The 55,251-nt window shown below is 65.2% G+C and carries 54 protein-coding genes and 1 pseudogene; 24 read left to right on the top strand and 31 right to left on the bottom strand.

Annotation, left to right across the window (positions count from 1 at the left end; all coding sequences use genetic code 11):
- Positions 1-270: 270 nt before the first annotated feature.
- The 3 genes from RT688_RS16615 (at position 271) to RT688_RS16605 (ending at position 2,283) form a co-directional block, all read left to right on the top strand.
- The gene (locus RT688_RS16615) at positions 271-1,074 is read left to right on the top strand and encodes a lipid II flippase Amj family protein (protein ID WP_313705960.1); all 804 of its coding nucleotides are present in this window, start codon (positions 271-273) and stop codon (positions 1,072-1,074) included.
- 72 nt (positions 1,075-1,146) lie between these two features.
- A complete protein-coding gene (locus RT688_RS16610; RefSeq protein ID WP_313705959.1) occupies positions 1,147-1,374 on the top strand; it encodes a hypothetical protein in 228 nt (75 codons plus the stop codon).
- Positions 1,375-1,614: 240 nt separating this feature from the next.
- Complete coding sequence (locus RT688_RS16605; protein WP_313705958.1) at positions 1,615-2,283, top strand: HAD-IA family hydrolase; 669 nt, start codon at positions 1,615-1,617, stop codon at positions 2,281-2,283.
- A 212-nt stretch (positions 2,284-2,495) separates the two neighbouring features.
- Here the strand turns inward: RT688_RS16605 and RT688_RS16600 are convergent, their stop codons facing one another.
- The 5 genes from RT688_RS16600 to RT688_RS16580 form a co-directional block, all read right to left on the bottom strand.
- Positions 2,496-3,062 carry a TMEM175 family protein gene (locus RT688_RS16600; RefSeq protein ID WP_313705973.1) on the bottom strand — a complete coding sequence of 189 codons (567 nt, stop codon included), beginning with the start codon at positions 3,060-3,062 and terminating at the stop codon, positions 2,496-2,498.
- 5 nt (positions 3,063-3,067) lie between these two features.
- Positions 3,068-3,748, bottom strand: a complete 681-nt coding sequence (locus tag RT688_RS16595; protein WP_313705957.1) for a YoaK family protein — start codon at positions 3,746-3,748, stop codon at positions 3,068-3,070.
- 9 nt (positions 3,749-3,757) lie between these two features.
- On the bottom strand, positions 3,758-5,647 hold the full coding sequence (locus tag RT688_RS16590) for an amidohydrolase (protein WP_313705956.1): 1,890 nt from the start codon (positions 5,645-5,647) through the stop codon (positions 3,758-3,760).
- A 98-nt stretch (positions 5,648-5,745) separates the two neighbouring features.
- A complete protein-coding gene (locus RT688_RS16585) occupies positions 5,746-6,438 on the bottom strand; it encodes a hydrolase (RefSeq protein WP_313705955.1) in 693 nt (230 codons plus the stop codon).
- Between the two features lie 57 nt (positions 6,439-6,495).
- Positions 6,496-6,762 carry a XapX domain-containing protein gene (locus RT688_RS16580; RefSeq protein ID WP_313705954.1) on the bottom strand — a complete coding sequence of 89 codons (267 nt, stop codon included), beginning with the start codon at positions 6,760-6,762 and terminating at the stop codon, positions 6,496-6,498.
- Between the two features lie 225 nt (positions 6,763-6,987).
- On the opposite strand from RT688_RS16580, the gene RT688_RS16575 reads away from it, so the two are divergent.
- From RT688_RS16575 to RT688_RS16565, 3 genes are all read left to right on the top strand, one after another.
- The gene (locus tag RT688_RS16575) at positions 6,988-7,731 is read left to right on the top strand and encodes an alpha/beta hydrolase (RefSeq protein WP_313705953.1); all 744 of its coding nucleotides are present in this window, start codon (positions 6,988-6,990) and stop codon (positions 7,729-7,731) included.
- Positions 7,732-7,974: 243 nt separating this feature from the next.
- Positions 7,975-10,080 (top strand): ATP-dependent endonuclease, encoded by a 2,106-nt coding sequence (locus RT688_RS16570; RefSeq protein WP_313705952.1) that lies wholly within the window; start codon positions 7,975-7,977, stop codon positions 10,078-10,080.
- Position 10,081: 1 nt separating this feature from the next.
- Positions 10,082-11,920, top strand: a complete 1,839-nt coding sequence (locus RT688_RS16565) for a UvrD-helicase domain-containing protein (RefSeq protein WP_313705951.1) — start codon at positions 10,082-10,084, stop codon at positions 11,918-11,920.
- A 317-nt stretch (positions 11,921-12,237) separates the two neighbouring features.
- Here RT688_RS16565 and RT688_RS16560 read toward each other — a convergent pair whose 3' ends face one another.
- From RT688_RS16560 to paaA, 13 genes are all read right to left on the bottom strand, one after another.
- Positions 12,238-12,786, bottom strand: coding sequence for a cupin domain-containing protein (locus RT688_RS16560; RefSeq protein WP_313705950.1), 549 nt, complete (start codon positions 12,784-12,786; stop codon positions 12,238-12,240).
- A gap of 55 nt (positions 12,787-12,841) precedes the next feature.
- A complete protein-coding gene (paaZ, locus tag RT688_RS16555; RefSeq protein ID WP_313705949.1) occupies positions 12,842-14,893 on the bottom strand; it encodes a phenylacetic acid degradation bifunctional protein PaaZ in 2,052 nt (683 codons plus the stop codon).
- 168 nt (positions 14,894-15,061) lie between these two features.
- On the bottom strand, positions 15,062-15,661 hold the full coding sequence (locus RT688_RS16550) for a phenylacetic acid degradation protein PaaY (RefSeq protein WP_313705948.1): 600 nt from the start codon (positions 15,659-15,661) through the stop codon (positions 15,062-15,064).
- A 1-nt stretch (position 15,662) separates the two neighbouring features.
- The gene (gene pcaF, locus RT688_RS16545) at positions 15,663-16,868 is read right to left on the bottom strand and encodes a 3-oxoadipyl-CoA thiolase (RefSeq protein WP_313705947.1); all 1,206 of its coding nucleotides are present in this window, start codon (positions 16,866-16,868) and stop codon (positions 15,663-15,665) included.
- 17 nt (positions 16,869-16,885) lie between these two features.
- Positions 16,886-18,202, bottom strand: coding sequence for a phenylacetate--CoA ligase PaaK (gene paaK, locus RT688_RS16540; protein ID WP_313705946.1), 1,317 nt, complete (start codon positions 18,200-18,202; stop codon positions 16,886-16,888).
- A gap of 50 nt (positions 18,203-18,252) precedes the next feature.
- Positions 18,253-18,714 (bottom strand): hydroxyphenylacetyl-CoA thioesterase PaaI, encoded by a 462-nt coding sequence (gene paaI / locus RT688_RS16535; RefSeq protein WP_313705945.1) that lies wholly within the window; start codon positions 18,712-18,714, stop codon positions 18,253-18,255.
- Positions 18,707-20,269, bottom strand: a complete 1,563-nt coding sequence (gene paaH / locus RT688_RS16530) for a 3-hydroxyacyl-CoA dehydrogenase PaaH (RefSeq protein WP_313705944.1) — start codon at positions 20,267-20,269, stop codon at positions 18,707-18,709. The genes paaI and paaH overlap by 8 nt, the downstream gene beginning before the upstream one ends.
- A 2-nt stretch (positions 20,270-20,271) precedes the next feature.
- Positions 20,272-21,063: a 2-(1,2-epoxy-1,2-dihydrophenyl)acetyl-CoA isomerase PaaG gene (gene paaG / locus RT688_RS16525; RefSeq protein WP_313705943.1), complete on the bottom strand. Its 792-nt coding sequence runs from the start codon at positions 21,061-21,063 to the stop codon at positions 20,272-20,274.
- A 143-nt stretch (positions 21,064-21,206) separates the two neighbouring features.
- Positions 21,207-22,283, bottom strand: coding sequence for a 1,2-phenylacetyl-CoA epoxidase subunit PaaE (gene paaE / locus RT688_RS16520; RefSeq protein ID WP_313705942.1), 1,077 nt, complete (start codon positions 22,281-22,283; stop codon positions 21,207-21,209).
- A gap of 10 nt (positions 22,284-22,293) precedes the next feature.
- The gene (gene paaD, locus RT688_RS16515) at positions 22,294-22,821 is read right to left on the bottom strand and encodes a 1,2-phenylacetyl-CoA epoxidase subunit PaaD (protein WP_313705941.1); all 528 of its coding nucleotides are present in this window, start codon (positions 22,819-22,821) and stop codon (positions 22,294-22,296) included.
- Positions 22,821-23,573 (bottom strand): 1,2-phenylacetyl-CoA epoxidase subunit PaaC, encoded by a 753-nt coding sequence (gene paaC / locus RT688_RS16510; protein WP_313705940.1) that lies wholly within the window; start codon positions 23,571-23,573, stop codon positions 22,821-22,823. The genes paaD and paaC overlap by 1 nt, the downstream gene beginning before the upstream one ends.
- A gap of 8 nt (positions 23,574-23,581) precedes the next feature.
- The gene (gene paaB / locus RT688_RS16505) at positions 23,582-23,866 is read right to left on the bottom strand and encodes a 1,2-phenylacetyl-CoA epoxidase subunit PaaB (RefSeq protein WP_020651929.1); all 285 of its coding nucleotides are present in this window, start codon (positions 23,864-23,866) and stop codon (positions 23,582-23,584) included.
- 99 nt (positions 23,867-23,965) lie between these two features.
- On the bottom strand, positions 23,966-24,955 hold the full coding sequence (gene paaA / locus RT688_RS16500; RefSeq protein ID WP_313705939.1) for a 1,2-phenylacetyl-CoA epoxidase subunit PaaA: 990 nt from the start codon (positions 24,953-24,955) through the stop codon (positions 23,966-23,968).
- A 116-nt stretch (positions 24,956-25,071) separates the two neighbouring features.
- Here paaA and paaX point away from each other — a divergent pair, with 116 nt between their 5' ends.
- From paaX to RT688_RS16475, 5 genes are all read left to right on the top strand, one after another.
- Positions 25,072-26,001 carry a phenylacetic acid degradation operon negative regulatory protein PaaX gene (gene paaX / locus RT688_RS16495; RefSeq protein WP_313705938.1) on the top strand — a complete coding sequence of 310 codons (930 nt, stop codon included), beginning with the start codon at positions 25,072-25,074 and terminating at the stop codon, positions 25,999-26,001.
- A gap of 300 nt (positions 26,002-26,301) precedes the next feature.
- Positions 26,302-27,435: a M14-type cytosolic carboxypeptidase gene (locus tag RT688_RS16490; protein WP_313705937.1), complete on the top strand. Its 1,134-nt coding sequence runs from the start codon at positions 26,302-26,304 to the stop codon at positions 27,433-27,435.
- A gap of 69 nt (positions 27,436-27,504) precedes the next feature.
- Positions 27,505-27,738: a hypothetical protein gene (locus RT688_RS16485; RefSeq protein WP_313705936.1), complete on the top strand. Its 234-nt coding sequence runs from the start codon at positions 27,505-27,507 to the stop codon at positions 27,736-27,738.
- 189 nt (positions 27,739-27,927) lie between these two features.
- Positions 27,928-29,430, top strand: a complete 1,503-nt coding sequence (locus tag RT688_RS16480) for an ATPase domain-containing protein (protein WP_313705935.1) — start codon at positions 27,928-27,930, stop codon at positions 29,428-29,430.
- A complete protein-coding gene (locus RT688_RS16475) occupies positions 29,414-31,162 on the top strand; it encodes a response regulator (protein ID WP_313705934.1) in 1,749 nt (582 codons plus the stop codon). The genes RT688_RS16480 and RT688_RS16475 overlap by 17 nt, the downstream gene beginning before the upstream one ends.
- Positions 31,163-31,207: 45 nt before the next feature.
- Here the strand turns inward: RT688_RS16475 and RT688_RS16470 are convergent, their stop codons facing one another.
- Positions 31,208-31,447 (bottom strand): hypothetical protein, encoded by a 240-nt coding sequence (locus tag RT688_RS16470; protein WP_313705933.1) that lies wholly within the window; start codon positions 31,445-31,447, stop codon positions 31,208-31,210.
- 15 nt (positions 31,448-31,462) lie between these two features.
- Positions 31,463-32,815: a metalloprotease PmbA gene (gene pmbA / locus RT688_RS16465; protein ID WP_313705932.1), complete on the bottom strand. Its 1,353-nt coding sequence runs from the start codon at positions 32,813-32,815 to the stop codon at positions 31,463-31,465.
- Positions 32,816-32,909: 94 nt separating this feature from the next.
- On the opposite strand from pmbA, the gene yjgA reads away from it, so the two are divergent.
- The 4 genes from yjgA to RT688_RS16445 are packed head-to-tail and all read left to right on the top strand — an operon-like array spanning position 32,910 to position 35,047.
- On the top strand, positions 32,910-33,506 hold the full coding sequence (gene yjgA, locus RT688_RS16460) for a ribosome biogenesis factor YjgA (RefSeq protein ID WP_313705931.1): 597 nt from the start codon (positions 32,910-32,912) through the stop codon (positions 33,504-33,506).
- Entirely contained in the window at positions 33,496-34,131 is a 636-nt protein-coding gene (gene mog / locus RT688_RS16455; protein ID WP_313705972.1) for a molybdopterin adenylyltransferase, read from the top strand. Before yjgA ends, mog begins: the two co-directional genes overlap by 11 nt.
- The gene (locus RT688_RS16450; protein ID WP_313705930.1) at positions 34,128-34,796 is read left to right on the top strand and encodes an alpha/beta hydrolase; all 669 of its coding nucleotides are present in this window, start codon (positions 34,128-34,130) and stop codon (positions 34,794-34,796) included. The genes mog and RT688_RS16450 overlap by 4 nt, the downstream gene beginning before the upstream one ends.
- A gap of 53 nt (positions 34,797-34,849) precedes the next feature.
- Positions 34,850-35,047 carry a hypothetical protein gene (locus RT688_RS16445; protein WP_313705929.1) on the top strand — a complete coding sequence of 66 codons (198 nt, stop codon included), beginning with the start codon at positions 34,850-34,852 and terminating at the stop codon, positions 35,045-35,047.
- A gap of 179 nt (positions 35,048-35,226) precedes the next feature.
- On the opposite strand, the gene RT688_RS16440 is transcribed toward RT688_RS16445, so the two are convergent.
- Positions 35,227-35,781 carry a carboxymuconolactone decarboxylase family protein gene (locus RT688_RS16440; RefSeq protein ID WP_313705928.1) on the bottom strand — a complete coding sequence of 185 codons (555 nt, stop codon included), beginning with the start codon at positions 35,779-35,781 and terminating at the stop codon, positions 35,227-35,229.
- Positions 35,782-35,902: 121 nt separating this feature from the next.
- Here RT688_RS16440 and RT688_RS16435 point away from each other — a divergent pair, with 121 nt between their 5' ends.
- Entirely contained in the window at positions 35,903-37,228 is a 1,326-nt protein-coding gene (locus RT688_RS16435) for an aspartate aminotransferase family protein (RefSeq protein ID WP_313705927.1), read from the top strand.
- A 192-nt stretch (positions 37,229-37,420) separates the two neighbouring features.
- Here RT688_RS16435 and RT688_RS16430 read toward each other — a convergent pair whose 3' ends face one another.
- The 3 genes from RT688_RS16430 to RT688_RS16420 all read right to left on the bottom strand — a co-directional run bounded on the left by RT688_RS16430 (position 37,421) and on the right by RT688_RS16420 (position 39,255).
- A complete protein-coding gene (locus RT688_RS16430; protein ID WP_313705926.1) occupies positions 37,421-38,269 on the bottom strand; it encodes a fumarylacetoacetate hydrolase family protein in 849 nt (282 codons plus the stop codon).
- 66 nt (positions 38,270-38,335) lie between these two features.
- Entirely contained in the window at positions 38,336-38,707 is a 372-nt protein-coding gene (locus RT688_RS16425; RefSeq protein ID WP_313705925.1) for a c-type cytochrome, read from the bottom strand.
- Positions 38,704-39,255 carry a cytochrome c gene (locus tag RT688_RS16420; RefSeq protein WP_313705924.1) on the bottom strand — a complete coding sequence of 184 codons (552 nt, stop codon included), beginning with the start codon at positions 39,253-39,255 and terminating at the stop codon, positions 38,704-38,706. Before RT688_RS16420 ends, RT688_RS16425 begins: the two co-directional genes overlap by 4 nt.
- Positions 39,256-39,353: 98 nt before the next feature.
- Here RT688_RS16420 and RT688_RS16415 point away from each other — a divergent pair, with 98 nt between their 5' ends.
- Genes RT688_RS16415 through RT688_RS16400 form a run of 4 tightly spaced genes read left to right on the top strand, consistent with a single transcriptional unit; the run spans position 39,354 to position 43,535 of the window.
- A complete protein-coding gene (locus RT688_RS16415) occupies positions 39,354-39,743 on the top strand; it encodes a c-type cytochrome (RefSeq protein ID WP_313705923.1) in 390 nt (129 codons plus the stop codon).
- Positions 39,744-39,751: 8 nt separating this feature from the next.
- Positions 39,752-40,681: a cytochrome c oxidase subunit II gene (gene coxB / locus RT688_RS16410; protein ID WP_313705922.1), complete on the top strand. Its 930-nt coding sequence runs from the start codon at positions 39,752-39,754 to the stop codon at positions 40,679-40,681.
- Complete coding sequence (ctaD, locus tag RT688_RS16405; protein WP_313705921.1) at positions 40,678-43,200, top strand: cytochrome c oxidase subunit I; 2,523 nt, start codon at positions 40,678-40,680, stop codon at positions 43,198-43,200. The genes coxB and ctaD overlap by 4 nt, the downstream gene beginning before the upstream one ends.
- Positions 43,201-43,202: 2 nt before the next feature.
- A complete protein-coding gene (locus RT688_RS16400) occupies positions 43,203-43,535 on the top strand; it encodes a hypothetical protein (protein ID WP_313705920.1) in 333 nt (110 codons plus the stop codon).
- A 19-nt stretch (positions 43,536-43,554) separates the two neighbouring features.
- On the opposite strand, the gene RT688_RS16395 is transcribed toward RT688_RS16400, so the two are convergent.
- From RT688_RS16395 to RT688_RS16385, 3 genes are all read right to left on the bottom strand, one after another.
- Positions 43,555-44,877: a sorbosone dehydrogenase family protein gene (locus RT688_RS16395; protein ID WP_313705919.1), complete on the bottom strand. Its 1,323-nt coding sequence runs from the start codon at positions 44,875-44,877 to the stop codon at positions 43,555-43,557.
- 107 nt (positions 44,878-44,984) lie between these two features.
- Positions 44,985-46,304 carry an MFS transporter gene (locus RT688_RS16390; protein WP_313705918.1) on the bottom strand — a complete coding sequence of 440 codons (1,320 nt, stop codon included), beginning with the start codon at positions 46,302-46,304 and terminating at the stop codon, positions 44,985-44,987.
- Between the two features lie 13 nt (positions 46,305-46,317).
- A complete protein-coding gene (locus RT688_RS16385; protein WP_313705917.1) occupies positions 46,318-47,727 on the bottom strand; it encodes a lysine 2,3-aminomutase in 1,410 nt (469 codons plus the stop codon).
- A gap of 354 nt (positions 47,728-48,081) precedes the next feature.
- Here RT688_RS16385 and RT688_RS16380 point away from each other — a divergent pair, with 354 nt between their 5' ends.
- Both RT688_RS16380 and RT688_RS16375 read left to right on the top strand, forming a co-directional pair.
- Positions 48,082-48,537 (top strand): cache domain-containing protein, encoded by a 456-nt coding sequence (locus RT688_RS16380; protein ID WP_313705916.1) that lies wholly within the window; start codon positions 48,082-48,084, stop codon positions 48,535-48,537.
- A gap of 57 nt (positions 48,538-48,594) precedes the next feature.
- Positions 48,595-50,319, top strand: coding sequence for a methyl-accepting chemotaxis protein (locus tag RT688_RS16375; RefSeq protein WP_313705915.1), 1,725 nt, complete (start codon positions 48,595-48,597; stop codon positions 50,317-50,319).
- Here the strand turns inward: RT688_RS16375 and RT688_RS16370 are convergent.
- On the bottom strand, positions 50,300-50,869 hold the full coding sequence (locus RT688_RS16370; RefSeq protein WP_313705914.1) for a DNA-3-methyladenine glycosylase: 570 nt from the start codon (positions 50,867-50,869) through the stop codon (positions 50,300-50,302). The two genes, RT688_RS16375 and RT688_RS16370, sit on opposite strands and share 20 nt — an antisense overlap.
- 154 nt (positions 50,870-51,023) lie before the next feature.
- On the opposite strand from RT688_RS16370, the gene RT688_RS16365 reads away from it, so the two are divergent.
- Both RT688_RS16365 and RT688_RS16360 read left to right on the top strand, forming a co-directional pair.
- Entirely contained in the window at positions 51,024-51,935 is a 912-nt protein-coding gene (locus RT688_RS16365) for an HDOD domain-containing protein (protein WP_313705913.1), read from the top strand.
- Between the two features lie 67 nt (positions 51,936-52,002).
- Positions 52,003-53,166 (top strand): tetratricopeptide repeat protein, encoded by a 1,164-nt coding sequence (locus tag RT688_RS16360; protein ID WP_313705912.1) that lies wholly within the window; start codon positions 52,003-52,005, stop codon positions 53,164-53,166.
- 2 nt (positions 53,167-53,168) lie between these two features.
- Here RT688_RS16360 and infA read toward each other — a convergent pair whose 3' ends face one another.
- The 3 genes and pseudogenes from infA to RT688_RS16345 form a co-directional block, all read right to left on the bottom strand.
- Positions 53,169-53,435 carry a translation initiation factor IF-1 gene (gene infA, locus RT688_RS16355; protein ID WP_312548522.1) on the bottom strand — a complete coding sequence of 89 codons (267 nt, stop codon included), beginning with the start codon at positions 53,433-53,435 and terminating at the stop codon, positions 53,169-53,171.
- A gap of 449 nt (positions 53,436-53,884) precedes the next feature.
- Positions 53,885-54,205, bottom strand: a pseudogene (locus RT688_RS16350) (DNA-deoxyinosine glycosylase); the annotation flags it as partial.
- A gap of 113 nt (positions 54,206-54,318) precedes the next feature.
- On the bottom strand, positions 54,319-55,251 hold a 933-nt coding region (locus RT688_RS16345; RefSeq protein ID WP_313705911.1), incomplete at its 5' end, for a hypothetical protein.

Here is a 55,251-nt window from a genome sequence, read left to right as displayed (position 1 = left end):
GCAGCGTGTCGAAGAATGGAAGGTCGGCGCTAACGCGCCCGCGACATCGTCGTGATGAACGAGCGGTGTGGGAGCGGGTCAGGCGGCCGACCGGAGGACGGTATCAGGCTGGTTCATGCGTCGTCTCCCGGGTCGTGTGAAAGAGCCCCCATTCTGGCGAGGCATTGCCGGAACGTCAAGATGCCTGCGTCTTTCCGGTCGAAGCGTTTCTGGTTGCCGCGTCGCCCGTTCGATGTCAGCATGCATGCTCGACAACGACACCGCCCCCACATGGACATCCAGCTCTGGCTGATCTGTTTCCTGACCTTCGTCATCCACCTGATCGGCACGCTGGCCTATTCGGTGCGCATCGCCGGGGTACGGACCCGGCGCATCGCCGTCTCGTTTGCCCTGTTCAGCATCCTGGTGCTGGTTTCGCGTACCTCGAACTCCTTCCTCGGTCCCTTTCTCGCCAAGCGCGTGGAATCGAACCTGGCCGGCACGGTCAGCACCGACCTGCTGTCCGACTTCCGCTGGCTGTTGATCTCCGCCTCGCTGGCAACCGTCGCCGGCGCCCTGCTCATCCCGACGTTCCAGCGCGTCTTCTGCCGCGCCGTCGAGCACTTCCAGGTCCACCGCTCGGTGCCGAAGCTGATCCTGCACGGTTTCTTCAAGGGCGGCCTGTCCTTCGTGAAGGACGCCGCCACGCTCCCGGCAGCCGCGCACGTGGGTAACCTGCGCAGTACGCGCAGCGTGTCGTGGTCGATCACCCTGCTCAACGTCGGCGCCAGCGCGCTCTGGACCGTGGGCGTATTCGCCGCCTTGTATGCCGGCGCGCTCGACCCGGCGGTGCGCGTGACTTCCAGTACCCTGTCGTCGATCATCAACGGCGGAGCAACCATCATGATGGCGGTGTTCATCGACCCGCACCTGTCGGGCATGACCGACGACGTCGTCGAAGGACGGCTCAGCGAGGCGGAGTTTCGTGGGGCCATCGTCTGGCTGGTCGGCAGCCGCCTGGGCGGCACCTTGCTGGCGCAACTCCTGTTCGTGCCCTCGGCCATGCTGATCGTCTTCGTGGCGCAGGCGCTGTAAGTTGAACCGCCAACAGAAGACCGCCTGCAATGGGGCTAGACTCCCGTGTAAGCCATATCGCAGGGGAAGCACATGCAGCGCTACAAGAACCGCAACGGCGAATCCGGCGTCGTCGCCTATGACATCGCCGCGCGCTCGATCACGGTCGAGTTCAGGGATGGCGACCGCTACCTCTACACCGACCAGAGCGCCGGCGCCGAAAACATTACCGAAATGCAGCGCCTGGCAACGCTGGGCAGCGGCCTGTCGACCTACATCAGCCAGGTGGTGCGCGAGCGCTACGCACGCAAGCTGAACTAGGGAAGCACTGATTTATTCTGGCGCGCAGGAATCGGGCGCGAAAAATGTAGCCGGCAAGGCGTAAACCGGAGCGATACCGGGGTATCGCGAGGATTTACAACGCAGCAGGACGCATTTTCTCGTGGCCGAGGCCGCTGCCATGAATAAATCAGTGCTTCCCTAGGGCCGGAGGCGTCCGCCACGATCTGCGCCGGGCGGCTACACTAGCCGGCTGATCCGCCTATCGAGAAAGCCCAGCAAGTGAACAAGACTACCCTCCCCGACCGCGCCTACGCCGCCTTCCTGTTCGACATGGACGGCACCCTGCTCACCTCGATCCGCTCCGCCGAGCGCGTCTGGAGCACCTGGGCGCGGCGCCACGGTCTCGACGTCGAGACCTTCCTGCCGACCCTGCACGGCAAGCGCACCCACGACACCATCCGCCAGCTCGGCCTGCCCGGGGTCGATCCGATCGCGGAAGCCGCCTGGATCACGGCGGCCGAGATCGAGGACGTGGCCGACATCGAGGCCATCGAGGGCGCGGCCGCCTTTATCGCCAGCCTGCCGCCGGAGTGCTGGGGCATCGTCACCTCGGCGCCGCGCGCGCTGGCCATGGCGCGCCTGAACGCCGCCGGCCTGCCTTCGCACCGGCTGCTGGTGGCGGCCGAGGACGTCGAGCACGGCAAGCCGGCGCCCGATCCCTTCCTGCTGGGCGCGCGCAAGCTCGGCGCGGCGCCGGCCGACTGCCTGGTGTTCGAGGACACGCTGACCGGCCTGAAGTCGGCCGCCAGCGCCGGCATGGACAGCATCGTCGTCACCGTCACCCACACGCATCCGCTGGAGATCACCGTGCCGGCCGTGCTCGACTACGCCGACCTGCGCGCCGAGGCCGGGCCGGACGGCCTGCGCGTGCTGCGCAAGCGCGGCTGAAGCGACACGGCCTTGTAGGGTGGGCACCCCGTGCCCACGCGTTACGCACGTCTCTGGTGGCCCGTAATCGCGGCATGTCGCCCGTGAAGCATCCGGCAGTCAGCACCCAATGGATGATCTTGTGAACCCTGCACAGTGATATCGTGCGAGCGACGTTTCCTTCCACGAGTCCGGGCGAGACGACCGAAACGCGTGGGCACAGGGTGCCCACCCTACGAGCCGCCCTGCCCCGCTTCCGGCATGATCCAGAACAGCGCCAGCACCACGTGGACCGCGGCGCCCAGCGGCGCGTACCACAGCGACAGCAGGACCGCCGCCGCATACAGCAGGATCGAGCCCCGGTTCTTGCGGCTGCCCCAGGCCATCGGGTGTACGCCCGCTTCCACGTCCAGGCGCCACGACAGCAGCATGAAGGAGATCGAGCACAGCAGCAGTACCGCGCCGTACAGCGCCACCGGCAGCGGCGCCAGCGGGTTTTCCCCGGCCCAGGCGGTTACCCAGGGAATCAGCGACATCCAGAACAGCAGGTGCAGGTTGGCCCACAGGGCGGCGCCGTCCACCTTCGCCACCCGGTCGAACAGGGCATGGTGGTTGACCCAATAGATGCCCACGTAGACGAAGCTGAGCGCGTAGCGCAGCCAGCCGGGCAGCACGCCCGCCAGGTCGGCGGCTTGGGTGCCGTGCGGCGGCTGCAGTTCCAGCACCATGATCGTGATGATGATCGCGATCACGCCGTCGCTGAAGGCCTCGAGCCTGCCCTTGCCCATGGTCGGTCGCATCGTGCTCACGCCGCCTCCGGTTCCGGCAGCCACAGGTGCAGCGCCAGGATCGCCAGCGGCACGACCAGCGCCACGAAGCCGAAGGCGACGAAGGCAAAGGCCGCCGCGCCGCAGCCCAGGGCAAAGGCCAGCACCGGCCAGAAGAACTTGGCGCAGCGCGCGCGGGTAGCCGCGTCGGCCGCGCCGCGCAGGCGGTCGACGGTGTCGATCACGAGCTGGGTCACGTTCCCGGTCATCATCGAGGTCGGCGCCAGGTGGCCCAGCAGCAGCTTGCTGGCGGCGCTGTGCGCGCCCATCGCGGCCGTACCCAGCAGGCCCGCCGCCATCGCCAGCGCGCCCACATGGCGGCCCACCGGCTCGGCCAGCATGCCGAACACCATGAAGCCCAGCAGCAGCACCAGCTGCAGGACATACACCGGCCGCGTGGCCGGCTTGCCGCGCCGCTCGCAATGCGCCACCAGCAGCCGGGCGGCGGCCACGCCGAGGATGAAGGCCGGGAAGGCCAGCAGCTTCAGGAGCGATGGCGTCTGCGTCGGGTCGGCCAGCGACACCGCGATCAGCACGAAGTTGCCGGTGACGTGGGCGGTGAACAACCCGAACAAGGCGATGAAACCGAAGGTGTCGACGTAGCCGGCCAGGAAGCCCATACCCACGCCCTGGACACGCTGGAATTGTGCGCTCTGCATGGCCGGCCTTCAGAACGCGAAGCAGCTGCAACCGAACGCTCCCCAGAAGCCGCCGAAGTCGGACACCGGGACGTTCGACTTGCGGGCGCGGTCGTGTGCATGGGCGTGCACACCGCAAGGGCCGCTGCACTGGTGCGGCATGGCGACTCTCGCCTGCGGCTGCGGGGCTGCGCGGCGCCAGTGGCCCAGCACCTTCTGCACCGGCGACCATTCCGGCAGCACCGGGATCGGCGCCGGGCCAAGGTCGGTGAACTCGGCCGCGCCGTACACGACCTTGCCGCCGACGACCGTCAGCACCGACTCGATCGCCTTGATGTCCTCTTCCGGCACGGTGAAGAAGTCGTCCGACAGGACGGCAATATCGGCCAGCATGCCCTCCTGGATGCGGCCCTTGCGGCCCTGCTCGTTCGAGAACCAGGCGCTGCCCGCGGTCCACAGTTCGAGCGCGGTCTCGCGCGGCAGGAGCCCGTTGTCGCCGTACAGCGGCAGCCCGCCGACGGTGCGCCCGGTCACCAGCCAGTACAGCGCCGTCCATGGGTTGTAGCTGGCCACGCGGGTGGCGTCGGTGCCGGCGCCGACCGGCACGCCGCTCTCCAGCATGCGCTTGACCGGCGGCGTTGCTTTCGCCGCATCCGCGCCGTAGCGGTCGACGAAATATTCGCCCTGGAAGGCCATGCGGTGCTGGATGGCGATACCACCGCCCAGCGCTTTGACGCGCTCAATACTGCGCTCGCTGATGGTCTCGCAATGGTCGAACATCCAGTGCAGGCCATCGAAGGGAGTCTCGCGGTTGACCTTCTCGAACACATCGAGCATGCGCGTGATCGATTCCTCGTAGGTGGCATGCAGGCGGAACGGCCAGCGCTGTTCTACCAGATGTCGCACCACTTTCTCCAACTCGTCCTCCATGCCGGCCGCCAGCTCCGGGCGCGGCTCCAGGAAATCCTCGAAGTCGGCCGCCGAGAACACCAGCATCTCGCCGGCGCCGTTGTGGCGGTAGTAGTCGCTGCCCTGCCCCGGCGTGACCATGCCGGTCCAGCGCTGGAAGTCTTCCAGCTCGGCGCCCTTGTTCTGGGTGAACAGGTTGTAGGCGATGCGAATGGTCAGCTGGTCGTTGCGGTCGAGCTCCTCGACGACCGAGTAATCCTCGGGGTAGTTCTGGAAGCCGCCGCCGGCGTCGATCGCGCTGGTGATACCCAGGCGGTTCAGCTCGCGCATGAACTGGCGCGTAGAATTGACCTGCAGGTCGTAGGGCAGCTTCGGCCCTTTCGCCAGGGTCGCGTACAGGATCATCGCGTTGGGACGGGCGATCAGCATGCCGGTCGGGTTGCCGGCGGCATCGCGCTGGATCTCGCCGCCCGGCGGGTTCGGCGTGTCTTTCGTGTAGCCGACGGCGCGCAGGGCGGCGCGGTTGAGCAGCGCGCGGTCGTACAGGTGCAGGATGAACACCGGGGTGTCGGGCGCGGCGGCGTTGATCTCGGCCAGGGTCGGCATGCGGCGCTCGGCGAACTGGAATTCGTTCCAGCCGCCGACCACGCGCACCCATTGCGGATGCGGGGTGCGGGCGGCCTGCTCCTTCAGCATGCGCAGCGCGTCGGCGAGCGAGGGCACGCCTTCCCAGCGCAGTTCCAGGTTGTAGTTCAGTCCACCGCGGATCAGGTGCAGGTGCGAATCGTTCAGGCCGGGAATCGCCGTGCGGCCGTTCAGGTCGATGACCTGGCTGCCCGCCTGACGGAAGCGCATCACGTGTTCGGCATCGCCGACGGCCAGGAAACGGCCATCCTGGATGGCGACCGCGCTGGCCTGCGGGCGCTTGCGGTCGAGGGTGGCGAAACGGCCGTTGACGAGGATGAGGGGCGCGGCGCTGGCGGTGGATGTGCTGGTGGACTGTGCTTGCATGGTGCTACTCCGTGGTTCGCCGGGCGCTGCCGGCATGCGATGGTGAGTGGCTTGCGGTCAGCCTTTGTCGCGGACCGCTTCGGTTGCTGCTCAGGTTCCTAGCGAACCTGCGCCGGGACGGGCGCCAGCACCTCGTTCTTGCCCCCGTTGCGCGCCGGCGCCTTGTGCACCATCGTGTAGGCGTAGTCGACACCCATGCCGTAGGCGCCCGAGTGCTCGGTGACGATCCTGATCACGGCGTCATAGGTGTCGCGGTGCGCCCAGTCGCGCTGCCATTCGAGCAACACCTGCTGCCAGGTCACCGGGACCACGCCGGCCTGCACCATGCGCTGCATCGCGAAGTCGTGCGCTTCCTTGGTGGTGCCGCCCGAGGCATCGGCCACCATGTAGATCTCGTACTCGCCTTCCAGCATGGCGCACAGGGCGAAGGTGGTGTTGCACACTTCGGTCCACAGGCCGGCGACGATCACCTTCTTGCGACCGTTGGCTTTCAGGGCGTCGCGCACCTTCTGGTCGTCCCAGGAATTCATCGAGGTACGCTCGAGGATAGGGTGATCCGGGAACACGTCCAGGATCTCCGGGTAGGTGCGGCCCGAGAAGGACTCGGTCTCCACCGCCGTGATGATGGTCGGGATGCCGAAGACCTTGGCTGCCTTGGCCAGCCCGACCACGTTGTTCTTCAGGGTCTGGCGGTCGATCGATTGCACGCCGAAAGCCATCTGCGGCTGGTGATCGATGATGATCAGCTGCGAGTTTTCCGGGGTCAGGACTTCGAGTTTGGCATTGTTCATGGTGTTCTCCTTTGGTATTGTCGTTGCCGGGCCTTGCCGCGGCGGGTTTGAAATCGGTCAGCCTTGACGGGATGCGTCGGCGGCTTCGTTGTTGGCATCTGCTGCGACGCCGGTGATCTTGCTCTGGCACTCGCCGGCGAACCAGGCCCGGGTCAGGGGCACGCCCTCGATCACGCGCTTGGCCACCGGCACGACCTGTTCGCCGACCAGCATGCCCAGCAGGCCGACCAGGGCGATGGCGGGCGGCGCCGGCGAACGCACGTTGATCAGGCCGTAGAGCACGCCGGCCAGGACGCCGGCGCCGAGAGAAATCAGGTAGACCATGGTGCGCTCCTCGTTCTGTTGGGTTCTTGAAGCCGATACGTTCGCATTACCATCGACCGTCTCGACCATTTGCCGAGCTACCTGCCGCTCTGTATCGCCCCGTGTTTGCTGCGATGGAGTCATTATGCGTGGCTAAAATTGAAATGAAAAACGGAGAATTTGCAGATATATCATCGAAATTTTCGAATATCGAAAACAGTAGTGCCGCCCGCTCATGCCTGCGGCATGAAAACCATGTTTGAGTTGGATGATGAAATGAAGATTCCCGCCGTTTCCTTGCCCCTGGTCCTGCTGCCGGGCTATATGCTGGACGCGTCCCTGTGGGATGAGGTCGTGCCGTTGTTGCAGTGGGCGGCGCCGATTTACCGCCTGCCGCTTGGGCCGGGCGCTACGACGGAAGAGATTGCGCACAGCGTGGCGCAGGCGGCGCCGGAGCGTTTCGTGCTGGTCGGCTTTTCGCTGGGCGGCTACATCGCGCGCAAAGTAGCGGAGTTATATCCGGAGCGGGTGGCGGCGCTGGTGCTGGTAGCCAGTTCGCTCGAGGTCGACAGCGCAGAGCGGGCCAAAGCGAAACAGGATGCGATCAGGGCGCTCGACCCTTCCACTTTCCGCGGCCTGAGCATGGGGGCGATCGCGCAGTCGCTGCATCCGGACCGGCGCGGCGACAGGGAGCTGGTGACGCGGATCAGGGAAATGGGAAGCCGCCTGGGCTACGGTGCGCTGGTGCTGCAGTCGGGGCTGCAGCGCGATGGGATTGCGGCGGCGTCGCTGACCTGCCCGACGCTGGTGATCGGCGCGGAGCAGGATCCGCTGCGCAGCGCGCAGGAAACGCGGGAACTGGCCGAGGCCATTCCCGGGGCGACGCTGGATGTGATCGAACAGTCAGGCCATATGCTGCCGCTGGAGCAGCCGCAGGCGTTGGTCGACGCGATCAAAGCATGGCTCGGCGTGCCGGCAAATGCGCTCTAATTCCATTATAAATTTACAAACCTCCATAAACCCTTAGCTTGCCACAATGATAAAAACCGAAATATACTGAGTCGTTCCGAATCGGACACTCGACTAAGAGTAGATATTGGCACAGTAGGCCAAGTGCCTAAGTGGCCTGCTTGACTCTGGCAGTCCTATTAGGACGAAACGGTAAAAGATCAGTTGCTGGACGGCGGGTAGTGAAATTGACCCCTCTTTCATTGAACATGGAGTAACTTATTTATGCGAGTCAGCGGGGTCGCCATCCGGAATTTCCGGCGGTTGGAGAATGTTCAGATCGACATCGAAGAGCGGGAGTCAATTTTCGTTGGGCCTAACAACAGCGGCAAGACATCAGCCACTGCTATTTTCCGTTGTTTTCTTGGAGGACGTGAATTCAAGATTCATGATTTCTCTGTCGCCCGCATGGCTGATTTTGACGCCTTTATCGCTAGCGAAGATGCAGATAAGCTCCCCAAAATTAGTCTAGATCTCTGGTTCACCATCGATCCTGAAAGCATCGCCTTCGGCAGAGTATTCACGCTGTTACCAAAGCTTTCAGATTTTACGCGTGTCGGCATTAGACTTTCCTATGAAATCGAGGACGCGAAGAAACTGCGCGAGCATTATGACGCTGCCTATCCCGCGCAAGCTGACGGGACGCGTGCAAAGGCGCTGTCTCAATATTTAGCTCTTGATGGAAATCTTGCGCGCCACTGCGCGGTTCGCTATTTCTCATTAGACGAGAAATCACATGACGGGGCTCCACCTGAGATCGTGACAAGCGAGCTCGAGTCTGACGAAGGCAAGCGTCTCTTGAAACACCTAATACGGGTGGAGTTCGTCGACGCGCAGCGCAACATCAACGACGATGATAACAGTCGCAGCAATCGGCTTTCGTCGGCATTTGCTGCCTTTTACCAGAAGAATCTCGAGCAGATCGGTCATGCTGCTGAAGCACATAATGTGATCGATGAGAATAACAAACAGCTAACTGATCACTACGCCAAGCAGTTCGACCCGCTAATCAAACTGATCAAGCACCTTGGCGTCCCATCGATTAATGATCGAGAGCTGCGTATTATTTCGTCGCTTAGTCCTGAAACTGCGCTGCGTGGGAGTACTGAACTACTCTACGTTGATCCTAATCGCCAGCATGAATTACCGGAGCTTTACAACGGCCTCGGCTTCAAGAACCTCATCTACATGGCCATTCAGGCCCGGCACTTTCATTCCCAGTGGGTAATGACAGCTGAAAACCGGTCGCTATGCTTGATGATCTTCATCGAAGAGCCGGAGGTTCATCTACACGCTCAGGTGCAGCAGACCTTCATCTCAAACATATGGGAGGTGATCAATCAGTCCGCCGTGGCATCAGGTGAACCTGAGCTCCTACCGCAGCTCGTAGTTACCACCCACTCTTCTCACATCATGGAGGCCGTCGAATTCGAAAAGGTGCGCTATTTCCAGCGCTGCCACATCAATGGCGAGACAGCCGCGTCTGGCATCCGTAACGCATCTGTCGTCCGTAGCCTCCGTGCTTTCCACGCGGACGCAGAGACAATCGAGGGCAAGCTTGTGTCTCCCTCAGAATCTTTGGCCTTTCTCAAACGCTATCTACGCCTAACGCACTGTGACCTATTCTTCGCAGATGCGGCCATTCTTGTTGAAGGCGCTGTCGAAAAGCTTCTCATGCCAGCGATGATCGAAAGCGCCGCAGCGCGTCTACGAACCACATATATCACTGTGTTGGAGGTGGGCGGCGCCTATGCCCACCGTTTCGAGGGATTACTAAGCTTTCTTCACATTCCCTACCTTGTCATCACCGATCTCGATTCGGTAGTTCCTACGGGCTATCCAAGTGCCTGTCGGGCAGACGTTGTGGGCGCACGAACATCCAACGCATCTCTCAAGAAACTGTGCGGAAAGAACACTGTCGCCGATCTGATGGCTCTGACCCCGACAGAAAAACAACACACCGAAAGGGACCGGTGCATTGCTTTTCAAATAGATATTCTAGTGACTGATGGCACTGCCACTGCGACGCTTCGTCCTAGGACGCTCGAGGAAGCGATCGCCTATGAGAATTTTTGGCTACTTCGGTCTGGTACCTTGTCAATCGATATCACAATTCCGGATCTTCTAAATGATGCGTATGAAAGTATCTACAATCGAATTAGGTCGGACAGTTTCAAAAAAACAGATTTCGCTATGGACATCTTAGCCTGCACCGAGAAGTGGATTGTTCCTAACTACATTGCCGAGGGCCTGCGTTGGCTTGAAAAGCGCTTGTGCCCACCGAGTAGTTCAGCAACGGCGGCAGCAGTTGCGGTCGCGACGGGAACATAGCATGGACGCTAGGGTTGAAAGCAAGGCAGATGCTCTGGTCCGCAAATGCTTAGATGACCGTCGCAACTTTGCGATGATTGCCGGCGCAGGCTCAGGCAAGACTAGTTCACTCGTCGATGCTCTTAGTCGAATTCGAGATCAAGAGGGAGGAGCCCTCCGAAAGCATGGACAGCGTATTGCCTGTATAACCTTCACTAACCGGGCAGTCGAGGTAATAAAAACAAGGCTAGGGTTCGACGACCTCTATTTGGTTTCGACTCTTCACGGTTTTTTATGGGGTCAGATTAGCCGTTTCCACGACGATATCCGTGAGGCGCTACGTGAGAGCCGCATTCCAGCCCTTATCGAAAAGGCTAAGGGTGACGACAACGGTGGCAATAGCAAGAAGGCCCAAAAGGCCCGCGCCAAAATCGTACGATTGGCTGCAGAACTTTCCAATCTCGCTTCGGTCAGATTCTTCAAATATGAAGACACTAGCTTCAGTGACTACGGCAAGGGCCACATCGGTCACGATGACATAATTGAGATTGCAACTTATCTGTTTGAACAAAATCCCACTTTTAGACGGATCACGGGATTACGTTTTCCTTATATTTTTGTGGATGAAGCACAGGACACGTTCGAGGGTATCGTTACTGGACTCAATCTCGTGTGTGCCGACATTGGCTTACCTATGATCGGCTACTTTGGTGACCCATGGCAGCAAATCTACGACAGGAGTGCCGGAAATTTTGCGCCGCCTCAGGGTGGGGAAATCATTGCGAAGGCCGAAAATTTCCGCTGTTCGAAGAGTGTCATCCGGCTTCTTAATGCCTATCGCAGAGACGTCGAGCAATACGCCGCAGGCGACAATAAGGAGTGCGAAGGCAGTGTCGAATTCCGGCTGATCAAAGCGGAAGAACCAACCGAGCCCCGAAAGCGTTATTCCGAGGACCAGATTGAGCGCGCCCTACGGAAGATGGACGAAGCAGTCGCACACTGGGGTTGGACCGACCGGGGTGATGTCGTGAAACTCTTCCTTGCTAGGCAAATGATCGCACGGCGAATGGGCTTTGCCGAACTCAACCGACTCTTCACAGGTGAGTATGCTTCATCCCGCGCGCAAGATGCATTCGAGGCTGGCGAGCATTTTCTTCTCAAACCATTCCTTTCGACTATTTGCCCTTTAATTACCGCACAAAAGCAGGGAGACGATCGCAAAATTATCAATTTACTGCGACGTGAAAGTCCAGCCTTCTCAGTCGACGGATTAAATGCTGAAAAGTCGCTAAAGTCGATGATCGAGACCTCGAACTCATTAGTTGGCCAGCTGCAGGCTTTGTGGAGCACTGAGAAAGTTGGTGCCATCCTGCGCTTTTGTATCGAGAAGCAGATAATCCAGCCTTCTGAGAAGCTGTGTGAGCATCTTGGCCGCCCTCCACGTATTGAAGCGTTCGATGAAGATATTCATGGACTGGATAAGGCCGAGTGGCTTGCCGACTCCCTATTTCAAATGCCAACCGAGCCGGTTGCCCGCTACGCCGACTATATTGCTAACAATACGGCTTATAGCACGCAACACGGCGTAAAGGGTGAAGAATATGAAAAAGTTATGGTCATCTATGACGATGTCGAGGCCGCGTGGAACCAATACAGCTTTAACAAAGTTTTGACGCCACTTACCGCTGGAGAACCCACTGAACGACAGCGCTCCCTGACTCAGAAACTCGCCTATGTCGCATTTTCACGCGCGAAGGAGGATCTGCGTGTTCTACTGTTTACCACGGATCCCGTAAAGGCTCGTTTAGAGCTTATCGACAACAAGCTACTAAGACCTGATCAAATCAGCATTGTGACGTAAGAATTTCGGGTCGACCCACGTTACCTCAAGAATGATGATGCTGGACCTGAGGAGGCACCTCCGCCAAGCAAGTTGTAAGAGCATGCGTACGGCTAGCAAGGTCAGGCCGAGCTTCGATTGATGTCAGACCTGAGCTTGCTGTAGATGATGCAACTTTTCCATCAGTTTATCAGGCATGGTTTCCCGCTGTTTTATCAACCTAAAGTGGGTTTGGACGGCCAAATACCTCAGCCATGGCAAGGCCGTGAACGTAGCATGAGGAAAAGTTCGTATATGTCTCCACTTAATCGCGCGCGCAATCGCTACAGCAAGCGTCGTCAGTCATGCCGATAGGTCCGCGGCTCGAGCGTATGCTCTTCCAGCGGCGGAGCCGGCGCCACGGTGCCCATGGACTGCGCCGCCCCATCGCGCTTCGGATACGGCGTCCCATCCTTGTGCGTATAGCTGTCGGTCGCGCCGTCGTACACCAGGTCGATGTCCGGATAGGTAGCACGGTCGGCGGGAATGTTCGGCCCGACCGCCAGGAACAGGGCATTGCCCCAGCTGCGGTTGACCAGGTGGTGGCCGTTCGGCTTGCCGGCCGGGAAGGCGGCGCAGTCGCCGGCGCGCATCAGGGTCTCGCCCTCGTCGGTGACGAGGGTCAGTTCGCCCGACACCACCATGACGAACTCGTCTTCATGACTATGCCAGTGGCGCTGCGAGGAAGCCGCGCCGGGTTTCAGCTCGACCAGGTTGACGCCGAACTGGGTCAGGCCGCCGGCCTCTCCCAGCGCCTGGCGGCTGCGTCCGCTGACGGCTTCGGCGAATGGGTCCGGATACTTGGTGCCGGTCAGCACGGGAATAATGCTTAGGTCTAGCCGCGACATGCTTGCTCCTTAAAGGATTGAGTTGACGCGGCTGACCTGGCCGGATGGCCTCCTCTCAGCCGCGCTTCTGCACCAGCGTCAGGATATCGTAACTTGCCACCAGTTCGTCGTTCTGGTTGGTGACCTGCACGTCCCAGGCCACCACGCCCTGGCCACGGCCCTGTTCGTCGGTACGGTTGCGGTCGACCTTGCGCTTGCACGTCAAGCGCGCGCGGATGGTGTCGCCGATCGCCACCGGCGCCACGAAGCGCAGGTTGTCCAGGCCGTAGTTGGCCAGCACCGGCCCCGGCGCCGGCGAGACGAACAGGCCCGCCGCGGCCGACAGCACGAAGTAGCCGTGGGCGATGCGCTTGCCGAACTGGGTGTCCTTGGCCGCGATCTCGTCGAAGTGCATGTAGAAGTAGTCGCCCGAGATGCCGCCGAAGTTGACGATGTCGGCTTCGCTCACGGTGCGGCGGTGCGTCAAGAGAGAATGGCCGATCTCCAGGTCCTCGAACCAGCGGCGGAAAGGATGGATCTCGGATTCCTTGACCGCGCCGCCGCGCACGTATTCGCCGGTGACGGCCGTTAGCATGGTCGGCGAGCCCTGCACCGCCGCGCGCTGCAGGAAGTGTTTTACCGCGCGGATGCCGCCCAGCTCTTCGCCGCCGCCGGCGCGGCCCGGACCGCCGTGCTTGAGCTGCGGCAGCGGCGAGCCGTGACCCGTGCTGTCCACGGCCGACTCGCGGTCGAGGATGTGCACACGGCCGTGCGAAGCGGCCGCGATTGGCACCGCGTGCGCGGCGATCGCCGGGTCCTTCGTCGCCAGCGTCGTCACCAGGCTGCCGCGGCCGCGTGCGGCGAGATCGAGCGCCTCGTCGATGTCGCGGTAGGTCATCATGGTGCTGACCGGGCCGAAGGCTTCGATGTCGTGGACGGCGGCGTTGATGGCCGCGTTGCGGCACAGGAGCAGGGTCGGCGAGAAGAAGGCGCCGTTGGCGCAGCCTTCGCCCACCGGGTTGAAACCGTGATGGGCGCCGAAGATCACCTCGTTGCCGCGCGCGAGCATCTCGACGCGCTCGCTGACGTCGCGGTGCTGGTCCATGGAGGCCAGCGCGCCCATGCGCACGCCTTCCAGCTTCGGATTGCCGACCACAATTTTGGATAAGCGATCGCGCAGGCGCTCGCCGAGCGCATCGACGTGCTGCTCGGGGACGATGATGCGGCGGATCGCCGTGCACTTCTGGCCGGCTTTACCCGTCATCTCGCGCGCGACTTCTTTTACGAACAGGTCGAATTCGGGATCGTCCGGGGTGACGTCCGGCGCCAGGATGGCGGCGTTCAGCGAATCGGCTTCGGCCGTAAACGGGACCGATTCCTTGATGAGATTCGCGTTGGCGCGCAGTTTGGCGGCGGTGTCGGCCGAGCCGGTGAAGGTGACGGCATCAAAACCCGTCAGGCGGTCCAGCAGGTCGCCGGTCGAGCCGATCACGAGCTGCAGCGCGCCCTCCGGCAGCAGGCCGGATTCATGCATCATCTTGACAACCGCATGGGTCAGGTAGCTGGTCGCGGTGGCCGGCTTGCCGATGCAAGGCATGGCGGCCAGGAAGCTGGGCGCGAATTTTTCGAGCAGGCCCCAGATCGGGAAGTTGAAGGCGTTGATGTGCACCGCCAGGCCGCCCTTCGGGACCAGGATGTGGGTGCCGGCGAAGCCGCCGCGCTTGCCGAGGTTCATTGCCGGGCCTTCGTGCAGCACGTTCGACGAAGGCAGCTCGCGCGAGCCCATGCTGGCGTAGGCGAACAGGGTGCCGATGCCGCCTTCGACGTCGACCCAGCTGTCCGGGCGGGTGGCGCCGGTCAGGTGCGAGATTTCGTAGAGTTCTTCCTTGCGCTCCATCAGGTAGAGGGCCAGGGCTTTCAGGCGCTGGGCGCGGGTCTGGAAGTCGAGCTTCATCAGGCCGGGGACGCCTTGCTTGCGGGCGTAAGTCACCGCCTCGTCGAAGTCGATCTTCTCGGCGTGGGTGTGGTAGACCAGCTGGCCGTCGAGGGCGCTGTGCAGGGGGGTGGCGGCTTCCTGGCCGATCCAGCGGCCGCCGATCCAGCTTTGCAGGGTGCTTGGGGTGTGCATGTTTGGTGTCTCCTCGGGATGACCGTCATTTTTGCAGGCGGCCGGGATGATCGTGGGGCGCGTTCGGGTGGGGACGAGTCCCCACCCTACGTCGCTGTCTCGTGCGTTCGGGCTGATCGACAGCCTGAATCCGCGTGGGCACAGGTGCCTACGCCGGCCGCGCCCACCCTACGTCTTGGGTACGTGGCCGCCGTTGTTGGAAAAGTCGAAGACGGGGCGGTTCGGTTCGATCTCGGTGTAGGCCTCGACTTCGCGCATCGTTTTCATTGAGCGTTCGGTCAGCTGGTGGTACTGGCGGGTGCCGAAGCTCTTCCAGGCGATCTCCTCGGGCTTGAGCTCGCGCATCACGCGCGCGGGCGTGCCCATCACCATGCTGCGCGGCGGGATGATCATCTTCGCCTTCACGAAGCTCATCGCGGCGACAATCGATTCCTCGCCCACGACCGCGCCGTCCATCACGACCGCGTTCATGCCGACCATGGCGTTGCGGCCCACGCGGCAGCCGTGCAGCACGGCGCCGTGGCCGATGTGGCCGTCGACCTCGATCACGGTCTCGCCGTCCTCGACGCCGTGCATCACGCAGGTGTCCTGGACGTTGGCGCCCTCTTCCAGGACCAGGCGGCCGAAGTCGCCGCGCAAGGATGCCAGTGGGCCGATGTAGCAGCGCGGGCCGACGATCACGTCGCCGATCAGCACGGCCGTCGGGTGCACGTAGGCGCTCGGGTGCACCACCGGGCGCACGCCGTCGATCTCGTAGACCTTGACCATGTCAGACCCTTTCGATGATCAGGGCGATGCCCTGGCCGACGCCGATGCACATCGTGCACAGCGCGTAGCGCCCGCCGGTGCGGTGCAGCTGGTAGACGGCGGCCGTGACCAGGCGCGCGCCGGATGCGCCCAGCGGGTGGCCCAGCGCGATCGCGCCGCCGTTCGGGTTCACGTGTTCGGCGTCGTCGGCCAGGCCGAGGTCGCGCAGCACGGCCAGGCTCTGCGAGGCAAAGGCTTCGTTCAGCTCGATCACGTCCATCTGCTCGATGGTGAGACCGGTCTGGGCCAGCACCTTCCTGGTCGCCGGCGACGGGCCGAAGCCCATGATGCGCGGCGCCAGGCCGGCGGTGGCCATGCCGATGATGCGGGCGCGCGGGGTCAGGCCGAAGCGTTCGGCGGCGCTGCCCGATGCGATCAAGAGGGCGCAGGCGCCGTCGTTCACGCCCGAGGCGTTACCGGCGGTGACGGTGCCGTCGGGCGTCACCACGCCCTTCAGTTTCGCCAGCGCTTCGATGCTGGTGTCCGGGCGCGGGTGTTCGTCGGTGTCGAACACGCGCGAGTCGCCCTTCTTGCTGTGGATCGTCACCGGCACGATCTCGTCCTTGAACACGCCGGCGGCATGCGCGCGCGCCCAGCGCTGCTGGCTGCGGATCGCGAACGCGTCCTGATCAAGCCGGTTGACGTTGAAATCCTTCGCCACGTTCTCGGCCGTCTCAGGCATCGAGTCGATGCCGTACTTGGCTTTCATGAGCGGATTGACGAAGCGCCAGCCGATGGTGGTGTCCTCGATCCTGGCCGCGCGCGAAAAGGCGCTGTCGGCCTTGCCCATCACGAAGGGCGCGCGGGTCATGCTCTCGGAGCCGCCGGCGATGATCAGGTTGGCCTGGCCCGACAGGATGGCGCGCGCGCCGATGCCGACCGCGTCCAGGCTGGAGCCGCACAGGCGGTTGATGGTGTTGCCGGGCACCTCGGGCGGTAGGCCGGCCAGCAGGCCCGCCATGTGGCCGACGTTGCGGTTGTCCTCGCCCGCCTGGTTGGCGCAGCCCCAGTACAGGTCGTCGACCATGGTCCAGTCCACGCCCTTGTTGCGCTCGATGAGGGCGGCGATCGGCAGCGCCGCCAGGTCGTCGGCGCGCACCGAGGCGAGCGCGCCGCCGTAGCGGCCGAAGGGGGTGCGGATGGCGTCGCAGATGAATGCGTCGATCATTGAATGTCTCCTCGTGTTCAGGTGTTCTTCGGGCGCTTGTCGAGCACGCGCCGGGCCTTGCCGGTCATGGTGCGCTCGATGCCCATCGGCGGGGTCAGGGTCACTTTCGTGGTGACGCCGACATAGGTCTTGATGCAGTGCTGCAGCTCGCGGCACAGGGCCTCGACGATCTCCGCCGCCATGCCGGCCTCGCGCAGTTCGCCGAACACTTCCAGCGTGTCCAGGTGGCCGTCCTTGGCGACGACCAGCTGGTACTGCGGCGCCAGCGCCGGCATCTTGAGCACCAGTTCCTCGATCTGGCTCGGGAACACGTTCACGCCGCGGATGATCAGCATGTCGTCCGAGCGGCCGGTGATGCGGCCCATGCGGCGCATCGAGCGCGAAGTCGGCGGCAGCAAGCGGGTCAGGTCGCGCGTGCGGTAGCGGATGATGGGCAACGCTTCCTTCGACAGCGAAGTAAACACCAGCTCGCCCTCTTCGCCGTCGGGCAGCACTTCACCGGTCTCGGGGTCGATGATCTCGGGGTAGAAATGGTCTTCCCAGATCACGGGGCCGTCCTTGCTCTCGATGCATTCGCTGGCCACGCCCGGGCCCATCACTTCCGACAGGCCGTAGATGTCGACCGCGTCGATGCCGGCCTTCTGCTCGATCTCGGCGCGCATGGCGTTGGTCCAGGGCTCGGCGCCGAAGATGCCGACCTTCAGCGGGGACTTGGCCGGGTCCAGCCCCTGGCGCTGGAACTCCTCGACGATGTTCAGCATGTAGGAAGGCGTGACCATGATGATCGAGGGCTGGAAGTCGCAGATCAGCTGGACCTGCTTCTCGGTCTGCCCGCCCGACATCGGCACAACCGTGCAGCCCAGGCGCTCGGCGCCGTAGTGGGCGCCCAGGCCGCCCGTGAACAGGCCATAGCCGTAGGCCACGTGCACCATGTCGCCCGGACGGCCGCCGGCCGCGCGGATCGAGCGCGCGACGACGTCGGCCCAGGTGTCGATGTCGCGCTGCGTGTAGCCGACCACCGTCGGGCGCCCCGTGGTGCCGGAGGACGCGTGCACGCGCACCACCTGCTCGCGCGGCACGGCGAACAGGCCGAAGGGGTAGTTGTCGCGCAGGGTCTTCTTCTCGGTGAACGGGAACTTCGCCAGGTCGGCGAGGGTTTTCAGGTCCTCGGGATGCACGCCTGCCTCGTCGAAGGCCTTGCGGTAGTGCGGCACGTTCTCGTAGGCGTGCTTCAAGGACCATTTCAGGCGTTCGAGCTGCAGCGCCTGCAGTTCGTCGCGGCTGGCGCGTTCGATCGGTTCCAGCTCGCCGGGCGAGGGAATGCGTTGGACCATCTGTGTCTCCTTCTCAGCTGTGTTTCAGGCGGCGCCTATCAAATGTCGAACTACGCGTTCACCTCGGCCACCATCCCGCTCACGCGGTGCGACTTGCCGCGAAAGAGCGCGATCGTCTTGCCTTCGGCATTGGTCACGGTGACGTCGTAGACGCCGGTCTTGCCAGCCAGCGCCTGCTCCACCGCTTCGGCCGTCAACAGGTCGCCTTCGCGTCCCGGGGACAGGTAATCGATGGTGCAGCCGGCGCCGACCGTATTGAAATTGTGCGAGTTGCAGGCGAAGGCGAAGGCGCTGTCGGCCAGCATGAAGATGAAGCCGCCGTGGCAGGTCGCATGACCGTTGAGCATGTCGGCGCGCACGCGCATGCTCATGCGCGCATAGCCGGGGCGGATGGCATCGAGGGCCATGCCCAGCGCCTGGCTGGCCGGGTCGCGTTCGTACATCGTCTTGCCGGCCAGTTCGGCCAGCGCCTGCGGGTCGTGCAGTTGATTGCCGTGCTGGTCGCTATGCATGGAAACGGGCTCCGGTCGGGTTGGCGGCGAGCTTGCGGCGCAGCAGCGGCGAGACGCGGTAGCGGTCTTCGCCATAGGTGGCGGCCAGGTTCGCCAGGACCGTCACCACGTGCCCGATGCCGACGCTGTCGGCCCAGGCCAGCGGCCCGCGCGGATAGTTCACGCCTTTCTGCATCGCGATGTCGACCGCGATCGCGCTGCACACGCCCTGGTTGACGGCATCGGCGGCTTCGTTGGCCAGCATGGCGACGGTACGCATCACGGCCATGCCGGGCACGTCGTCGATGCGCGTGACCTCGAAACCGGCGGCCTGGAACATGCCGACCACCGAGTAGTAGGCTTCGTCGCTGCACTGGTCGGCGCGCGCCAGCGCGATGCGGGTCGCCTTGGCGTGATCCAGCAGCAAATCGTAGACCACCGTGTTCGGATGCTTGTTGGCGGCCGCGCGCTCGGTGGCGCTGCGCCCGTCGGTGAGGAAGATCGCGGCGCCGTTGCAGTGGAAGGCGGGCGCTTCGTGCTTCTCGGCGCCGGCCAGCGGTTCGCGGTGGGTCACGCTGAAGCCGGCATTCGCCAGGCGCGCTTCCATCGGGCTGACGATGCTGTTGGTGATCTCGCGGCGCACGCTGATGCCGACCGTGCTCGGCCGTTCCTGCGCCGGTTCGATCCGGGGCGCCGGTTTCGCGGCGTCCGTGCCGTAGCGGTAGAAGCCGCGGCCCGTCTTGCGGCCGAGGAAGCCGGCGTTCACCAGCTCCTGCTGCAGGATCGAGGGCGTGTAGCGCTGGTCGCCGTAATAGGCGGCGTGCACCGATTGCGTGACCGAGAAGTTGACGTCGTGGCCGATCAGGTCCATCAGTTCGAAGGGACCCATGCGGAAACCGCCGCAGTCGCGCATGACCGCGTCCAGCGTGGCCGGGTCGGCGGCGCGCACCAGCAGCAGGCGCAGCGCCTCGGCATAGTAGGGCCGCGCGACGCGGTTGACGATGAAGCCGGGCGTGGACTTCGCGTGCACCGGGTCCTTGCCCCAGGCTTCGGCGGTGGCATGGATGGTGTCGGCCACCTCACGACTGGTGGCAAGGCCGCTGATCACCTCTACCAGCGCCATCAGCGGCACCGGGTTAAAGAAGTGCATGCCGACCAGGCGCTCGGGATGGCGCAGCGGCGCGGCGATCGCCGTCACCGAGATCGAGGACGTGTTGGTCGCGAGGATGCAGCGTTCGTCGACGATGCCTTCCAGGTCGGTGAAGAGCTTGCGCTTGGCGTCCAGGTTCTCGACGATGGCTTCGATGACGAGCGAGGCGCCGGCCACCTGGGCCAGCGTGTCGACCGTCGTCAAGCGCTCGCGCGCCAGGTCCGCTTCAGCGGCGCCCATCCGGCCCTTCTCGACCAGCTTGTCGTAGACCTTGCCGATATCAATGATGGCCTTCGCTGCCGCGTCAGGCCGCGTGTCGAACAGGCGCACCTCGTGGCCGCTGGCGGCGGCGATCTGGGCAATGCCGGAGCCCATCGCGCCGCTGCCGATGACGGCAACGACACTCCCCTTGGCTAATGCCTCCATCCTTACTCTCCCTTGAACTGGGCCGGACGCTTGGCGATGAAGGCGGCGACGCCTTCGCGGTAGTCGTGGCTGTAGCCCAGCTCGCGCATCATCTCGCCTTCCAGTTTCAGTTGTTCCGGCAGGGTGTTGGCGTAGCTGGCCTGCAGCGCCTTCTTGGTGAAGGCCAGGCCCTTTGTTGGCGCGCTGGCGAAGTGATCGGCCATGGCCATGGCCTCGTCCATCAGCGCCTCGTCCGGCACGCAGCGCCAGATCAGGCCCCATTCCTCGGCCTTCTCGGCCGTCAGCTTCTCGCCCAGCATGGCCAGGCCCGTGGCGCGGGCGTGGCCGATCAGGCGCGGCAGGTGCCAGGTGCCGCCGGTGTCGGGGATCAGGCCGAGCTTGCAGAAGGCTTCGATGAAGCTGGCGGACTTCGCGGCCAGCACGATGTCGCAGGCCAGCGCCAGGTTGGCGCCGGCGCCGGCGGCCACGCCGTTGACGGCGCAGATCACCGGCATCGGCAGCGAGCGCAGGGTCATCACCAGCGGCGCGTAGAATTTTTCCACCGATTCACCCAGGTCCACGCCCGGCGCGCCGGGAGCGACCGCGCGGTCGGCGAGGTCCTGGCCGGCGCAAAAACCCCGGCCGGCGCCGGTCAGCACCAGCACGCGCACCGACTTGTCGGCTTGCAGCTTATCGAGCGCGTTGCGCACTTCCAGGTGCATGGCCTGGGTAAAACTGTTCAGGCGGTCGGGGCGATTCAGGGTCAGGACGGCGACGCCGTCCTCGATCTTGAATTGAATCGATTCGTAGCTCATGTGTCTCCTCCAGTTTTTGTTAGGTGACTCGAGAAACCGTAGCGAGCGGAAGGAGTTTTGGCCGAGAAGCGCAGCTGTACGAGTAGTACAGCGAGCATCGCAGGTCAAAAATCCGACGCGCAGTAGGTTTATCGAGCCACCGGTTATTCGTGCTGGTCGAAATCGACGATGACCTTGTCGGTGATCGGGAAGGACTGGCAGGACAGGACAAAACCGCGCGCCACTTCGTAGTCTTCCAGCGCATAGTTCACGTCCATCTCGACATTGCCCTCGACGACCTTGCAGCGGCAGGTCGAGCAGACGCCGCCCTTGCAGGAGTAGCGCATGTCGATGCCCGCGCGCAGGCCGGCGTCGAGGATCGATTCCTTGTCCTTGTCCATCGTGAAGCTGGCGGCGCTGCCGTCCATGATCACGGTGACTTCGGTCTGGTGCGCGGCGCCGACCTCGATCTTGCGCGGTTTATGTTCGTGTTTCGGGATGCTGGCGGCGAACAGCTCGATGCGGATCTTCTCCTTCGCCATGCCCGCGTCCTGCAGCGACTTCGAGACGCCGTGCATCATGTCTTCCGGACCGCAGATGAAGGCGACGTCGATGTCGTTGATGTCGATCCAGTGCTTGAGGAAGGCGCTGCACTTCTCGCCGGTGATGCGGCCGTTGAAGAGTTCGATGTCCTGCGGCTCGCGGCTCATCACGTAGACCAGCTTCAGGCGGCCCATGTAGCGGTCCTTCAGGTCGGTCAGCTCGTCGCGGAAGATCACGGACGAGGAGGCGCGGTTGCCGTAGACCAGGGTGAAGCGGCTCTTCGGCTCGGCCTGCAGGGTGGTCTTGATGATCGAGAGGATGGGCGTGATGCCGCTGCCGGCGGCGAAGGCCAGGTAGTGGCGTTCGCTCTCGGGATCGAGCGGCACGTTGAAGTGGCCCATCGGCGGCATCACTTCCAGCGTGGCGCCAGCTTGCAGGTGTTCGTTGGCCCAGCTCGAGAACAGGCCGCCCGGGGTGCGCTTGATCGCCACGCGCAGCTGCTCGTCCTGCACCGCCGAGCAGATCGAATACGAGCGGCGCACGTCTTCGCCCTCGATCAGGGCGCGCAGGGTCAGGTGCTGGCCCTGCTGGTAGGCGAAGGTTTGTTTCAGTTCCGGCGGCACGGCGAAGGTGACCGCGATCGCATCGCGCGTCTCGTGCTTCACCTTGGCGACGGTCAGTGGATAGAATTTGCTCATGGTGCGTCTTTTAATGGCACTTGAAGTAATCGAAAGGCTCGCGGCAATCCAGGCATTTGTACAAGGCCTTGCACGGGGTCGAGCCGAACTGGCTGGTGAGCTGGGTGTGCTTCGAGCCGCAATGCGGGCAGGCGACTTCGGGCTCGACGAAGGCAGAGCGCTTAATGGCACTCAGGCCGCCGCGCAGGCCGCTGATGTCGATGGCCTGCTGCACCGGCGGCGCGATGCCGTAGCCCTTCAGCGCGGCCTTGCCGGATTCGCTCATCCAGTCGGTGGTCCAGGCGGGCGACAACCGGGTCACGATGCGCAGCTTCTCGATGCCGCGTGCGTGCAGGGCCTCGTTCACGGCGTCGGCAATGACCTGCATCGCCGGGCAGCCCGAATAGGTCGGCGTAATCGTCACCACGCACTCGTCATCCTCGAAGGCGACGCCGCGCACGATGCCCAGGTCCACCACCGAGATCACCGGGATCTCGGGGTCGGGCACTTCGCCGAGCCAGGTCCAGACCTGCTCGACCGTGACGCCTTGGGCAGTCATTACCACTCCGCTCCCGGATAGGCGCGCTGCAGGAACTGCATCTCGGCCAGGATGTAGCCGAGGTGCTCGCTGTGCCGGCCCTGCTTGCCGCCGCGCTGCATCCAGGCGTCCGGTGCAGGCATGGTCAAGGTGGCTTCGGCGAAGATCTCGCTCACGTGCTCGAGGAAGGCGGCGCGCAAGCCTTCGACCGGCGGGGCGATGCCCTGCTCGACCATCGTGTTGTCGATCTCGTCGTAGATAAACACTTCGCCGGTGTACATCCACAGTTCGTCGGCCGCCGCCTGCATCTTGGCGTGGCTGACGTCGGTGCCGTCGCCCAGGCGCACCACCAGATCGCCGCTGCGGCGCAGGTGGTAGGTCACTTCCTTCAGCGATTTTTCCGCGATCTCGGCGATGCGCTGGTCGCTGGACTTCAGCAGGCCCTGCATCAGGAAGTAGTGCCAGGTGTCGAAGAAGAACTGGCGCATCATCGTGTCGGCGTAGCTGCCGTTGGGCTGCTCGACTAGCAGGACGTTGCGGTAGTCGTGGGCGTCGCGGTGGAAGGCCATGCGGTCTTCGTCGCGGCCCTTGCCTTCCAGTTCGCCGGCATAGGTCAGCCACATGCGCGTCTGGCCCAGCAGGTCGAGGGCGACGTTGGTCAGGGCCATGTCTTCTTCCAGGGCTGGACCCTTGCCGCAGAGCTGGGAGAGCTGCTGCGAGAGGATCAGGGCGTTGTCGCCCTGGCGCAGCAGATATTCGAACTTTGCATCCATGGCCGCGCTCACAGGTTCTTCACTTCTTCCGGCATCGGGAAGAAGGTCGGGTGGCGGTAGACCTTGCTGTTGGCCGGCTCGAACAGCGCCTCTTTATCGGACGGGCTGGAAGCGACGATGTCGGCGGCGCGCACGACCCAGATCGAGACGCCTTCGTTGCGGCGGGTGTAGACGTCGCGTGCGTTGTTGATCGCCATCTCGGCGTCAGGGGCGTGCAGGCTGCCGACGTGCTTGTGGGCGAGGCCGTGCTGGCTGCGGATGAAAACTTCCCACAGGGGCCATTCTTTGCTCATGGTGTGTCTCCGGTGTTCCAGGATGTTTTCGGCTTCGTGAGCCGTATTGGTTTGCGTGCGTTCGTTGAACGCGTGGGCGGAGAATCCGCCCACCCCACGTTACGCTGCAGCTTTGCGAGCGGCTTTTTTCTCGGCGTGGGCGACCAGGGCGTCGCGGAACCATTCGCCGTCCTCGTAGGCTTTCACGCGGGTGCGCAGGCGCTCGCGGTTGCAGGGGCCGTTGCCCTTCAGGACGTTGTGGAATTCGCTCCAGTCGATCTCGCCGAAGTCGTAGTGGCCGGTTTCCTCGTTCCACTTCAGATCGGGATCGGGAATGGTCAGGCCCAGGTATTCGGCTTGCGGCACGGTCTGGTCGACCATGCGCTGGCGCAGCTCGTCGTTCGAGAACAGCTTGATGCGCCACTTGGTCGACTGCGCGCTGTTGACCGATTCGGCATCCGATGGGCCGAACATCATCAAGGACGGCCACCACCAGCGGTTCAGCGCATCCTGCGCCATCGCCTTCTGCTCGGGCGTGCCCTTGGCCAGGCTCATCATGATGTCGTAGCCCTGGCGCGCGTGGAAGGATTCTTCCTTGCAGACGCGGATCATGGCGCGCGAGTATGGGCCGTAGGAGCAGCGGCAGAGCGGGATCTGGTTGATGATGGCCGAGCCGTCGACCAGCCAGCCGATCGCGCCCATGTCGGCCCAGCTCAGGGTCGGGTAGTTGAAAATGCTCGAGTACTTGGCCTTGCCCGAATGCAGGGCGGCGAGCAGTTCGTCGCGCGAGACGCCCAGGGTTTCGGCGGCGCTATACAGGTACAAGCCGTGGCCGGCTTCGTCCTGGATCTTGGCCAGCAGCACCGACTTGCGCTTGAGCGTCGGAGCGCGGGTCACCCAGTTGCCTTCCGGCAGCTGGCCGACGATCTCGGAGTGCGCGTGCTGGGAGATCTGGCGGATCAGGGTCTTGCGGTAAGCCTCGGGCATCCAGTCCTTCGGCTCGATTTTTACACCGGCATCGATGCGGGCCTGGAATGCTTGTTCCTCGGCACTCATGTCTTCTTGCGTCTGGACCATTTTCAGGCCCGTTTCCACCATCTGCGCGTACATGGTCTGTCTCCCATTGCAAACATCGTGAAAGGATAATACGATACAAAAAACGAGATGTACACCAAAATTTTGAATCATATTGAGAAGCAACAGAGCAGGAACGACGACAGGATTCCATGAAGCAAATGAACAGCACCGAGTGGATTGCCCACTGCCTCGCAATCGATCCGCCACGCTCGAAATCCCTGGTCATGACAGTGATGGGCGACGCCATCGCGCCGCACGGCGGCGCGGCCTGGCTGGGCAGCCTGATCGAACTGCTCGGGCCGCTGGGCGTGACCGACCGCCTGGTGCGCACCAGCGTGTTCCGCCTGGTGCAGGAAGGCTGGCTCACGGCCAGCCGCGAGGGCCGGCGCAGCCGCTACGCCTTCGATCCCAAGTCGCTGCCGCGCTTCCAGCGCGCCGACCGCCGCATCTACGCCCCGCCCGGCCTGCACTGGGACGGCCGCTGGACCCTGGTGCTGGCGCCCAACGGCAGCATCGACGGCGAGCTGCGCACGGCGGTGCGCAAGGAATTGCAGTGGGAAGGCTATGCGATGCTGGGGCCGGGCTTGCTGGCGCATCCGGCGGCGGACGTCGAGGGCCTGGCCGATGCCTTGATGCGCACCGGGGCGCAGGGCAAGGTGTTCGTCGTGAGCGCCGGCGAATTGCCGGATGCGGGCTCGCGGCCGCTGCGCGAACTCGTGGGCGAAGGCTGGGACCTCTCCACGGTGGCGCAGGGCTACCGCGACTTCGTCGCCCGCTTCACGCCGCTGCTGGCCCTGCTGCGCGACGAGGGAGAAGTGGCGCCGGACGCCGCGTTCGCGATCCGCTCGCTCTTGATCCACGCCTACCGCCGCCTGCAGTTGCACGATCCGCTGCTGCCGATCGAGCTGCTGCCCGAGCCCTGGCCGGGGTCGGATGCCTACGCGGTGGCGCGCGCGGTCTACCTCCTGGTGTATGCGCAGGCCGAGGTGCACGTCGATGCGGTGCTGCGGCGCGAGGATGAGGCGGCGCCGGCGGCCGATGCGGCGTTTTATCAGCGCTTTGGCGGCTTGCGCGCCTGATCGGGCGTTCGAATCGGTGGGTTCGAGAACCCACCCTACGCCACTCCGATCGTTTTTTTGTAGGGTGGGTTCTCGAACCCACCGGCTCCGACAGTGGCGCCAATGATCACCCTGTGAGACAGCGTGGACTCGGGAGTCCACCCTACTCCCTTCGATCATGTCGCCACCGTTCGCACAGCCGGGTTCTTGTAGAGTGGGCACCGGTCGCGTCATCGGCGCCCTGAAACCTGATCCGCCCCCTTTCGCACCCCACGAAACCGAGTATCATCTCGGCTTTACGCCATTCATCCGGGACACACCATGTCTATCAAGATCAGCAGCCAGTTCGACGCTGGCGCCATCGAGGTCGTGAACGCCACGAGCGCGAACGCCATCGACCTGAACATCCGCAAGGATTCGCACGCCGACATCACCCAGTGGTTCTACTTCCGCCTGCAGGGCGCGCAAGGCCAGGCCTGCACGATCCGCTTCCTGAACGCCGGCCAGGCCGCATATCCGAAGGGCTGGGAAGACTACAACGCGATGGCGAGCTACGACCGCGTCAACTGGTTCCGCGTGCCGACCTCGTTCGACGGCCAGGTCATGATGATCGAGCACACCCCGGGCATGGACAGCGTCTACTACGCCTACTTCGAGCCCTACTCGTGGGAACGCCACCTGGAGCTGCTCGACCGCGCCCAGATGAGCGAACACGTGCGCATGGTCGACCTGGGTTCGACCGTCGACGGCCGCGACCTGAACATGCTGGTCATCGGCGAACCGGCGCCCGAGAAGAAGAAGGTCTGGGTCATCGCGCGCCAGCACCCGGGCGAAACCATGGCCGAGTGGTTCGTCGAGGGCATGCTCGACGCCCTGCTCGACCCATCCCACCCGTTCGGGCGCCAGCTGCTGAACGAGACCGTGTTCTACGTGGTCCCGAACATGAATCCGGACGGTTCCGTCCGCGGCAACCTGCGCACGAATGCCGCCGGCGCCAACCTGAACCGCGAATGGCTGAACCCGACCATGGAACGCAGCCCGGAAGTGTTCTTGGTCAAGCAGAAGATGCACGAAACGGGCGTCGACCTCTGCCTGGACGTGCACGGCGACGAAGGCCTGCCCTACGTGTTCGTGGCCGGCAGCGAATCCCTGCCGAACTTCACGCCCGAGCAGGATGCCGCCCAGAAGCGCTTCATCGCCGACTTCAAGATCGCCAGCCCGGACTTCCAGGACGTGCACGGCTACGGCGAGTCGCCGTATAGCGAGGAAACCCTGACCATGGGTTCGCCGCACATCACCCACGCCTTCGGCTGCCTGTCGCTGACCCTGGAACTGCCGTTCAAGGACAACGCCAACGACCCGGACCCGCAGGTCGGCTGGGACGGCGCGCGCAGCGCCCGCCTCGGCGCGGCGGTGCTGCAACCGGTGCTGCAATCGGTCCGCGCGATCGAGTAAGATCGAACCATCCGACGATGCCCCGCCTGCCGGGGCATTTTTCTTTTTCATCCTTGAGACCAGCACATCATGTCCGTTTTCGCCGCACCCGTCTTCGACGCCACCGTCATCTATAACGGCCAGGAACTCTTCAAGGGCCAGGGCGCTGCCCGGGGTTGGGCCGAGAAAGTCGAAAAAGAACTCGAGACCGCCATCACGGTCGAGAAGATCGGCACCGGCTGGGCCCTGCGCGGCACGGTCGACGGCGTCGACGTTACCTGGGGCATCTATGGCCAGCGCCTGAGCCGCATCGAAGCCGCGTGAACGATGCGGCTTGTGGAATTCAGGCAACGCGTGCGCCACGCGTCCCTCGCGCGAAGCGCTCTATAATGCATGGAAAACAACGCCGGCCAGCGCCGGCCAGCGCCGGCGCCACCATAACCGGTCGGGCATGCGACGGCGTCACGCCGCTGGCGGCGCAGCAGTCTGCCCGTCCCATCCATAGGCCGCTTCATGCATACCGCATCTTCTCCGCAAACCTTGCCCCCACGCATGTCGACCGGCATCCCGGGCCTCGACGACATCCTCGGCGGCGGCCTGACGCCGCAGCGGGTCTACCTGGTCGAGGGGACGCCGGGGACCGGCAAGACCACGCTGGGCCTGCAATTCCTGCTCGACGGCGCGGCACGCGGCGAGAGCGGCCTGTACATCACCCTGTCGGAAACGGCCGACGAATTGCGGGCGGTGGCCGCCAGCCATGGCTGGTCGCTCGACGCGCTGGCGATCCACGAGCTGGCCGGCGACGAAGCGCTCGACCTCGACTCCCAGCAGTCGGTGTTCCACCCGTCCGAAGTCGAACTGGGCGAGACCACGCGCAGGGTGATGGATGAAGTCGACTGCCTGAAGCCGGTGCGCGTGGTCTTCGACAGCATGTCCGAGATGCGCCTGCTGGCGCAGAATCCGCTGCGCTACCGGCGCCAGATCCTCGCGCTCAAGCAGTTCTTCGCGGCCAGAGGCTGCACCGTGCTGCTGCTCGACGACAAATCCAGCGCCTCGGACCAGCACCTGCACAGCATCGCCCACGGCGTCGTCAGCCTCGAACAGCTCGCCAAGGAATTCGGCAAGGAGCGCCGGCGCGTGAACATCGTCAAGATGCGCGGCATTCGCTTCCGCGGCGGCTTCCACGACTACAACCTCGACACCGGCGGCATCGTCGTGTACCCGCGCCTGGTGGCGGCCGAGCATCTCAGCGACTTCACGCCGTCGATCAGCTCCAGCGGCACGATCGGCTTCGACCGCCTGCTGGGCGGCGGCCTGGTGCGCGGCACGAATACCCTGATGGTCGGCCCCTCGGGCATCGGCAAGACCACCCTTTCGGTACGCTGCCTGCTGGCGGCGCTCGAACGCGGCGACAGGGCTTCGTACTACCTGTTCGACGAGGGGCTGGGCACCTTCTTCGCGCGCAGCGCCGCGCTGGGCATGGACCTGCGTCGCTACGTCGAGAACGGCCAGCTGCGCATTACCCACATCGATCCGGCCGAACTGTCGCCGGGCGAATTCGCCCAGATGCTGCGCGACGCGGTCGAACTGCACGGGATCGGCTTCATCGTCATCGACAGCCTGAACGCCTACCTGCAGGCGATGCCGGGCGAGCAGTACCTGACGCTGCAGATGCACGAACTGCTGTCCTACCTGAACCAGCAGGGCGTGACCACGGTGCTGGTGCTCGGCCAGCATGGCCTGATCGGCGAAGTGCGCACCGACGTCGACCTGAGCTACCTGTCCGACACCACCGTGCTGATGCGCTTCTTCGAGTCGAACGGGCGCCTGCGCCGTGCGCTCACGGTGATCAAGAGCCGCACCGCGAGCCATGCGCTGACCATCCACGAACTGCAGCTCGGTGCGGAGGGTATCCGCATCGGCGAGCCGCTCGAAGGCTTCGAGGGCGTGCTGACCGGACTGCCCAGCTACCGCGGCAAGACGCCGATGATGTCGGGCGATGCCGATGACCGCTAGCGGCGCCGAAGAGCGCGTCCTGATCTGCGCCCCGCGCGGCCGCGACGCCGAGGTCATGTGCTCGGTGCTCGCGGCCGACGGTGTCGGGTGCGAGCCCGTGGCCGGGGTCGATGCCCTCGCCGATTGCATCGCGGCCGGCGCCGGCGCCGCCATCGTGGCCGAGGAAGCGCTGGCCGGCGCCGACCTTGCGCGCCTGCGCGCCTGGCTCGGCCAGCAGGCGGCCTGGTCCGACTTTCCCTTCGTGGTCTTGCTGAGCAAGCTCGTCGGCCCGGCGCCGGACGCCGCACGCGCGCTCATTGCGCAACTCGGCAACGTGGTGCTGCTCGAACGGCCCCTGAACACGCAGACCCTGCGCAGCGCGGCAGGCTCGGCCCTGCGCGCGCGGCGCCGCCAGTACCAGGCGCGCGCCGTGCTGGCCGACCGCGAACGCACCGCCGCCAGCCTGCTGCAAAGCCAGCAAGCGCTGGTCGAACTGAACGAGACGCTGGAAGCGCGCATCGAGGAACGCACGCGCGCCCTGGCCCAGGCCAACGACCGCCTGATGAACGAAGTGATCGAGCGCGAGCGGGTGCAGCAGGCGCTGGTCCAGTTCCAGAAGATGGAAGCCGTCGGCCGCCTCACCGGCGGCATCGCCCACGATTTCAACAACCTGCTCAACGTGGTCCAGGGCAGCATGGACCTGATCCTGCTGGCGTCGAAGGACGAGGTCGCGAGAAAGCGCGCCGAGGTCGCGCGCCGCGCCTGCCAGCGCGGCGGCAAGCTCACCAGCCAGCTGCTCGCCTTCTCGCGCAACCAGAGCCTGGACCTGCGTCCGCTCGACGTCGGCGTCCTGTTCGAGGGCGTGCGCGAACTGGTGTCCACCTCGCTCGGCGCGTCCATCGGCCTGCATTTCGAGATCGATGCGCCGGGCACGCGGGTGCTGGCCGATACCAACCAGATGGAGATGTCGCTCCTGAACCTGGCGATCAATGCGCGCGACGCGATGCCGGGCGGCGGCGAGCTGCGCTTCACGGCCGGCGCCGCCAGTCCGCCCCCGGACCTGCTGCCCGGCGGCGACTACGTCCGCATCGCCGTCGCCGACTGCGGCGAAGGCATGCCGCCCGAGATCGCGGCGCGCGTGTTCGAGCCCTTCTTCACCACCAAGGGCGTGGGCAAGGGTACGGGCCTGGGCTTGAGCCAGGTCTACGGCATGGCGCAACAGTCGGGCGGCGCCGCGCGCATCCTGAGCGAAGCGGGCGTCGGCACCACGGTCGAGATCTGGCTGCCCGCCGCGGGCGACACGCGGGACGCGGCGGCGCAGCCCGCGGCGCGCCTGGCGGCCGACCGGCGCCGGGCCCGCATCCTGGTGGTGGAGGACGACGATTCCGTACGCCAGTCGATGGTGGAGTCGCTCGAAGCGCTCGGCCACACGGTGGCCCAGGCGGCCGACGGCGAAGCCGGCCTGCGCGAACTGCGGCGCGCGCGGCCCGACCTGCTCATCACGGATTACCTGATGCCGGGCATGACCGGCGCCGAGCTGGTGCAGCGGGCGCGCGTCAGCTTCCCGGAGGTGCCGATGATGATCGCCACCGGCTACGCCGACATGCGCGCGATCGAAAAGGTGGTCGAGGAAGAGATGGTGCTGCGTAAGCCCTTCCAGCTGGCCGAGCTGGCGGCGAGCGTGGAGCGGGCGCTGGACAAGGGCAAGGACAAGGGCAAAGGCGAGCGTACCGCCGGCATGGGCGCCGCCTGAGCCTTCCTGGCGCCGCCGGTGTCCCGGCTCAGGGAGGCGACGGCTTCAGAGCTGCACGCCCAGGTGCTGCTTGACCCAGGCGTGGGCATCCTCGATGCTGTCGAAGTGCACGGTGGCGATCACCGTCTTGTCGTGCGCCAGGCAGCTGGCATAGACGCGTTTCTCGTCGCTCGAGCTGAGCAGGTCGGACTGGGGCGAAAGCTCGACGGACGCCACCAGGTCGAGGTTCAGCAGGACCGCCTTTTTCGGATTGTTTTCCTTGTCGATGCGAACGAATTTGCCCATGGCTTTCTCCTGAACTTAGTTACCCGCCACGACCATCTTTTCGATCAGGATCGACCCGGTCGATTTATTGCCGCGCTGCAGTACGTCGTTGCCGACGCCGACGATCTGCTGGAACATCTCGCGCATGTTGCCGGCGATCGTGATCTCCTCGACCGGGTACTGGATGACGCCATTCTCCACCCAATAGCCGGAAGCGCCGCGCGAATAGTCGCCGGTGACGTAGTTCACGCCCTGTCCCATCAGCTCGGTGACGAGCAGGCCGGTGCCCATCTTGCGCAGCATGCCTTCGAAGGTGTCGGCCAGCTTCGTGTCGTCCGACGTGATCGTGAGGTTGTGCGAGCCGCCGGCGTTGCCGGTGGTTTGCATGCCGAGCTTGCGCGCCGAGTACGTGGACAGGAAGTAACCCTGCAGCACGCCGTCCTTGACGACCTTGCGGCGCACGGTGCGCACGCCCTCTTCATCAAAGGGAGAAGAGCCGACTTCGCCGATCAGGTGCGGGTCTTCGACAACCTGGATGTGGGCCGGGAAGACCGGTTTGCCGAGCGTATCGAGCAGGAAGCTCGACTTGCGGTAGAGCGAGCCGCCCGACACCGCCTGCACGAATGCGCCCAGCAGGCCGGCGGCCAGCGGCGCCTCGAACAGCACCGGGCAGGTGCGGGTGTCGAGCTTGCGCGCGTTCAGGCGCGCCAGCGCGCGCTCGGCGGCGTAGCGGCCGACAGCCTCCGGCCTGGCCAGCTTCTTCGGGTCGCGCGCCGAGGTGTACCAGTCGTCGCGCTGCATTTTATTGCCCTTGCCGGCGATCGGCGCCACCGACATGGTGTGGCGCGAGAACGGGTAGCCGCCGATGAAGCCGCGGGTATTGGCCGCGACAAAATGCGATTGCTGCACGTAGACGCTGGCGCCTTCGCTGTTGGTGATGCGCGGGTCGACCTCGAAAGCGGCGTTCTCACAGCGCTGGGCCAGTTCGACCGCCTCTTCGGTGGAGATCTGCCACGGGTAGCACAGGCGCAGGTCGCGCGGGTTCATTTCCAGCATGTCGGCGTCGGGCAGGCCGGCGGCATCGTCCTCGGCGGTGAAGCGGGCGATGTTCCAGGCCGCTTCCACGGTCGCCTTCAGCGAGGCTTCGGAAAAGTCCGAGGTGCTGGCGTTGCCGCGGCGCTGGCCGCTGTAGACGGTGACGCCGATGCCCTTGTCCCGGTTCTGCTCGATGGTCTCGATCTTGCCGCGACGTACCGACACCGACAACCCGCTACCCTCGCTGATCTCCACCGCAGCGTCGGTGGCGCCCTGTTCGCGGGCAAAAGCGAGCACATTGCGCGCCAGCTCCTTCAACTGGTCCTGGGTGTGGGTAAAAACGGAGTCGTTCATGTCGTGTTTTTCGTAGCGAGCCCTAAAACAGTTATCATAGCAGCCGTTTACTGTTTTCACTGATCGGCCCAGCGCCAATCGGATCATCCATATCATGCCTAATGCAAATCGTGGCTCGGTGGGCTTCCAGTCCAACGAGTTCGAGCAAGAATACGAACGTCCCTCCAAGTCTGAACTCAAGCGCCAGATGGAAGAGTTACAGAAGCTGGGAGCCCAACTCGTTGCCGAGCCGCGCGACCGCGTCAAGCGCGTGCCGATGCCCGACGAGGTGAAGGACGCCATCCTGATGTGCCAGACCATCACCAACCACGAGGGCCGGCGCCGCCAGCTGCAGTACGTCGGCAAGATGATGCGCACCCTCTCGGACGAGGAAGTGGCCGTCATCCAGCGCACCATCGACAGCTGGAAAGGCGCCTCGAAGGCCGAGACGGCCGCCCTGCACGCGCTGGAGCGCCGCCGCGAAAAGCTGCTCGCCGACGACAAGGCGCTGACCGAGCTGCTCTCCGAGCACCCGGAACTGGACGTGCAGCACCTGCGCACCCTGATCCGCAACGCGCGCAAGGAGCAGGCGGAGAACAAGCCGCCGAAAGCCTACCGCGAACTGTTCCAGATCCTGAAGGAGCTGGGCAAGCAGGACAAGCAGGCTTCCAGCGACGAGGAATCCGATGACGACGAGCCTGATGACGAGTAAGGAAGTGGAACTGGTGATCGGCCTGGTGTCGGTCTCGGACCGCGCCAGCGGCGGCGTCTACGAGGACAAGGGCATTCCCGCCCTGCAGGACTGGCTGGCGTCCGCCATCACCACGCCCTTCCGGATCGAGCCGCGCCTGATCCCCGACGAGCGCGAACAGATCGAGAAGACCCTGGTCGAGCTGGTCGACGCGCAGGGCTGCCACCTGGTGCTGACCACCGGCGGCACCGGCCCCGCGCGGCGCGACGTCACGCCCGAGGCGACGCTCGCCGTCGGCACCAAGGAAATGCCGGGTTTCGGCGAGCAGATGCGCCAGATCAGCCTGCGGTTCGTGCCGACCGCGATCCTGTCGCGCCAGGTCGCCGTGATCCGCGAGACGCAGGACCACGCCGCCCTGATCATGAACCTGCCCGGCCAGCCGAAGGCGATCAAGGAAACCCTCGAAGGGTTGAAGGACGCTGACGGCAACGTTCTCGTTGGCGGCATCTTTGCCGCCGTCCCGTATTGCATCGACCTGATCGGCGGACCGTACATGGAAACCGATCCGGCCATCACCAGGGCCTGGCGTCCGAAGAACGCCCAGCGTCCCGCCACCGCCACCGCCCCACTCCAGGACCAGGCATGAACGAACTGTTGCAAAACATCGAAATCGAAACCGCGCCGAATCCCACCGTCGCGATCATCTGGCTGCACGGCCTGGGCGCCGACGGCAACGACTTCGTGCCCCTGGTGCGCGAACTCGACCTGAAGGGCCTGCCGGGCATCCGCTTCGTATTCCCGCATGCGAAGACCATCCCCGTCACCATCAACGGCGGCTACGTCATGCGCGCCTGGTACGACATCACCGGCGCCGAGCTGACGCGCCGCGAAGATGAGACGGGCCTGCGCAACTCGCAGCGCGACGTCGAAGCCCTGATCGCACGCGAAAAGGCGCGCGGCATCCCGGCCTCGAAGATCATCCTGGCCGGCTTCTCGCAAGGCTGCGCGATGACCCTGCAGACCGGCCTGCGCCATCCGGAAAAGCTGGCCGGCATGCTCTGCCTGTCGGGCTACCTGCCGCTGGCCGACAAGGTGGCGCACGAGCGCACCGAAGAGAGCATCGACACCCCGGTCTTCATGGCCCACGGCCGCCAGGACCACGTGGTCCCCGTCCTGCGCGCCGAGCAGTCGCGCGACGTGCTGAAAGGCCTGGGCTACCAGGTCGAATGGCACGAGTACCAGATGCAGCATTCGCTGTGCTTCGAGGAAGTCCAGGACATCTCGGCCTGGCTGAAAAAAGTACTGGCTTAAGCCTCATATCCACGGGAGCCGCGGCTCCCGTTTTTCATTTTTGGAGGTCCGACATGGCCAAGAAAGAACAGCTCGACGAAGAAACGATGGCGCTGATTAACTGGTGCATCGAAGTGGAAAGCTTTCTCGTCGCCGGCGGCGCGACGCAGAAGCAGGCGCAGGACCATATCGAGGAACAGGTCGAGTGGTTCACGGACCTGTTCTACGACGGCTTGAGCCCGGAAGAGGCGGCGAAGGAAGCGCTGGCCTGATGTCGTAGGGTGGGTTCTCGAACCCACGCGGTATCACGGATGCGTTTCGATTGCTCCTTTTAAGTCGTAGGGTGGGTTCTTGAACCCACGCTGTCTCGCGGGCAGAGCATTGATACCAACGACCGGCGACGGTGGGTTCGAGAACCCACCCTACGCGCCTACAGCCCCCAACATCCCCATCAATCCGGCAGCCTGGCCGCACTCGACACCGGCACCTCGGTCTGCGCGGTATTCATCACCATCGCCAGGAAAGTGTAGTACCCGTTCAGCCCCATCAGGTCGACCACGCCCTGCTCGCCGAACAGCGCCAGCGCGTCGGCGTAGACCCGGTCCGACACGCGCTTGTTCTGGTGCAGCTCGATGCAGAAGTCGTGCACCACTGATTCGTCGACCAGCATGTTGTCCGGGCGCCGGCGCTCGGCGATCGCGTTGATCACGGCCGGCGGAATGCCCACCTGCGCGGCGATCGGCGCGTGGATCGCCCACTCGACCTGCTGGTTCCATTGGCGCGCCGTGACCAGGATCGCCAGCTCCGACAGGCGGATGCCGATCGCGCTGCGGTAGCGCAGGTACTCGCCCATGCGCTGTGCATTTTCCAGCAGCTCGGGACTGCGCAGCAGCGGTACGAAAGGGCCGTACAGCGCGCCGCGCGGCCCCGCGATCACGGCCTGGGCGGCGCGGCGCTGCGCTTCGGTCATCTGGTCGGGCGGGATCGGGCGAAGTCGGTCGCTCATGGTCGGCGTGGCGGAAGTGTCTAAACGGAAAAATATTCGCACAGCTTCCGGCAAAGATCAAAGGAAACCCTCCCCTTCGCGCTTATTGTCAAACGTCAATTCTTCCTCGAAGGGGGCAGTCATGAGCCACATCATCCATCGCAGCTTGCGCCAGACACCGCCGGTGGCGGTGGCGGCCAGCGGCGTGACCATCCGCGACAGCAGCGGCAAGACCTACATCGACGCCAGCGGCGGCGCGGCGGTGTCCTCGCTCGGGCACGGCCACCCGCACGTGATCGCGGCGATGCACCGCCAGATCGACCAGTGCGCCTATGCGCACACGGCCTTCTTCACCACCGAGCCGGCCGAGGAGCTGGCGGCCAGACTGGTGGCGCAGGCGCCCGCCGGCATCAAGTCGGTCTACCTGGTCTCGGGCGGCTCGGAGGCGATGGAAACGGCGCTGAAGCTGGCGCGCCAGTACTTCGTCGAGGGCGGAGAAGAGCGCCGCAGCCTGTTCATCGCGCGCCGCCAGAGCTACCACGGCAACACGCTGGGTGCGCTGGCGGTCGGCGGCAACGAGTGGCGCCGCAAACCCTTCGCGCCGCTCCTGATGGAGGTGCCGCGCGTCGCGCCCTGCTACGAGTACCGCGACCGCAGCGAGCGCCAGACCCAGGCCGAGTACACCGCCAGCCTGCTCGACGAGCTGGAAACCGCCATCATCAAGGCCGGCCCGGACAGGGTAATCGGTTTCGTGGCCGAACCCGTGGTGGGCGCGACCGGCGGCGCGATCCCGCCGACGCCCGGCTATTTCAAGGGCGTGCGCGAGATCTGCGACCGCCACGGCATCCTGTTCATCGCCGACGAGGTGATGTGCGGGATGGGCCGCACCGGCACCATGTTCGCGATCGAGCAGGACGGCGTCGCGCCGGACATCATCGCGGTGGCCAAGGGGCTGGGCGCCGGCTACCAGCCGATCGGCGCGGTGCTGGCGCAAGGCGCCATCGTCGAGCGCCTGCGCCACGGCAGCGGCAGCTTCCTGCACGGGCACACCTACATCGGCCATCCGGTGGCGGCGGCGGCCGCGCTGGCGGTGCAGGAAGTGATCGAGCGCGACGGCCTGCTGCAGCAGGTGCAGCGGCGCGGCGCCACGCTCAAGCGCATGCTGGGCGACGTCTTCGGCCAGCACGAACACGTCGGCGACATCCGCGGACGCGGGCTGTTCGTCGGGATCGAGCTGGTGCGCGACCGGGCGACCAAGGAAGCGTTCGCGCCGCAGCGCCGGCTGCACGCGGCGATCAAGAACGAGGCGATGGCGCGCGGGCTGATGGTGTATCCGATGGGCGGGACCATCGACGGCCAGCGCGGCGACCACATCCTGCTGGCGCCGCCGTTCATCGTCAGCGCGTCGGATTTGTCGGAGATCGTGGCGCGGCTGGCCGAGGCCGTGGACGCGGCGCTGGTGGCGTGACCACATCGCTTGCAGCAGGTACGTAGGGTGGACGGCTCTGCCGTCCACGCGGCGATAGTTGACAGGCGCGAGCCACGCAAGCAAGCGAACCCAAAAACAAAACGGATACCGGTACGTTTACGGATACACACCCAGCGTGTATCGACGCGTGGACGGGGGACCCGTCCACCCTACGGGTAGATCCAACCCGCCTTACTTCGGAAACGCCACCACTTCCGCCTGCTGCTCGCCCAGGCCCGCGATCCCCAGGCGCAGCTTGTCGCCCTTCTTGAGGAAGCGCTGCGGCGTGCGGCCCATGCCGACGCCCGGCGGGGTGCCGGTGGTGATGATGTCGCCCGGTTCGAGCGTCATGAAGCGTGAGACGTAGCTGACGATCTGCGCCACCGTGAACACCATGTTCGCCGTATTCCCGGTCTGCATGCGCTTGCCGTTCAGTTCCAGGTAGAGGTCGAGGTCCTGCACGTCGAAGATCTCGTCGCGCGTGACCAGGAAGGGGCCGACCGGGCCGAAGGTGTCGCAGCCCTTGCCCTTGTCCCACTGCGAGCCCATCTCGAACTGGTAGGCGCGCTCGGTGACGTCGTTCACCACGCAGTAGCCGGCCACGTACTTCAGCGCATCTTCTTCGCTCACGTACTGCGCGCGGGTGCCGATCACGACGCCCAGCTCGACTTCCCAGTCGGTCTTCTTCGAGCCTTTCGGCAGCTGGATCGGATCATCCGGGCCGTTCAGGCAGCTGGTGGCCTTGGTGAAGAACACCGGCTCCTTCGGCACCGCCGCGCCGGTCTCCGCCGCATGGTCGGCGTAGTTCATGCCGACGCCGATGAACTTGCCGACGCCGGCCACCGGCACGCCCAGGCGCGGGTTGCCGCGTACCAGCGGCAGGGTCTTCCAGTCGACCTTGGCCAGCTTGCGCAGCGCCCTGTCGTTCAACACCGAAGCGTCGATATCCTGGATCACGCCGGACAGGTCGCGCAGGCGCCCTTCTTCGTCGAACAGGCCCGGCTTTTCCTTGCCCGGGCGGCCATAGCGCACCAATCTCATACTCAATCTCCTGTGGTTCGTGCGCGCGCCAACCGCAGCGCGCCAAAGCGCCGCATGATACCTGAGTTATTTTTTGAGGGTCAGCAGGTAGGCGCTCATGTCGATCGCATCGCGCTCGCTCACGCCCATCGCCGGCATCGCGGTGCCGGGGTCGATCGATTGCGGGTCGCGGATCCAGCGCACCAGGTTGGCCTGGTTGTTCGGCAGCTTGCCGCCGATGTACTGGCGGTCGCCCAGGTCTTCCAGCGTGCGGCCGACGTAGACCTCGGAACCGGTCACGCCGGGGATCATGTGGCAGGCGCGGCAGGCGTATTGCGACAACGCGATGCGCCCGCGCTCGGGGTCACCCTGCACGCCGGCCGGCGCCGGCTTGTCGCCGCAGCCGGCCAGCAGCGCCAGCAGCGCCAGCAACGGCGTGGCGAACAGGACGCGCCTCATCGCGCGGCCTCCCGCGGCGGCGCTGCCGTCGCCTCGGCATAGCCGCGCGCGGACAGGCGCGGCAGCGTCTGCACGAAGGCCACCACGGCCCACAGTTCGTCTTCGTTCATGTGAAACTCCCAGGCCGGCATGCCGCTCATCTTGATGCCGTGGCGGGTGATCCAGTACAGCTCCTGCGGCTTCCAGCGCTTGCTGGCGTCGACCAGGGGGCCGGGCAGCGGCTGCATGCTCTGCCCGATCGGCGACTGGGCGACACCCGGCGCGCCGTGGCACTGCACGCAATTGTCGCGGTACAGCGCCGCGCCCAGCGCCACCTGGCGCGCGTCGCCCAGCTGCGGCGCCGCGATCTCGCGCGCATGGCGCCGCACCGAGTAATGCATGCCCGATTCGAGCAGGGTATAGACCGGTTGCAGGTGCAGGGAGGTGGCGCTGATGTCGTACCAGCCCGCGCGCAGCACCACCGCACCGGCGGCCGCGGCCGCCAGCCCGGCCACGACCAGGGTCGCGGCGGCGGTTTTCAGGATCAGGCGCTGGCGGTTTGAAGGCATCGGTTCCTGGGGCTGGGGGTGCACACGGTTGAAAATTAGAAGTTGTCTTTCTTGTATTATAAAGAGACACCAGTTTTCCGTCGGATCGAACCGTGCGCATGTATTTACCTCGATTTCAGCTCCCTTGCCGTCCCTGCGCCCTGCTCCTGTGCGCGCTGGCGCTGGCCGGCTGCGGCAAGGGCGAGGAACCCACGCCGCGCGTCTCCGGCGGCGATCCGGAGCAGGGCCGGCGCCTGATGGCGCAGTACCAGTGCGCGGCCTGCCACCAGATCCCCGAGGTGCCGGGCGCGCACGGCAATGCCGGCCCGCCGCTCGAAGGCTTCGGCCGCCGCAGCTACATCGCCGGCGGCATCCCCAACGTGCCGGACGAACTGGTCCGCTGGCTCGACAATCCGCAGGCGCTCAAGCCCGGCAGCCCGATGCCGGACGTGGGCGTGTCCCCGGCGGAAGCGCGCCACATGGCCGCCTACCTGTATTCACTGCAATGAGCGCCGCGATGAGCGCGCCGCTGCAGTCGGTCCTGCACCCCGCCGGCCCCGACGCCGGCATCATCTCGCAGTTCGCCTGGGTGCTGTTCGCCGGCGGCGCGGTCATCTTCGTGGCGGTGATGGCGCTGATGGTGCTCAGCCTGCGCCGCGGCGCGCGGCCGGTCACGCCGCGCTGGTGGATCTTCGGCGCCGGTTTCGCCTTCCCAGTGGTGGTCCTCAGCGCCCTGCTGATCTGGAGCACCTGGCGCAGCGCCGAGCTGACGCCGCAGACCTCGAAAGGCGCCTTGAGCATTGGCGTCACCGCCAAGATGTGGTGGTGGGAAGTGCGCTACCACGACCCGGCCAGCGGACGCGAGATCGCCAGCGCCAACGAGATCCGGATTCCGGTCGGGCGCCCGGTCTACCTGGGCTTGAGCTCGACCGACGTGATCCATAGCCTGTGGGTGCCGGCCCTGAACGGCAAGATGGACACCGTGCCGGGCCGCGTCACCGGCCTGACCCTGCGCGCCGACAAGCCGGGCGTCTACCGCGGCCAGTGCGCCGAGTACTGCGGCGAGCAGCACGCGCGCATGGCGCTGCACGTGGTGGCGATGCCGCCCGAGGAATTCGACCGCTGGCTGGCCCGCGAAGCCCAGCCGGCCACCGTGCCGAACAATGCGCTGGCCGAGCGCGGGCGCGCCGCCTTCCTGGAACAGCGCTGCCAGGCCTGCCATACGATCCGCGGCGTGACCGGCAACGCCCGTCTCGGCCCCGACCTGACCCACGTCGGCAGCCGCCTGCACATCGCCGCCGGCACGCTGCGCAACCACCGCGGCACGCTGGCCGGCTGGATCGCCGATCCGCAGGCGATCAAGCCGGGCGCACGCATGCCGGCCGCCGCCGACCTCGACGGCGAAACCCTGCATGCCCTCGCCGCTTACCTCGAGCAGTTGAAATGACCGATACCCAGACCAGTTCGCCCGACGCATTGCCCAGTTCCCTGCCCCGCCCGGCGCAGGAATTCCCGCGGCTGGAAAAAGCCTGGGACACGCCCAGGGGCTGGCGCTTCCTCACCACCGTCAACAACACCAACATCGGCCTGTTCTACATCGGCACCGCCCTGCTGTTCTTCCTGCTGGCCGGGGTGCTGGGCCTGTTGATGCGGGCCCAGCTCGCGGTGCCGGACAACGAGCTGCTCTCGCCCTCGACCTACAACCAGGTCTTCACGATGCACGGCAGCGTGATGATGTTCCTGTTCGCGATCCCGATCGTCGAGGCGCTCGCCGTCTACCTGCTGCCCAACATGCTCGGCGCGCGCGACCTGCCCTTCCCGCGCCTGTCCGCCTACGCCTTCTGGGCCTACGCGATCGGCGGCCTGGCCTTCTTCTGCACCCTGTTCGTCGGCCTGGCGCCGGACGGCGGCTGGTTCATGTACCCGCCGCTCACCAGCAAGGAGTATTCCCCCGGCCTGAACGCCGACTTCTGGCTGCTCGGGATCGGCTTCATCGAGATCTCGGCGATCGCCGGCGCGATCGAGCTGATCGTCGGCATCCTGTTCACGCGCGCGCCGGGCATGTCGCTGTCGCGCATGCCGGTGTATGCCTGGGCCATGCTGGTGGTCGGCATCATGATCGTGTTCGCCTTCCCGGCCGTGATCGCCGGCACCGCGCTGCTGGAAATGGAACGCGCCTTCGACTGGCCCTTCTTCAACGCCGAGCGCGGCGGCGACCCGGTCCTGTGGCAGCACCTGTTCTGGTTCTTCGGCCACCCCGAGGTCTACATCATCTTCCTGCCGGCGGCCGGCATGGTCTCGACCATGATCCCGACCATTGCCGGCAACCCGCTGGTGGGCCGGCGCGCCATCATCGTGGCGCTGGTGGCGGTCTGCTTCTTCAGCTTCGCGCTGTGGGCGCACCACATGTTCACGGCCGGCCTGGGGATCATGACGATGAGCTTCGTGTCGGCGGCCAGCATGGCGGTCGCGGTGCCGACCGCGATCCAGGTATTCGCCTGGATCGCCACGCTGTGGCGCGGCAAGGTCGCCATGACGGCGCCGGCGCTGTTCCTGGCCGGCTTCATGTTCATCTTCGTGCTCGGCGGCCTGACCGGCGTGATGGTGGCCCTGCTGCCCTTCGACTGGCAGGTGCACGACACGTATTTCATCGTCGCCCACTTCCACTACGTGCTGATCGGCGGCATGGTGTTCCCGGTGTTCGCCGGCATGTACTACTGGATCCCGCTGGTCAAGGGCCAGCGCATGTCCGAGCGCGTTGCGCGCTGGGCCTTCTGGCTGATGTTCGGCGGCTTCAACCTTGCCTTCTTCCCGATGCACATCAGCGGCCTGTTCGGCATGCCGCGCCGGGTCTATACCTATCCGGCCGAGATGGAGTGGGGCACGCTGAACATGCTCTCCACCGTCGGCGCCTTCGTCTTCGCGCTGGGCGTGCTGGTGTTCGCCGTCGACCTGGTGCGCAGCCAGCGCCGCCCGTCGCGCGATCCGGGCAATCCATGGAACGCCTCGACGCTCGAATGGCTGCCCTCCGGCGACTACGCCACGCGCAGCATTCCGCAGGTCCACTCGGCCGACCCGCTGTGGGACCAGCCGAACCTGGCGAAGGAGGTCGAGGCCGGCCAGCACTACCTGCCCGGCAGCGCCAGCGGCCTGCGCGAGACGATCGCCACCAGCCCGATCGCGGCGCGCCCGACCTACCTGATGATCCTGCCCGCAGACAGCTGGCTGCCCCTGATCGCCGCCGCCGGCACCGCCGGTTTCTTCCTGCTGATGACGGTGAAGCTGATGTGGCTGGCCTGGGCCTGCGGCCTCACGGCGGTCGGCGCCGTCGTCGCCTGGCTGTGGCAGTCGGACCGCAAGCCGCCGATCGTCGAGGCACGGGTGTCGGACGACCTGGTGCTGCCGGTGGGCGCGAAGGGCGTGCGTTCGCACTCGTGGTGGGGAACGGTCATCATGCTGGTGGTCGACGCCATCATCTTCGCCTCGCTGGCTTTTGCCTACATCCACATCTCGATGCGCCTGGTGGTGTGCCCGCCGCCCACGGCCGGGCTGCCCGACCCGCTCTGGCAGCTGCTCTCGGGCGCCCTGCTGCTCAGCGGTTCGGCATTGATGTTCTGGGCCACGCGTTCGCTCGGCAAGCGGCGCCTGCCCTGGCTGGCGCTGGCGGCCACGGCCTGCGTGGTGCTGGCCTTCCTGGCCGACTTCCACGGCTACCAACTCGCCGGCCTGGCGCCGCGCCGTCTGGCCTGGAGCGCGACCATCGCGGCGATGCTGACCTACCAGGGCCTGCACGTGGTGCTGCTGGCGATCGTCGGCCTCTACCTGGCCGCACGCGGCTGGAGCGGACGCCTGACGGCGCACAGCCGCGCCACCCTCGACAACTCGGCACTGATCTGGCACTACGCCACGCTGCAGGGCATCGCCGCGGCGCTGATCGTGCACATTGTACCCCTGCTGATGGATTGACGATGCGCGAACACTTCCTACGCAAGCTGTTGCGCGGCACCCTGCCGCTGCTGGTCTGGGCAGCGCACTTCGCCGCCTGCTACGTATTCGTCGCCGCCCAGTGCAGCCCGGCGGGCTACGCGCCCGGCTATCCGCAGCGCCTGCCGCTGGCGCTGGTCACGGCGGCGGCGCTGGCGGCCTGCGCCCTGCTGGGCTGGAAGTGGATGAACACCCTGCGCCACGCCGACGAGCGCACCGCGCTGCTCGACTGGGCGGCGGGCGGGACGGCGGTGCTGGCCTTCGTCGGCATACTGTGGACCTCGGTGCCGATGTGGTTCATCCAGGGATGCCGGTAACGGAACCGGCCGGGGCCGATTAGTTCGCCGCCGCGCGCACGCGCCACACCACGTTGCCGACGTCGTCCGCCACCAGCAAGGCGCCGCGCTTGTCGATCGCCACGCCCACCGGGCGCCCCATCGCATTGCCGTCCCGGTCGACGAAACCACGCAGGACCTCGACCGGCATGCCGCTCGGCTTGCCGTTTTCGAAAGGCACGTAGACCACGTTGTAGCCCGACAGCGGCTTGCGGTTCCAGGAGCCGTGCTGGCCGATGAAGGCGCCGCTGGCGTAGGCCGGACCCAGTTGCGCGCCCTGGGAGAAGGCGAGGCCGAGCGCGGCGACGTGCGCGCCGAGCGCGTAGTCGGGCGCGATCGCCTTTGCCACCAGCTCCGAACGCTGCGGCCTGGCGCGTTCGTCGACGTGCTGGCCATAGTAACTGTACGGCCAGCCGTAGAAGGCGCCCTCCTTTACCGAGGTGAGATAGTCGGGCACCAGGTCGCTGCCGATCTCGTCGCGCTCGTTCACCACCGTCCACAGCACGCCGGTCTGCGGTTCCCAGGCCATGCCGTTCGGATTGCGCAGGCCGGAGGCGAACAGGCGCGTGCCGCCGGTCCTGACGTCGACCTCGAGGATGGCGGCGCGGTTGACCTCGTTCTTCATGCCGTTTTCGCCGACGTTGCTGTTCGAGCCGACGCTCGCGTACAGCTTGCCGCCGTCGCGGCTGGCGACGATGTTCTTGGTCCAGTGGTGGTTCAGCCCGGCCGGCAGCGGGGCGAGCTGTTGCGGGGTGGCGGTGATGGCGGTCGCGCCTTCCCGGTAGGGCACGCGCACGATGGCGTCGGCGTTGGCGATGTAGAGCGTGTCGCCCACCAGCGCCATGCCGAAGGGCGAATGCAGGCCCTGCAGGAACACGGTGCGGGTTTCGGCGACGCCGTCGCCATCGGTGTCGCGCAGCAGGGTGATGCGGTCGGCGCTCGGCACGCCCGCCCCCGCCTTGGCCATCACCTTGTTCATCACCCAGGTGCGCAGGCCGGCCTTCTTCGTTTCCGGCGTCTGCGGCTTGTTCGATTCCGCCACCAGCACGTCGCCGTTGGGCAGCACGTGGAGCCAGCGCGGATGGTCCAGGCCGGTCGCCAGGGCGTTCACTTCCAGTCCCGGCGCCGCCTGCGGCTTGCCGCCTTGCGGCCAGCCCCTGGCCGGCGCGATGTCGACGGTCGGGATCAGGGTTTTCCTGGGCGCCGGCAGTTGCGGGGAAGGACCGACGTCGGCATTGACCGGTAAGGTGGACCTGTCGCCGCAGCCGGCGAGCGTGAGCAACGCGGGAGCGGCGGCGAGGATGGCGAGGGTTGGGCGGCGCATGGGTTTCTCCTGGATCGGACGGAACGGCCGTGGCCGATTCTAGCGAAAACGACCATGCCGTTCCGCTCGATACCAACGAGAAACCCATGCCGCCCGCTGCCGCGGGCTCACGCCGGCCGGCCTGCCTCCTCGATCGCCTCCTCGACCGCCTCCTCGGCTGCCAGCGCGGCCGCCAGCGCGGCCGGCGCGCCCCGTGCCGCATGCCGGCGCCGCAGGTGCGCCAGCAAGCCCGGCAACTGCAGCAGCACCAGGATGCCGAAGGCGACGCGGTAGGCCAGCGCCGGGTAATGGCCGGCCGCGTCCGGCGGCCAGAGCCCGATCAGGAGGCCGAAGCCGGCCTGCACCAGGAAGGCGCCGACGAAGATCAGGAGGTTCAGGCAGGTGGCCGCGCGCCCGGTCAGTTCGCGCGGCATGCTCTGGGCGACGATCGCGTACTCGATGCCGGTGATCGTGCCCACCAGCGTGAACAGCACCGACAGCAGCTGGTAGCTCGGCGCATAGCCGACCACGAAGGCCGCCTGCACCAGCACGAACAACGCGACGCCGAAGCCGGCCACGTCGAGCGGCCGGATGCCGCGCCGCCCCGCCCACTCGGTGATCATGCCGACCGCGATCGCCCCGAAGATCACCGCCGCCATCCCCATGTACAGCAGGTAGGCCACGGCGTCGTTCGGGAAGCGCGCCACGTCCGCCAGCCAGCGCCCGATCCACAGGCCCTGGATGCCGAAGAACACCGCGTGCGGGATCAGCACCAGCGCGATCGTGGTGCGGAAGGTCGGCGTGCGCACCACCTCGCGCAGCGACTGCAGCACCGGCGGGCGCGCGCCGGCCGGCTTGCCGCTTGGCGGAGCCAGCAGCCAGATCGCCGCGCCGGTGGCGGTGATCAGGGCGCCCAGGATGAGGAACAAACCGCGCCAGTCGGTGTATTCGAGCGCCATGCGCACCGGCATGGTGCTGGACGCCGCGCCCAGGCCGCCGACGGCGATCAGGTAGCCGTGCACCGAGGGCAGCTTGCTCGGCGCGATCCAGGTCGAGATCGCCTTGACCGCCGACATGAAGCAGCCGCCCAAGCCGCAGCCGAGGATGGCGCGCGCCAGCACCAGCTGGCCGAAGCCCTGGCCGCGCGCGAACAGCAGCGCGCCCAGCGCGGCGACCAGCATCAGCGCCAGCTGCACCTTGCGCGGGCCGTAGCGGTCGAGCGCGATCCCGACCGGCAGCTGCACCAGCGCGAACGCGAAGAAGAAGGCGCTGGTCAGCAGGCCGAGCTGGCCGGGCGTCAGCGCCAGCGTCCGAAGCAGGTCCGGCGCCAGCACCGCATTCACGTTGCGCAGCAGGGAGGAGAGATAGTGTCCGAGCGCGAAAGGCAGGAACACGTAGCAGAAAACCGCCACGCCGGACAGGCGTGGCGGATGCGGATCGACGCCCATGGCGGCCGGGAATTTATGCGGCGCTCGGCTGGCTGTCGCTGGCGCGGCCGTCGTGGCTGCGCGCCGGCGCGATCGGGATCACGCGGCCGGCTGCGCCAGCGTAGCCGGCGTCTCCGGATTCCTCCTCGAAGAAGAACTTCTTGCGCCCGAAGGCCGGCTTCAGGTGGTCGAGCCAGGTGGCGTCCGGATCGTACTTGGCGAAGAAGGGCTTCCTCACCCACTCCGGATTGCGGGCCTGCAGGAACTGCAGCGCGAACAGCTTTTCGCCGTTGATCGTCACCACGCCGTCGATCACGACCTTGCCGGGGAAGGCGCTCATCGAGGGACCGCGCACGGTGCGCGACAGGCCCGAGACCATCGAATAGGCCGACTGGAAGATCTCGTGGGCGCGCGCCAGCGGCAGCGCGAAGTAGTCGCGCGGGCCGGTGTCGCGCTCGACGAACATGTAATACGGGATCGCGCCCAGGCGCACGCCGGTGGTCCACAGCTCGGCCCAGCTCTTCGGGTCTTCGTTGATGTGGCGGATCAGCGGGCCCTGCATGCGCAGCGTGGCGCCGGTGCCGACGATGCGCTTTACCGCGGCTTGCGCGATGGGGTGGCGCAGCTCGACCGCGTGGTTGTAATGGCCCATGATGGCGAGGTTCTTGCCGGCCTTGACGACGCGCTCGAACAGGCGCATCAGGTCGTCGGAATCCTTGTCCGAGACGTAGCGCTGCGGCCAGTAGGCCACCGACTTGGTGCCGATGCGGATGTTCTGGATGTGGGCCAGCTCGGGCGCCAGCAGCGGCTCCAGGAACTCGGCCAGCGAGCGCGTATTCATGATCATCGGGTCGCCGCCGGTGATCAATACGTCGGTCACGTCGGGGTGGGTGGCCACGTAGGAGACCAGCTCGCCGCATTCGCGCGCGTCGAACTTCATGTCGTCCATGCCGACGAACTGCGGCCAGCGGAAGCAGAAGGTGCAGTAGGCGTGGCAGGTCTGGCCGGAGCTCGGGAAGAACAGCACGGTTTCCTTGTACTTGTGCTGCAGGCCCTTGAGCGGGGCATCGTTCACGCGCGGCACGTTGTGGGTCATCTGGCCGGCCGGGTGCGGGTTCATGCGCATGCGGATCTGGTGCACCAGTTTGCTGGTTGCCGCCTGATCCTTCTTGTACAGCACCAGGTCGCGCAGCTGCTCGTATTCGCGCGCGGGCAGCATGTCGCGGTGCGGGAAGGTCAGGCGGAAAATCGGGTCGTCCGGGATGCGGTCCCAGTCGATCAACTGGTCGAGCACATACTCGTTGACGCGAAACGGCAGCACGTGCGAGACCACCTGCACGGCTTCCTGCAGGTCGGGGCTCATCCATTGCCATTGGCGCGCGAGCGCGATGGTCTGGCGCGTGTATGGCTTGAACTTGGCGGGCGTCGATTCGGTGGTGGTCACGGCATGCTCCTGAAGAGGAAAGATGGTGGGGAACGGCGGTCAATTCTTGAAGTAAGAAATTGCCGGCGAAAGCGCATCTTAGGAATCGTCTATGCAGGTCGAATTGCCGGCAATCAATTGAATCAAAAGAAGATTTCCCGGAAGAACAATTCCATGCGGCAAGGCAAACGATGGCGGCGCCACACTCGGCGTAAGCCTTTGCGCATTCGCAAATTACCCATAGGAAGTGACGCGTACATTTCCTAATGGCATTTAATGGGACCCGAGAAAAATCGCGGCGCAGGGAAAGCACGGGATTGATCGAGGTTTCCCAAGAGAGATGTACCGACCGCACCACTTCGAAAGGACCGCACCATGAAGCTGCTCGCTACCGCCACCGCCCTGTGTCTCGCCCTGGCCTCGTCCAGCGCGCTGGCTTTCGAACCGACCGAGAAAGACGCGATCGCCATGGCCGAACGCGGAGCTGCCGTGATCAAGGCCAAAGGCAAGGCCGAAATAATGAAGAAGATCAATGCCAAGGATCCCGACTTCGTCCAGGGCGAACTGTATGTCGACATGCGCGACATCAAGACCGGCATCGTGCTGGCGCACCCGTACAACCCGTCGATCGTCGGCAAGGACCTGACCGACGTGCCCGATGCGAACGGCAAGAAGTACCGCCGCGAGATCATCGAGCTCGCCGCCGCCAAGGGCAAGGGCTGGGTCGACTACCAGTACAAGAACCCGACCTCGGGCAAGATCGAGCCGAAGACCACCTACATCCTGCGCGTGGACGACGTGGTGCTGGAAGCGGGCATCTACAAGAAGTAAGACCTTGCATCACGGGGCGGCCGCGGCCGCCCTTTTCTTTTGTCCAGGAGGTGAAGCATGTTGAAGAAACTGCGGATCGGCCCGAAGCTGCTGCTGGCGCCGGGATTGGTGCTGGTGCTGCTGACGCTGCTCTCCGGCGCCGCCTATTACGGCATGGTGCGCCAGCACGCTTCGCTCGAGAACATGGTGCAGGTGCGCGCGGCGCGCCTGCAGGATGCCGCCGACGTCGCCGGCGAGGCCAAGTACGCCCACGCGAACATCTACCAGTTGCTGGCCTGGGTCAGCGGCAGCTTCGCCAAGGAGCGGCTCGATGCGCTGGTCAAGGAAATCAACGGCCGGCACGCGGCGATCGGGGAACAGCTGGCGGCCCTGGCGAAGGTCGCCGATCCTGAAGAGCGCAAGCTGGTCGACACCTCGGGCGCCGCGCTGAAGGCCTATCGCAAGTCGGTCCTGGAAACCATCGAGATGGCCCAGGTCGACCAGTCGATCGCAACCAATTCGATGCAGAAGGCGGAAAAGGAGTTCAACATCCTGAATACCCAGCTGGCCCGGCTGGCCGCGCTGGAAACGACCCTCAGCGAGCGCGCCTACGCCGCCGCCGGCGCCGAGTTCCGCTCGCTCGGCATCACCATGGCGGTGCTGGTGGTCCTGTCGATCGCGCTGTCGCTGCTGGTCACGATGCTGGTGCGGCGCGCCATGCTGGCCGACATCCGCAAGATTTCCGACGTGGTCGCCGAGCTGTCGGAAGGCCGCCTGGCGCCGCCGGTCGGCAGCACGGGCCGCGACGAAATCGCCGACACCTCGCGCGCGCTCGACCACACCATCGCCAACCTGAACACGACGCTGCACGCGATCCTGACCTCGGTGCGCTCGATCGACACCGCATCAAAAGAAATCGCCACCGGCAACCTCGACCTGTCGACCCGCACCGAGAAGCAGGCCGGCTCGCTCGAGCAGACCGCCAGCGCGATGGAAACGCTGACGGTGGCGGTGAAGGACAACGCCAACAACGCGCGCCTGGCGACCGACCTGGCGGCGCAAGCGGCGCGCCTGGCCGGCGACGGCGGCCAGGCCGTCGAGCGCGCGGTGACGACCATGGAATCGATCAAGGCCAGTTCGCGCAAGATCGTCGAGATCATCGGCGTCATCGACGGCATCTCGTTCCAGACGAACATCCTGGCCCTGAACGCGGCGGTGGAAGCGGCGCGCGCCGGCGAACAGGGACGCGGCTTCGCGGTGGTGGCCTCCGAGGTGCGCACGCTGGCGCAGCGCTCGGCCGCGGCGGCCAAGGAAATCAAGGCCCTGATCGCCGATTCGGTGGCGATCATCGACGGCGGCAGCGCCTCGGTCAACGCGGCCGGCAGCAGCATGGGCCACATCGTCGCCTCGGTGCAGCAGGTGAACGACATCATCGGCCGCATCAGCGTGGCCAGCACCGAGCAGGCCGACGGCATCGCCGAGGTCAACCGGGCAGTCGGCCAGATGGACGACATGACCCAGCAGAACGCGGCCCTGGTCGAGCAGGCGGCTGCCGCGGCGGAAAGCCTGCACGAGCAGACCGTCAACCTGGCGCGCGCGGTCTCGATCTTCAAGATCGAGGGCGTCGCGCCGCTCGACACCGAGGCCGGGCTCGACACGGACGCGACGCATGGCTTCCACGACCCGCTCGACCGCCGCGCGCCGGACAGCCCGATGCGCGGCCGTGCTCCCCGCGCTTTGCCCGACGCCAGCCGTGGCAAGCGGCAGGAGCGCGAGAGCCGGATCAGCGGAACGGACGGCTGACGAAGCGCGAGCCGCGTAGACCGAAGCGCCAGGGCACGTCGACCGCCTTCGAGATCCCGATGCGCGGGCCGGTGACCACCTCCAGCCCTGGCGGCGCGGCTTCGAGCGCGAACGGCGGCGCCGCCAGCGACGCGCCGTTGAAGTCGCGCGTGACGTTCAGGGCCTGGCACAGCTTGCCGGGCCCGGAACAGAGCAGCTGCACGTCCTCGGCATCGCGCCGGGCGCGCATGATGTCCAGGCCCGCGAGCGGCTCGATCGCGCGGATCAGGACCCCGGCGCCGTGGCCTTCCTCGCGGCAGACGAAGTTCAGGCACCAGTGGATGCCGTAGGAGCGATACACGTAGGCATGGGCGGGCGGGCCGAACATGGTGAAGTTGCGCGCGGTGGGACCGGAATACGCGTGCGAGGCCGGGTCCTCGCGGTCGTAGGCTTCGGTCTCGACGATACGGCCGCCGACGCCGTCGACCAGCACGGTGACGCCGATCAGCTGGCGCGCGACCACCTCCGCTGGTGCATGAAAGTCAATCCCGGCAAGGTTCGTTGGGTTCATGGCCCCATTCTAGGCGCCGCTACAACAGGGTTCTGTCCGTTTTGCCACACAATGCCGTCGAAGCGCGCACGATGCACAACCTGTTGCTGCAACGAAATCAAGACTGGTTTATAGTGGCAAACCTTGCGGTATTTCCCGAAAGCATCACCTTCCCATGAGCACAGTTGCAGCTAAAGCAATGCCGGTGCGCGCTGCGGCCGCTGCGGCTTCCTCGTCGAGCCCGGCGGCGCCGGCAGCGGTCGACCGCGTCGACGCGCTGATCAAGTCGATCCGTATCCCGCCCCGCCCCAGCCTGCTGGCCGATCTGCAGGCCGAGCTGGCGTCGAGCGACCCGTCGCCGGAAACCATCGGCCGCATCGTCGCGCGCGACGTCGGCATGGCCGGCGCCCTGCTGAAGCTGGCCAACTCCTCGCTGTTCGGCGGCCGCCGCGCCAAGTCGATCGAGCAGGCCATCTTTTTTCTCGGCATCAACCAGGTTGCATCCCTGATGACCGGCCTGCTGGCGCGCCAGGCGATTCCCGCCAACAGCGACGCCCTGGCCAGCTTCTGGGACGTGTCGACCAAGCGCTCGCACGCGATGATGTTCCTGTCGCGCCGCCTGCGCATCGGCGCGCCCGACATCGCCCACACCTTCGGCCTGTTCTGCGATACCGGCGTGCCGCTGCTGATGGAGCGCTTCCCGGGATACGAAGCGACGCTGCTCGAAGCCGCCGCGGAGCCCGCGCGCGCCTTCACCGCGGTCGAGGAAGAACGCCACAGCACCAGCCATGCGGCGATCGGCTCCCTGCTGGCGCGCAACTGGGGCCTGTCCTCGGACGTGGCCTGGGCCATCCTGCACCACCACGACTACCCGGTGCTGGAGGACGAGCACACCGCCGACGCGATCCGCTCGCTGGTGGCGCTGTCGCTGCTGGCCGAGCGCGCGATCCGCCGCTACCAGGGCCACGCCGGCTCGGTCGAATGGGACAAGGGCGGCGAACGCGCCTGTGCCTACCTGTCGCTGGACGAAGACGAAACGGCCGAGCTGCTCGACGAGCTCGAAGAAGCCCTGCACGACGAGCACTAATTAGCCCGCTTTGACAGCGTCACCGAGCAGGTGGATACTGGAAACAGACCACCGGCAAGGAGACGCGATGAAAACCTGGCTGCTGCTGTTCGTCCTGCTGTCCGGCTGCGCCGGCGCCCCTTCCCGGCCCCCGGCCGCTCTTGCCTCCCTGTTCGACGACACCGCCTTTCCGGCGCCAAGCGGCCAGGTCGACGCCGCCGACCTGTTCACGCTCAGCGCGCCGATGCGCGCGCACCTGCACAGTCCCGAGTTCAAGAAGAACCTGCGCGACAAGGGCGGCGCGCGCGGCCTGGTCGCCGCGCTCTACAGCAAGAGCGACCTCCAGCTCGACTACGACGCCACCGTCACCCGCACCGCGGCCCTGACCTATGCCGAACGCGCGGGCAACTGCCTGTCGCTGGTCGTCATGACCGCGGCCTTTGCGCGCGAACTGGGGATGAGCGTGCGCTTCCAGAGCGTGGAGACCGAGGAGACCTGGAGCCGCAACGGCTCGCTCTACCTGGTCAGCTCCCACGTCAACATCAGCCTGGGGCAAAAGATGGCGCTGAACGGCTTCGCCGCCGAGGCCGATCCGCTGGTGATCGATTTCCTGCCGCCGCCGGACGCGGCGCGCCTGCGCACGCGCGAGCTGCAGGAAGCGGACATCGTCGCGCTGTACATGAACAACCGCGCCGCCGAGGAACTGGTCCAGGGCCGCAGCGCCGACGCCTACTGGTGGGCGCGCGCCGCCATCCTCCAGCGACCATCGCTGGTAGAGGCCTACAACACCCTGGCCGTGATCTACGCGCGCAGCGGCCACCCGGCGCGGGCCGAGCAGGTCTACCGCGCCGCCCTGCGCAAGCAGCCCGACAGCCTGGTGGTCATGCAGAACCTGGAACATGCCTTGAACGTGAACGGCAAGCCGGCCGAAGCGCAGGCGCTGCAGCGCCGCATCGACCGCCTGTATCCGGCGCCGCCCTTCCATTACTTCAACCAGGGAATGCGCGCCTACCAGGCCGGCGATTTCAGGCGCGCGCAAGCGCTGTTCGCGCGCGAAGCGGCGCGCGCGCCGGAGAACGACGAATTTCACTTCTGGCTGGGAGCCACGCACCTGCAGCTGGGGGAGCTGGATACGGCGGTGGAAGAACTGGCGCTGGCACGCGAGACCAGCACCCGCGCGGAGACGCGCGAACGGTATGTGGCAAAGCTGGCGCGCCTGAAGTCCAGCGTGGCGCGCCCGTCGGGCAGGTAGGATTAGCGCCGGCGCTGGTAGCCGGTGCGGGGAGCGGGGGTGCCGCGCTGTTCGATGTGACGGAACACGATACGCGCCTTGTTCAGGTCGTACGGCGACATCTCGAGGGTCACCTTGTCGCCGGCCAGGATACGGATGTGATTCTTCTTCATGCGGCCCGAGGTGTAGGCGACCAGCTTGTGGCCGTTCTCGAGGTCGACGCGAAAGCGCATTTCGGGCAGGACGTCGGTGACGAGGCCTTGCATTTCGATGAGGTCTTCTTTTGCCATGATGCATTCCTTTTTATGAGCTGCGAGCCGGCATGCCAACGCCGCCATGAACAATGCCTCGGTCGGCAGCGCCCGCAGGGACTGGACCGGAAATGAGGTGAATCGACCGCCGTCGGGCGGGAAAAGATGCGCCGGCAACCTGCCAAGGATGCACGGGAAGAAAAAAGCCCGCTCGTTGCGGGCCGGTGATCGACAAAGCCTGGATCGTGCTCCAGCCCGGGACCATCTGCCAGGTGCGGAGCGCAGGATGCCCATGCTATCTGCGTGGTGCTTCCCGCATGTCACTCGATCAAGGTGGCTCGATCGGCAAACTGCGTTCGGCCGCCGTCGTTGTGCGGACTTGCCGAAACGTCGCGAAGCGTGTGCGTGCTTCCTCGACTGCATACAGTGTAGCACGGATGGCGAAATGGCGTATGGATGAGCGAAGCCTGGCGCCGGCGCCGGAGAGATCAGAACAGCGGCGCCTGGCCTGATGCCTGCAGGTCTGCATCGCCCTCTTCCATCAACGCGCCCCACACCGCCAGCTTTTGCTCGAACGACATTGCCATGTGCGCCGGCGAGCTCGAAGGCAGCACCACGGTGCGGTAGCCGGCCTCGGCGAACTGCGGCGCGAACTTGCCGGATGCCTGGCCGTTGAAGCCGACCGTTTCCAGTTGCGGACACAGTTTGTGCAGGCGCTCGAAGTCGTTCGCCGCCGGCTTGCGGATGGCGGAATTTAGGCTGCCTTCGCGCTCGCAGGCGGCCAGCACGCCCCACGGGCCGAAGCGGTGCCACCAGGCGCTATTAAGAGGGCGGGCCATAGAAACTATCGTGGACCAGTGTGCCGATCAGCTTCTAGGCCTAGTAATGGTGATTTAGATTTTCCGAAAAAAAGTAAAGCCGTTTATGGCAAATACCATTCAACCAAGTCTCTAACAAATTTGGGAGCGGACTCAATTTCTTTCGAAAATACAATTTCACTTTCAGTAACGAATTGTATATATGGAATAATATCAGCAACAGCTTCTGGCGGAAAACCATATCGCATCAACAAAATATGATCCGAATCATTGGTCCCGAACCGTAATAGCTCCAGCATTTTTAATGCACGCCCATCATTTCGAGCTACACCATATATTTTAAATGCAGCCATGAAGGCGTCAGACAATGAAAACGAGACAACTTTATCAATATAATCATAAGTATCGAAGACTACTGCGTCATAACTCACATCCTTGGCCGCAACCTCAGCAAATAAAGAGTACCTGTGTTGCAACTTGCTATTTGGAAGACTCTCAGCTGGCTGAGAAAATTCTGCATCCCCCTTCCGACCAAAATCTCGTCTCGATATATTACTGTGGCGAATGCCAGCAATTTCTCTAAAAGTTCGACCACTAATTGCCCACAGAAAAATTGTGATGGCCGTACCAAAAACAGCCTCCTCACCATAAAAAAGCTTTCTCCCGATCGACTCTTCGAAAATCGCCTTGAAACAAGCCTTAATCGCATCACGCGCTTGGCGCTTTTTTTCACCCTCTACGCTTAGTTTGATCGAACTCTCAGAATAGATCAGACCTAAAATTTTTTCGCACGAAGAAAATACATTCGGCTGCGAGAGGCGCTCAACCCTCGACCTTGGCATATTATGCTCATCGTCAAAAGTATTCTCTCGGATCGACCCGATCAACTCCCTTATATCTTCGGATTCTCCGCTATAATCCAAATCAATAATCGATTTTTCGTTTAATCTGAAAGAGTCCACAATACGTTTTGTGTACAATGTTGGATTAGATGTAAATACATAACCATAATCAAATTTCTTTTCAGTGGACAAACG

It is taken from the genome of Massilia sp., from assembly GCF_032106685.1.
Taxonomy (GTDB): Bacteria; Pseudomonadota; Gammaproteobacteria; order Burkholderiales; family Burkholderiaceae_D; genus Telluria.
The sequence above is the reverse complement of the archived record's forward strand: the minus strand, read 5'-3'. Positions and strand labels throughout refer to the sequence as shown.

Excerpts from the sequence above, each read along its gene's own strand:
- RT688_RS16615 (WP_313705960.1), top strand. The coding sequence starts at position 271 with ATGGACATCCAGCTCTGGCTGATCTGTTTCCTGACCTTCGTCATCCAC.
- RT688_RS16610 (WP_313705959.1), top strand. The coding sequence starts at position 1,147 with ATGCAGCGCTACAAGAACCGCAACGGCGAATCCGGCGTCGTCGCCTAT.
- RT688_RS16600 (WP_313705973.1), bottom strand. The coding sequence starts at position 3,062 with ATGCGACCGACCATGGGCAAGGGCAGGCTCGAGGCCTTCAGCGACGGC.
- RT688_RS16595 (WP_313705957.1), bottom strand. The coding sequence starts at position 3,748 with ATGCAGAGCGCACAATTCCAGCGTGTCCAGGGCGTGGGTATGGGCTTC.
- RT688_RS16590 (WP_313705956.1), bottom strand. The coding sequence starts at position 5,647 with ATGCAAGCACAGTCCACCAGCACATCCACCGCCAGCGCCGCGCCCCTC.
- RT688_RS16585 (WP_313705955.1), bottom strand. The coding sequence starts at position 6,438 with ATGAACAATGCCAAACTCGAAGTCCTGACCCCGGAAAACTCGCAGCTG.
- RT688_RS16580 (WP_313705954.1), bottom strand. The coding sequence starts at position 6,762 with ATGGTCTACCTGATTTCTCTCGGCGCCGGCGTCCTGGCCGGCGTGCTC.
- RT688_RS16575 (WP_313705953.1), top strand. The coding sequence starts at position 6,988 with ATGAAAACCATGTTTGAGTTGGATGATGAAATGAAGATTCCCGCCGTT.
- RT688_RS16570 (WP_313705952.1), top strand. The coding sequence starts at position 7,975 with ATGCGAGTCAGCGGGGTCGCCATCCGGAATTTCCGGCGGTTGGAGAAT.
- RT688_RS16565 (WP_313705951.1), top strand. The coding sequence starts at position 10,082 with ATGGACGCTAGGGTTGAAAGCAAGGCAGATGCTCTGGTCCGCAAATGC.
- RT688_RS16560 (WP_313705950.1), bottom strand. The coding sequence starts at position 12,786 with ATGTCGCGGCTAGACCTAAGCATTATTCCCGTGCTGACCGGCACCAAG.
- paaZ (WP_313705949.1), bottom strand. The coding sequence starts at position 14,893 with ATGCACACCCCAAGCACCCTGCAAAGCTGGATCGGCGGCCGCTGGATC.
- RT688_RS16550 (WP_313705948.1), bottom strand. The coding sequence starts at position 15,661 with ATGGTCAAGGTCTACGAGATCGACGGCGTGCGCCCGGTGGTGCACCCG.
- pcaF (WP_313705947.1), bottom strand. The coding sequence starts at position 16,868 with ATGATCGACGCATTCATCTGCGACGCCATCCGCACCCCCTTCGGCCGC.
- paaK (WP_313705946.1), bottom strand. The coding sequence starts at position 18,202 with ATGGTCCAACGCATTCCCTCGCCCGGCGAGCTGGAACCGATCGAACGC.
- paaI (WP_313705945.1), bottom strand. The coding sequence starts at position 18,714 with ATGCATAGCGACCAGCACGGCAATCAACTGCACGACCCGCAGGCGCTG.
- paaH (WP_313705944.1), bottom strand. The coding sequence starts at position 20,269 with ATGGAGGCATTAGCCAAGGGGAGTGTCGTTGCCGTCATCGGCAGCGGC.
- paaG (WP_313705943.1), bottom strand. The coding sequence starts at position 21,063 with ATGAGCTACGAATCGATTCAATTCAAGATCGAGGACGGCGTCGCCGTC.
- paaE (WP_313705942.1), bottom strand. The coding sequence starts at position 22,283 with ATGAGCAAATTCTATCCACTGACCGTCGCCAAGGTGAAGCACGAGACG.
- paaD (WP_313705941.1), bottom strand. The coding sequence starts at position 22,821 with ATGACTGCCCAAGGCGTCACGGTCGAGCAGGTCTGGACCTGGCTCGGC.
- paaC (WP_313705940.1), bottom strand. The coding sequence starts at position 23,573 with ATGGATGCAAAGTTCGAATATCTGCTGCGCCAGGGCGACAACGCCCTG.
- paaB (WP_020651929.1), bottom strand. The coding sequence starts at position 23,866 with ATGAGCAAAGAATGGCCCCTGTGGGAAGTTTTCATCCGCAGCCAGCAC.
- paaA (WP_313705939.1), bottom strand. The coding sequence starts at position 24,955 with ATGTACGCGCAGATGGTGGAAACGGGCCTGAAAATGGTCCAGACGCAA.
- paaX (WP_313705938.1), top strand. The coding sequence starts at position 25,072 with ATGAAGCAAATGAACAGCACCGAGTGGATTGCCCACTGCCTCGCAATC.
- RT688_RS16490 (WP_313705937.1), top strand. The coding sequence starts at position 26,302 with ATGTCTATCAAGATCAGCAGCCAGTTCGACGCTGGCGCCATCGAGGTC.
- RT688_RS16485 (WP_313705936.1), top strand. The coding sequence starts at position 27,505 with ATGTCCGTTTTCGCCGCACCCGTCTTCGACGCCACCGTCATCTATAAC.
- RT688_RS16480 (WP_313705935.1), top strand. The coding sequence starts at position 27,928 with ATGCATACCGCATCTTCTCCGCAAACCTTGCCCCCACGCATGTCGACC.
- RT688_RS16475 (WP_313705934.1), top strand. The coding sequence starts at position 29,414 with ATGCCGATGACCGCTAGCGGCGCCGAAGAGCGCGTCCTGATCTGCGCC.
- RT688_RS16470 (WP_313705933.1), bottom strand. The coding sequence starts at position 31,447 with ATGGGCAAATTCGTTCGCATCGACAAGGAAAACAATCCGAAAAAGGCG.
- pmbA (WP_313705932.1), bottom strand. The coding sequence starts at position 32,815 with ATGAACGACTCCGTTTTTACCCACACCCAGGACCAGTTGAAGGAGCTG.
- yjgA (WP_313705931.1), top strand. The coding sequence starts at position 32,910 with ATGCCTAATGCAAATCGTGGCTCGGTGGGCTTCCAGTCCAACGAGTTC.
- mog (WP_313705972.1), top strand. The coding sequence starts at position 33,496 with ATGACGAGTAAGGAAGTGGAACTGGTGATCGGCCTGGTGTCGGTCTCG.
- RT688_RS16450 (WP_313705930.1), top strand. The coding sequence starts at position 34,128 with ATGAACGAACTGTTGCAAAACATCGAAATCGAAACCGCGCCGAATCCC.
- RT688_RS16445 (WP_313705929.1), top strand. The coding sequence starts at position 34,850 with ATGGCCAAGAAAGAACAGCTCGACGAAGAAACGATGGCGCTGATTAAC.
- RT688_RS16440 (WP_313705928.1), bottom strand. The coding sequence starts at position 35,781 with ATGAGCGACCGACTTCGCCCGATCCCGCCCGACCAGATGACCGAAGCG.
- RT688_RS16435 (WP_313705927.1), top strand. The coding sequence starts at position 35,903 with ATGAGCCACATCATCCATCGCAGCTTGCGCCAGACACCGCCGGTGGCG.
- RT688_RS16430 (WP_313705926.1), bottom strand. The coding sequence starts at position 38,269 with ATGAGATTGGTGCGCTATGGCCGCCCGGGCAAGGAAAAGCCGGGCCTG.
- RT688_RS16425 (WP_313705925.1), bottom strand. The coding sequence starts at position 38,707 with ATGAGGCGCGTCCTGTTCGCCACGCCGTTGCTGGCGCTGCTGGCGCTG.
- RT688_RS16420 (WP_313705924.1), bottom strand. The coding sequence starts at position 39,255 with ATGCCTTCAAACCGCCAGCGCCTGATCCTGAAAACCGCCGCCGCGACC.
- RT688_RS16415 (WP_313705923.1), top strand. The coding sequence starts at position 39,354 with ATGTATTTACCTCGATTTCAGCTCCCTTGCCGTCCCTGCGCCCTGCTC.
- coxB (WP_313705922.1), top strand. The coding sequence starts at position 39,752 with ATGAGCGCGCCGCTGCAGTCGGTCCTGCACCCCGCCGGCCCCGACGCC.
- ctaD (WP_313705921.1), top strand. The coding sequence starts at position 40,678 with ATGACCGATACCCAGACCAGTTCGCCCGACGCATTGCCCAGTTCCCTG.
- RT688_RS16400 (WP_313705920.1), top strand. The coding sequence starts at position 43,203 with ATGCGCGAACACTTCCTACGCAAGCTGTTGCGCGGCACCCTGCCGCTG.
- RT688_RS16395 (WP_313705919.1), bottom strand. The coding sequence starts at position 44,877 with ATGCGCCGCCCAACCCTCGCCATCCTCGCCGCCGCTCCCGCGTTGCTC.
- RT688_RS16390 (WP_313705918.1), bottom strand. The coding sequence starts at position 46,304 with ATGGGCGTCGATCCGCATCCGCCACGCCTGTCCGGCGTGGCGGTTTTC.
- RT688_RS16380 (WP_313705916.1), top strand. The coding sequence starts at position 48,082 with ATGAAGCTGCTCGCTACCGCCACCGCCCTGTGTCTCGCCCTGGCCTCG.
- RT688_RS16375 (WP_313705915.1), top strand. The coding sequence starts at position 48,595 with ATGTTGAAGAAACTGCGGATCGGCCCGAAGCTGCTGCTGGCGCCGGGA.
- RT688_RS16370 (WP_313705914.1), bottom strand. The coding sequence starts at position 50,869 with ATGAACCCAACGAACCTTGCCGGGATTGACTTTCATGCACCAGCGGAG.
- RT688_RS16365 (WP_313705913.1), top strand. The coding sequence starts at position 51,024 with ATGAGCACAGTTGCAGCTAAAGCAATGCCGGTGCGCGCTGCGGCCGCT.
- RT688_RS16360 (WP_313705912.1), top strand. The coding sequence starts at position 52,003 with ATGAAAACCTGGCTGCTGCTGTTCGTCCTGCTGTCCGGCTGCGCCGGC.
- infA (WP_312548522.1), bottom strand. The coding sequence starts at position 53,435 with ATGGCAAAAGAAGACCTCATCGAAATGCAAGGCCTCGTCACCGACGTC.